Source organism: Kaistia soli DSM 19436, from assembly GCF_900129325.1.
GTDB lineage: Bacteria > Pseudomonadota > Alphaproteobacteria > Rhizobiales > Kaistiaceae > Kaistia > Kaistia soli.
Window position 1 is genome coordinate 513,259 of sequence record NZ_FQUP01000004.1, and the last position, 57,049, is coordinate 570,307.

Annotated in this window: 50 protein-coding genes (2 of these 50 running past the window's edge); 32 read left to right on the top strand and 18 right to left on the bottom strand. The window is 65.1% G+C overall.

Features of this window, described 5'->3' with window-relative positions; translation table 11 throughout:
• Positions 1-693 carry the 5' portion of a LysR substrate-binding domain-containing protein gene (locus BUB39_RS19155; RefSeq protein WP_073056962.1) on the bottom strand. The gene continues 243 nt to the left of window position 1, outside the view, so 693 of the gene's 936 nt are visible here — the first part of the coding sequence; the start codon lies at positions 691-693; its stop codon lies off the left edge, out of view.
• Positions 694-871: 178 nt separating this feature from the next.
• Between BUB39_RS19155 and BUB39_RS19160 the strand changes: the two genes are divergently transcribed.
• The 9 genes from BUB39_RS19160 (at position 872) to BUB39_RS19200 (ending at position 11,661) form a co-directional block, all read left to right on the top strand.
• Entirely contained in the window at positions 872-2,032 is a 1,161-nt protein-coding gene (locus BUB39_RS19160; RefSeq protein WP_073056665.1) for a TDT family transporter, read from the top strand.
• 80 nt (positions 2,033-2,112) lie between these two features.
• Positions 2,113-3,462: an 8-oxoguanine deaminase gene (locus BUB39_RS19165; RefSeq protein ID WP_073056965.1), complete on the top strand. Its 1,350-nt coding sequence runs from the start codon at positions 2,113-2,115 to the stop codon at positions 3,460-3,462.
• Between the two features lie 135 nt (positions 3,463-3,597).
• Entirely contained in the window at positions 3,598-4,953 is a 1,356-nt protein-coding gene (locus BUB39_RS19170; protein ID WP_073056668.1) for an 8-oxoguanine deaminase, read from the top strand.
• Between the two features lie 147 nt (positions 4,954-5,100).
• Positions 5,101-5,907, top strand: a complete 807-nt coding sequence (locus BUB39_RS19175) for a creatininase family protein (protein ID WP_073056670.1) — start codon at positions 5,101-5,103, stop codon at positions 5,905-5,907.
• Positions 5,908-6,102: 195 nt separating this feature from the next.
• Positions 6,103-7,689 carry an ABC transporter substrate-binding protein gene (locus BUB39_RS19180; protein ID WP_139251539.1) on the top strand — a complete coding sequence of 529 codons (1,587 nt, stop codon included), beginning with the start codon at positions 6,103-6,105 and terminating at the stop codon, positions 7,687-7,689.
• A 55-nt stretch (positions 7,690-7,744) separates the two neighbouring features.
• Complete coding sequence (locus tag BUB39_RS19185) at positions 7,745-8,755, top strand: ABC transporter permease subunit (protein ID WP_073056672.1); 1,011 nt, start codon at positions 7,745-7,747, stop codon at positions 8,753-8,755.
• Positions 8,745-9,662 carry an ABC transporter permease subunit gene (locus BUB39_RS19190; RefSeq protein WP_073056675.1) on the top strand — a complete coding sequence of 306 codons (918 nt, stop codon included), beginning with the start codon at positions 8,745-8,747 and terminating at the stop codon, positions 9,660-9,662. Before BUB39_RS19185 ends, BUB39_RS19190 begins: the two co-directional genes overlap by 11 nt.
• Positions 9,662-10,669, top strand: coding sequence for an ABC transporter ATP-binding protein (locus BUB39_RS19195; protein WP_073056678.1), 1,008 nt, complete (start codon positions 9,662-9,664; stop codon positions 10,667-10,669). Before BUB39_RS19190 ends, BUB39_RS19195 begins: the two co-directional genes overlap by 1 nt.
• Positions 10,666-11,661: a dipeptide ABC transporter ATP-binding protein gene (locus BUB39_RS19200; protein ID WP_073056681.1), complete on the top strand. Its 996-nt coding sequence runs from the start codon at positions 10,666-10,668 to the stop codon at positions 11,659-11,661. The genes BUB39_RS19195 and BUB39_RS19200 overlap by 4 nt, the downstream gene beginning before the upstream one ends.
• 3 nt (positions 11,662-11,664) lie before the next feature.
• Here BUB39_RS19200 and BUB39_RS19205 read toward each other — a convergent pair whose 3' ends face one another.
• A complete protein-coding gene (locus tag BUB39_RS19205; RefSeq protein ID WP_073056684.1) occupies positions 11,665-12,165 on the bottom strand; it encodes a cytochrome b in 501 nt (166 codons plus the stop codon).
• A gap of 198 nt (positions 12,166-12,363) precedes the next feature.
• On the opposite strand from BUB39_RS19205, the gene BUB39_RS19210 reads away from it, so the two are divergent.
• The 6 genes from BUB39_RS19210 to BUB39_RS19235 all read left to right on the top strand — a co-directional run bounded on the left by BUB39_RS19210 (position 12,364) and on the right by BUB39_RS19235 (position 18,419).
• The gene (locus tag BUB39_RS19210) at positions 12,364-13,455 is read left to right on the top strand and encodes a CobW family GTP-binding protein (RefSeq protein WP_073056688.1); all 1,092 of its coding nucleotides are present in this window, start codon (positions 12,364-12,366) and stop codon (positions 13,453-13,455) included.
• A 12-nt stretch (positions 13,456-13,467) separates the two neighbouring features.
• Positions 13,468-13,944 (top strand): group II truncated hemoglobin, encoded by a 477-nt coding sequence (locus BUB39_RS19215; protein ID WP_073056691.1) that lies wholly within the window; start codon positions 13,468-13,470, stop codon positions 13,942-13,944.
• Positions 13,945-13,958: 14 nt separating this feature from the next.
• Positions 13,959-14,942: a WD40 repeat domain-containing protein gene (locus BUB39_RS19220; RefSeq protein WP_073056694.1), complete on the top strand. Its 984-nt coding sequence runs from the start codon at positions 13,959-13,961 to the stop codon at positions 14,940-14,942.
• 69 nt (positions 14,943-15,011) lie between these two features.
• Positions 15,012-15,875, top strand: a complete 864-nt coding sequence (locus BUB39_RS19225) for a lytic transglycosylase domain-containing protein (protein WP_073056697.1) — start codon at positions 15,012-15,014, stop codon at positions 15,873-15,875.
• A gap of 160 nt (positions 15,876-16,035) precedes the next feature.
• Positions 16,036-17,850 (top strand): amidohydrolase, encoded by a 1,815-nt coding sequence (locus BUB39_RS19230; protein ID WP_084527674.1) that lies wholly within the window; start codon positions 16,036-16,038, stop codon positions 17,848-17,850.
• A 50-nt stretch (positions 17,851-17,900) separates the two neighbouring features.
• The gene (locus BUB39_RS19235) at positions 17,901-18,419 is read left to right on the top strand and encodes a DUF2937 family protein (protein ID WP_073056700.1); all 519 of its coding nucleotides are present in this window, start codon (positions 17,901-17,903) and stop codon (positions 18,417-18,419) included.
• 8 nt (positions 18,420-18,427) lie between these two features.
• Here BUB39_RS19235 and BUB39_RS19240 read toward each other — a convergent pair whose 3' ends face one another.
• The 3 genes from BUB39_RS19240 to BUB39_RS19250 all read right to left on the bottom strand — a co-directional run bounded on the left by BUB39_RS19240 (position 18,428) and on the right by BUB39_RS19250 (position 21,701).
• Positions 18,428-19,867, bottom strand: coding sequence for a homospermidine synthase (locus BUB39_RS19240; RefSeq protein WP_073056703.1), 1,440 nt, complete (start codon positions 19,865-19,867; stop codon positions 18,428-18,430).
• Between the two features lie 133 nt (positions 19,868-20,000).
• The gene (locus tag BUB39_RS19245) at positions 20,001-20,555 is read right to left on the bottom strand and encodes a GNAT family N-acetyltransferase (protein WP_073056706.1); all 555 of its coding nucleotides are present in this window, start codon (positions 20,553-20,555) and stop codon (positions 20,001-20,003) included.
• Between the two features lie 12 nt (positions 20,556-20,567).
• Complete coding sequence (locus BUB39_RS19250) at positions 20,568-21,701, bottom strand: type III PLP-dependent enzyme (protein ID WP_073056709.1); 1,134 nt, start codon at positions 21,699-21,701, stop codon at positions 20,568-20,570.
• A gap of 754 nt (positions 21,702-22,455) precedes the next feature.
• Here BUB39_RS19250 and BUB39_RS19255 point away from each other — a divergent pair.
• The 5 genes from BUB39_RS19255 to BUB39_RS25545 all read left to right on the top strand — a co-directional run bounded on the left by BUB39_RS19255 (position 22,456) and on the right by BUB39_RS25545 (position 28,083).
• Complete coding sequence (locus BUB39_RS19255) at positions 22,456-24,045, top strand: gamma-glutamyltransferase family protein (protein WP_073056711.1); 1,590 nt, start codon at positions 22,456-22,458, stop codon at positions 24,043-24,045.
• 100 nt (positions 24,046-24,145) lie between these two features.
• Positions 24,146-25,330 (top strand): amidase, encoded by a 1,185-nt coding sequence (locus BUB39_RS19260; RefSeq protein ID WP_073056971.1) that lies wholly within the window; start codon positions 24,146-24,148, stop codon positions 25,328-25,330.
• A 4-nt stretch (positions 25,331-25,334) separates the two neighbouring features.
• The gene (locus tag BUB39_RS19265; protein WP_073056714.1) at positions 25,335-26,240 is read left to right on the top strand and encodes a LysR family transcriptional regulator; all 906 of its coding nucleotides are present in this window, start codon (positions 25,335-25,337) and stop codon (positions 26,238-26,240) included.
• 68 nt (positions 26,241-26,308) lie between these two features.
• Positions 26,309-26,959: a DUF1007 family protein gene (locus tag BUB39_RS19270; protein ID WP_073056973.1), complete on the top strand. Its 651-nt coding sequence runs from the start codon at positions 26,309-26,311 to the stop codon at positions 26,957-26,959.
• Entirely contained in the window at positions 26,956-28,083 is a 1,128-nt protein-coding gene (locus tag BUB39_RS25545; protein ID WP_084527679.1) for a nickel/cobalt transporter, read from the top strand. Before BUB39_RS19270 ends, BUB39_RS25545 begins: the two co-directional genes overlap by 4 nt.
• Before the next feature lie 2 nt (positions 28,084-28,085).
• On the opposite strand, the gene BUB39_RS19280 is transcribed toward BUB39_RS25545, so the two are convergent.
• The gene (locus tag BUB39_RS19280; RefSeq protein WP_073056720.1) at positions 28,086-28,874 is read right to left on the bottom strand and encodes a gamma-glutamyl-gamma-aminobutyrate hydrolase family protein; all 789 of its coding nucleotides are present in this window, start codon (positions 28,872-28,874) and stop codon (positions 28,086-28,088) included.
• Positions 28,875-28,932: 58 nt separating this feature from the next.
• A complete protein-coding gene (locus BUB39_RS19285; RefSeq protein ID WP_073056723.1) occupies positions 28,933-29,910 on the bottom strand; it encodes a LysR family transcriptional regulator in 978 nt (325 codons plus the stop codon).
• Positions 29,911-30,062: 152 nt separating this feature from the next.
• Between BUB39_RS19285 and BUB39_RS19290 the strand changes: the two genes are divergently transcribed.
• Positions 30,063-31,067 (top strand): aldo/keto reductase, encoded by a 1,005-nt coding sequence (locus tag BUB39_RS19290; protein ID WP_073056976.1) that lies wholly within the window; start codon positions 30,063-30,065, stop codon positions 31,065-31,067.
• Between the two features lie 52 nt (positions 31,068-31,119).
• Here BUB39_RS19290 and BUB39_RS19295 read toward each other — a convergent pair whose 3' ends face one another.
• Positions 31,120-32,652: a bifunctional metallophosphatase/5'-nucleotidase gene (locus tag BUB39_RS19295; RefSeq protein WP_084527714.1), complete on the bottom strand. Its 1,533-nt coding sequence runs from the start codon at positions 32,650-32,652 to the stop codon at positions 31,120-31,122.
• Between the two features lie 191 nt (positions 32,653-32,843).
• Between BUB39_RS19295 and hemH the strand changes: the two genes are divergently transcribed.
• Complete coding sequence (hemH, locus tag BUB39_RS19300) at positions 32,844-33,887, top strand: ferrochelatase (protein ID WP_073056726.1); 1,044 nt, start codon at positions 32,844-32,846, stop codon at positions 33,885-33,887.
• Positions 33,888-33,899: 12 nt separating this feature from the next.
• On the opposite strand, the gene xylB is transcribed toward hemH, so the two are convergent.
• On the bottom strand, positions 33,900-35,360 hold the full coding sequence (xylB, locus tag BUB39_RS19305; protein WP_073056728.1) for a xylulokinase: 1,461 nt from the start codon (positions 35,358-35,360) through the stop codon (positions 33,900-33,902).
• A 291-nt stretch (positions 35,361-35,651) separates the two neighbouring features.
• Between xylB and xylA the strand changes: the two genes are divergently transcribed.
• The 3 genes from xylA to BUB39_RS19320 all read left to right on the top strand — a co-directional run bounded on the left by xylA (position 35,652) and on the right by BUB39_RS19320 (position 38,518).
• On the top strand, positions 35,652-36,968 hold the full coding sequence (xylA, locus tag BUB39_RS19310; protein WP_073056732.1) for a xylose isomerase: 1,317 nt from the start codon (positions 35,652-35,654) through the stop codon (positions 36,966-36,968).
• 118 nt (positions 36,969-37,086) lie between these two features.
• Positions 37,087-38,073 carry an SPFH domain-containing protein gene (locus BUB39_RS19315; protein ID WP_073056734.1) on the top strand — a complete coding sequence of 329 codons (987 nt, stop codon included), beginning with the start codon at positions 37,087-37,089 and terminating at the stop codon, positions 38,071-38,073.
• A gap of 1 nt (position 38,074) precedes the next feature.
• Positions 38,075-38,518, top strand: a complete 444-nt coding sequence (locus BUB39_RS19320) for an NfeD family protein (protein ID WP_073056736.1) — start codon at positions 38,075-38,077, stop codon at positions 38,516-38,518.
• On the opposite strand, the gene BUB39_RS19325 is transcribed toward BUB39_RS19320, so the two are convergent.
• Positions 38,515-39,117, bottom strand: coding sequence for a TetR/AcrR family transcriptional regulator (locus BUB39_RS19325; RefSeq protein WP_084527683.1), 603 nt, complete (start codon positions 39,115-39,117; stop codon positions 38,515-38,517). The genes BUB39_RS19320 and BUB39_RS19325 overlap by 4 nt on opposite strands.
• A 210-nt stretch (positions 39,118-39,327) precedes the next feature.
• Here BUB39_RS19325 and BUB39_RS19330 point away from each other — a divergent pair, with 210 nt between their 5' ends.
• The 3 genes from BUB39_RS19330 to BUB39_RS19340 all read left to right on the top strand — a co-directional run bounded on the left by BUB39_RS19330 (position 39,328) and on the right by BUB39_RS19340 (position 44,739).
• On the top strand, positions 39,328-40,515 hold the full coding sequence (locus BUB39_RS19330) for an efflux RND transporter periplasmic adaptor subunit (protein ID WP_084527716.1): 1,188 nt from the start codon (positions 39,328-39,330) through the stop codon (positions 40,513-40,515).
• A gap of 2 nt (positions 40,516-40,517) precedes the next feature.
• Positions 40,518-43,697, top strand: coding sequence for an efflux RND transporter permease subunit (locus tag BUB39_RS19335; protein ID WP_084527685.1), 3,180 nt, complete (start codon positions 40,518-40,520; stop codon positions 43,695-43,697).
• Between the two features lie 103 nt (positions 43,698-43,800).
• Complete coding sequence (locus tag BUB39_RS19340) at positions 43,801-44,739, top strand: alpha/beta hydrolase family protein (RefSeq protein ID WP_139251540.1); 939 nt, start codon at positions 43,801-43,803, stop codon at positions 44,737-44,739.
• A gap of 93 nt (positions 44,740-44,832) precedes the next feature.
• On the opposite strand, the gene BUB39_RS19345 is transcribed toward BUB39_RS19340, so the two are convergent.
• From BUB39_RS19345 to BUB39_RS19365, 5 genes are read right to left on the bottom strand one after another with little or no spacing between them, the layout of a single operon-like run.
• Positions 44,833-45,588, bottom strand: a complete 756-nt coding sequence (locus BUB39_RS19345; protein WP_073056738.1) for an SDR family oxidoreductase — start codon at positions 45,586-45,588, stop codon at positions 44,833-44,835.
• 38 nt (positions 45,589-45,626) lie between these two features.
• Positions 45,627-46,106: a GNAT family N-acetyltransferase gene (locus BUB39_RS25550; RefSeq protein ID WP_175561902.1), complete on the bottom strand. Its 480-nt coding sequence runs from the start codon at positions 46,104-46,106 to the stop codon at positions 45,627-45,629.
• Positions 46,099-46,983, bottom strand: coding sequence for a GNAT family N-acetyltransferase (locus tag BUB39_RS25555; RefSeq protein ID WP_244540306.1), 885 nt, complete (start codon positions 46,981-46,983; stop codon positions 46,099-46,101). The genes BUB39_RS25550 and BUB39_RS25555 overlap by 8 nt, the downstream gene beginning before the upstream one ends.
• A gap of 40 nt (positions 46,984-47,023) precedes the next feature.
• Complete coding sequence (locus BUB39_RS19360; protein ID WP_073056740.1) at positions 47,024-47,317, bottom strand: hypothetical protein; 294 nt, start codon at positions 47,315-47,317, stop codon at positions 47,024-47,026.
• 11 nt (positions 47,318-47,328) lie between these two features.
• Positions 47,329-49,122: an IlvD/Edd family dehydratase gene (locus BUB39_RS19365; RefSeq protein WP_073056742.1), complete on the bottom strand. Its 1,794-nt coding sequence runs from the start codon at positions 49,120-49,122 to the stop codon at positions 47,329-47,331.
• Between the two features lie 128 nt (positions 49,123-49,250).
• Between BUB39_RS19365 and BUB39_RS19370 the strand changes: the two genes are divergently transcribed.
• Positions 49,251-50,435, top strand: a complete 1,185-nt coding sequence (locus BUB39_RS19370; RefSeq protein WP_073056745.1) for a pyridoxal phosphate-dependent aminotransferase — start codon at positions 49,251-49,253, stop codon at positions 50,433-50,435.
• A 107-nt stretch (positions 50,436-50,542) separates the two neighbouring features.
• Here the strand turns inward: BUB39_RS19370 and BUB39_RS19375 are convergent, their stop codons facing one another.
• On the bottom strand, positions 50,543-51,358 hold the full coding sequence (locus BUB39_RS19375) for a tellurite resistance TerB family protein (RefSeq protein WP_073056748.1): 816 nt from the start codon (positions 51,356-51,358) through the stop codon (positions 50,543-50,545).
• 70 nt (positions 51,359-51,428) lie between these two features.
• Positions 51,429-52,070, bottom strand: a complete 642-nt coding sequence (locus BUB39_RS19380; RefSeq protein WP_073056750.1) for a 2-dehydro-3-deoxy-phosphogluconate aldolase — start codon at positions 52,068-52,070, stop codon at positions 51,429-51,431.
• A 154-nt stretch (positions 52,071-52,224) separates the two neighbouring features.
• Here BUB39_RS19380 and BUB39_RS19385 point away from each other — a divergent pair, with 154 nt between their 5' ends.
• From BUB39_RS19385 to BUB39_RS19395, 3 genes are read left to right on the top strand one after another with little or no spacing between them, the layout of a single operon-like run.
• Positions 52,225-52,899 carry an energy-coupling factor ABC transporter ATP-binding protein gene (locus tag BUB39_RS19385; RefSeq protein WP_073056752.1) on the top strand — a complete coding sequence of 225 codons (675 nt, stop codon included), beginning with the start codon at positions 52,225-52,227 and terminating at the stop codon, positions 52,897-52,899.
• A complete protein-coding gene (locus BUB39_RS19390; RefSeq protein WP_073056755.1) occupies positions 52,896-53,495 on the top strand; it encodes an energy-coupling factor transporter transmembrane component T family protein in 600 nt (199 codons plus the stop codon). The genes BUB39_RS19385 and BUB39_RS19390 overlap by 4 nt, the downstream gene beginning before the upstream one ends.
• Positions 53,496-53,550: 55 nt before the next feature.
• Positions 53,551-54,111, top strand: coding sequence for a biotin transporter BioY (locus tag BUB39_RS19395; RefSeq protein ID WP_073056995.1), 561 nt, complete (start codon positions 53,551-53,553; stop codon positions 54,109-54,111).
• A 55-nt stretch (positions 54,112-54,166) separates the two neighbouring features.
• Here the strand turns inward: BUB39_RS19395 and ileS are convergent, their stop codons facing one another.
• Positions 54,167-57,049, bottom strand: partial view of an isoleucine--tRNA ligase gene (gene ileS / locus BUB39_RS19400; protein WP_073056758.1) — the 3' portion only. It continues 279 nt past the right edge of the window; the window shows 2,883 of its 3,162 coding nt (coding positions 280-3,162); the start codon falls outside the window, past its right edge — the gene reads right to left on this strand; the stop codon is at positions 54,167-54,169.

The window sequence follows — 57,049 nt, forward strand, 5'->3', positions numbered from 1 at the left end:
AAGCACGGCCTCGTTGGACGGCAGTTCCAGCGCCACGTCGAGATCGTCCACCGCAAGGCCAGCGGCAAGCAGCGCCTCCGCGAAGGACGAGCGCGTGCCGGAGCCGCTTTCGCGCAGCACCCAGCGAGACGTCCCGAGTGCCGCGACGGATAACGGAGCGCCGTCGGCCCAGGGATGCCCTGGGGGCACGACGACGATCAGCCGGTCTTCGGCAACCTTGCGGCTATCGAGCAGCGGCGAGGCGATCCGCCCTTCCACAAAGCCGAGTTCAGCCTCGCCTCCGGCGACCGCGTCTGCCACCGTCTCGGTATTTCCGATGACGAGGCTGAGCGCGACGCCAGGATGCGCAGCTTGAAAGGCAACCATCAGCGGCGGCAGAAAATGGCTGGCAATCGTCTGGCTGGCCTGCAGCGCCAGCCGGCCGCGCTTCAGCCCGCCGAGATCGGCAATCAGCGCCTCGGCGGTTCCGACGCGGACAAGAATCGCGCGCGCTTCCGGCAGGAACAGCCGTCCTGCATCACTGAGCTCGATTCGTCGGCCGACACGATTGAACAGCGCGACGCCATAGGAAAGCTCAAGCGCTCGAATTGAGGCGCTGACCGCCGAAGGCGTCAAATGCAGGACTTCGGCCGCACGCGTCAGATGCTCGCGCTCGGCGACGGCAAGGAAAATGCGCAGTTGCTCGAAGGTCATGAGAAATTCATTCGATTGAACCGAACGATTGATACAATATTTGTCGATGGATTGCACGTTCGTGGCATGGCATCACCATCCCGACCCATAGGCCGGTCGGGCGCAGCCATGACCGGGAAAAAGACCTTGCAGGATAGCGCAAGGCGGGAGAGCGACAATGATCGATAGAGCTTCAGCCATGGCCCAGCCCACCATAGGAGAAGCGTCCGGGACCGGGGACGCCGCGCTGTGGCGGCTGCGGAATTTCACGCCGAACTGGTTTGCCGTCACCATGGGCACGGGTGGCCTCGCGCTGGCGCTCAATCAGTTTCCGCTTGTGATCCCCGGCTTGCACGAGATCGCACGCAGCCTGTGGCTAGCCAATATCGCCCTGTTCGTGCTGTTCTCGGCTGCCTATGGGGCGCGTTGGTTGCTCGATTTCAATGAGGCCAAGCGGATCTTCCGCCATCCGGTCATGTCGATGTTCTTCGGTACGATCCCGATGGGGCTCGCCACGATCATCAATGGCTTCCTTGCCTTCGGAATTCCGCTCTGGGGCGCGGCGGCGATTAGCATCGCGACGACGCTGTGGTGGGTCGATGTCGCGATGGCCGTCGCCTGCGGCACGCTCATCCCGTTTTTGATGTTCACGCGCCAGGATCACAGCCTCGAGAAGATGACGGCGGTCTGGCTGCTGCCGATCGTTGCGAGCGAGGTTGCGGCTGCCAGCGGCGGTCTGCTGGTCCCTCATCTGGCGAGCGGCGATGCGTTCACGGTCGAGATCCTCAGCTACGCACTCTGGGCGTATTCGGTCCTGCCGGCGCTCGGCATCCTTGTCCTGCTGCTGCTGCGGCTCGTGCTGCACCGGCTGCCCACGAGCGACATGGCGGCTTCGGGCTGGCTAGCGCTCGGGCCGCTCGGCACGGGTGCGTTCGCGCTCGTCGTACTCGGCAACAACGCCCCGGCGCTGTTCGCCGCGCATGGCCTTGCCGCCGTCGGCGACGTCGCCTTTGGCGCGGGCATCCTGGGTGCGGTGCTGCTGTGGGGTTATGGCGCCTGGTGGCTGATCCTCGCTGTGCTGAAGACCGCGCAATATATCCGCGAGGAAATGCCGTTCAATCTCGGCTGGTGGGCGCTAACCTTCCCGATTGCGGTCTACGCCCTCGCGACGCTCGCTCTGGCCCGGGCGACCGGCTTCGCCTTCTTCACGGTGACGGGCGGCGTGCTGGTGGCGGCGCTCACGGTTCTCTGGCTGATCGTGGCAGCCCGCACGGCGCGCGGCGCCTGGCAGGGGCGGCTGTTCGTCTCTCCCTGCCTGGCTGCCGCCTATGGCGATCCGGTCATCAAGGCCGCGGCCTGAGACAGCTGCAACGATGTTGCGTCGCAGCAGCCGGCATGGTCGTATCGGCGCCGACACAGACCGGAAAGGGCGGCGGGACGATGGGCGACAGGGTGTGGATCAAGGATCCGATCGCGGTTCTGGCTGACGGAGCCGAGCGCGGCGTCGTCGTCGAGGATGGCAAGATCGCCGAACTCGTCGGCAAGGGCGCCGAGCCCGTCAATGCCGTGCACAAGGTCTTCGATGCCGCGCGCCACGTCGTGACGCCCGGCCTCATCAACACCCACCACCACATGTTCCAGACGCTGACGCGCGCCCACCCCGCCGCGATCAACAAGGAACTGTTCCCCTGGCTGCAGGCGCTCTTCCCGATCTGGGCGAAGAACGTCAACCCGGAGAACTTCCGACTCGCAACCCGCCTCGCTTTGACCGAACTGATGATGTCAGGTTGCACTACCGCCTCTGACCACCAGTATCTCTATCCGCCGGGCCTCGACGAGGCGATGGACATCCAGGCCGAGGAAGCCGGCAAGCTCGGCATCCGCATGACGCTGACGCGCGGCTCGCTGAACCTGACCGAGGAAGAGGGCGGTAACGCCAATTCAGGCGCCGTGCAGGATACGGACACGATCCTTGCCGATTGCGAGCGCGTCATCGGCCGCTATCACGACGCCTCGGAAGGCGCGATGCTGCAAGTGGCGCTCGCGCCCTGCGCGCCCTTCAACGTCACCAAGCGACTGATGGTCGAAACCGCCGCGCTCGCCGAGCGTTGCAACTGCCACATGCACACCCATCTGGCCGAAACGCGCGATGAGATCGACTATTGCATGGCGCATTTCGGCTATCGCCCGGTCGACTATCTGGAAGAAGTCGGCTGGATGAATGACCGCGTCTGGCTGGCGCATGGCATCCACTTCAACGACGACGAGGTCGTCCGCCTCGGCAAGGCCGGGGTCGGCGTCTCGCATTGCCCGACATCGAACATGGTGCTGGCATCAGGCCAGTGCCGGACAAAGGAACTGGAGGCCGCGGGCTCCCCTGTTGGCCTCGGCGTTGATGGCTCGGCCTCGAACGACAATTCGAACCTCATCGAAGCGGTGCGCCACGCACTGATGATCGGACGCCTCACCTACAATGCCGAGAGCGTCACGCATCTTGACGCCTTCCGCTGGGGAACGTCGGGCTCCGCCGCCTGCCTCGGCCGAAAGGACATCGGTACGATCGCGGTCGGCAAGCAAGCGGACCTCTCGTTCTATTCGCTCGACGAACTCCGCTTTTCCGGCGCCGGCGACCCGCTCGCCGCGCTCGTCCTCTGCGGCGCCTACAAAGCTGACCGCGTCATGGTGAAAGGGAACTGGAAGATCGAGGACGGCGCTCCGGTCGGCGTCGATCTCGCCGAGCTGCGCTACGAGCATGGCCGCGTCGCCAAGGCTTTCCTCGAGACCGTCTGAGATCAGGCCGGAGCGGAGAACCGCACGCCGTCCTCGTCCCGCGCGGCACATAGGCCGCGCGGCTGCCGAACATATGATCTTGCCGTCAAGCCTCCGGCGATGTCTCGTTGCTGGGGACACGGGGCAGACGTCGACATGACCGAGCATCTCTGGATCAAGGACCCGATCGCGACGCTTGGCGACGGCGCCGAGCGCGGTTTTGTCGTTGCGGACGGGCGGATCACGGAACTGGTTCCGAAAGGCGCCGAACCTGTTCATCCGATGCACAAGGTGTTCGATGCCAGCCGCCACGTGGTGACGCCTGGCCTCATCAACACCCATCACCATATGTTCCAGACGATGACGCGCGCCCATCCCGCCGCGATCAACAAGTCGCTCTGGCCCTGGATCGCCTCGATCTATCCGGTCTGGACCAAGCATGTGAACGCCGAGAATTTCCGCCTCGCGGCACGGCTTTCGATGACCGAGCTGATGATGTCGGGCTGCACGACGGCGTCCGATCATCACTATCTCTTTCCGCGCGGCCTTGAGCACGCCATGGACATCGAGGCGGAGGAAGCCGCGGCGATCGGCATGCGCATGACGCTGACGCGTGGCGCACTCGATTTGACCGGCGGCGAGGACAGTCAGGCGATAGCGCCGGGCGGCGCCGTGCAGGACGACGACGTCATCCTTGCCGACTGCGAGCGCGTCATCGCCCGCTATCACGACACTGCCGACGGCGCGATGACCCGGGTCGCGCTCGCTCCCAACGCGCCCTTCGACGTCACCAAGCGGCTGATGCGTGAGACGGCGGCGCTCGCCGAAAAGCATGACTGCCGGCTGCACACGCATCTCGTCGAAACGGCGCGCGAGGCTGCCTTCGCGCGCGAGACGCATGGCATGACCGCCGCCGACTATCTCGAAGAGGTCGGCTGGCTGAATGATCGCGTCTGGCTGGCGCATGGCATCTATTTCGACGATGCCGAGGTCCAGAAGCTCGGCCGCCATGGCGTCGGCATCTGCCACTGCCCGACATCCAACATGGTGCTCGCCTCGGGCATCTGCCGCACCAAGGAATTGGAGGCCGCTGGCTCGCCTATCGGCCTCGGCGTCGACGGCTCCGCCTCGAACGACAATTCGAACCTGATGGAGGCGGTGCGCCACGCGCTGATGATCGGGCGCCTCCGCTACGACGCGGAGACGGTGACGCATCGCGATGCTCTGCGCTGGGCCACCGAGGGCTCGGCACGCTGCCTCGGCCGCGACGACATTGGCGCCATCGCGGTCGGCAAGCAGGCCGATCTCGCCTTCTGGTCGCTCGATGAATTGCGCTTTTCCGGCGCCGGCGATCCAATTGCCTCGCTCGTATTGTGCGGCGCCCATGCGGCCGATCGCGTCATGGTCAAGGGCGAATGGCGGATCGAGGATGGCGCACCCATTGGCGTCGATCTCGGCCGCCTCCGATATGAACACGGCCGGGCGTCGAAGGCATTCCTGGAAGCGCTGTGATCACGGCTCCGATTGCCGACATTGCCGGGTCAGACTCGGCAATCGAGGCTTCTTCGAACGGCCGAAGCAAGGCGAGAAAATCTGGATTGCCGGATCAAGTCCGGCAATGACAGAACGAGATGGTTTCTGACACGAAGAGCGACCCACATGACCCTTCCCCGCCCCTACTGGCACGAAATGCAGGCCCCGGACTTTCTTGGCGGCGAGAAGGACTGGATCGCGGTCCTTCCCGTCTGCGCGATCGAGCAGCACGGGCCGCATCTCCCCGTCTACACCGACCATTGCATCGGCGAAGGCATGGTGAAACGCACGGTGGAACTGCTGCCCGAGGGGCTGCCGGTGACGTTCCTGCCCATCCAGCCGATCGGCAAGTCGAACGAGCACATCGCCTCGCCCGGTACGATCACCTTCTCCTGGGAAACGGCGATCCGCATCTGGATGGAAATCGGCGATTCGATCGCGCGGGCCGGTGTCCGCAAGCTCGTCATCGTCACCTCGCATGGCGGCAATGTCCCGGTCGCCGATATTCTCGCGCGCGAACTGCGCATCAAGCACGGCATGGTCGCCGTCTCGACCGGCTGGGCCGGTGCAGGCGAGCCTGCCGGCCTCGTGCCCCCCGAGGAAGATCTCTATGGCATCCATGGCGGCGATGTCGAAACCTCGATCATGCTGCATTTCCGGCCTGACCTTGTGAAAATGGACAAGGCCGAGGACTTCCGATCGCAGCAGCTCGAGCTCCTCAGGGATTTCAAGCGCCTCCGCTTCCATATGGCGCCGGCGCGCATCGGCTGGCAGGCGCAGGATCTCAACCCCTCGGGTGCCGTCGGCAACGCCGCGCGCGCGACCGCCGAGCGCGGCCGCCTGATTGTGGACCATCAGGCCAAGGCATTCATCGAACTGCTGGAAGAGCTGGCGCGCTTCGACCGCTCGCGCCTCTGGCACGCCGTCACCTGACGGCCGACCGCAAAGCTTCCCCCATCCGAGGCGCTTTGGATGAACCGGGCGGCCGACAAGTTTTAACTTGCATTCGGCCGCCACCTCGGCTCGATTTGAAGATGATCGCCCGTCCGAGATCCACGGCAGATGGAACCGGTGCAGGGGCGAGACCGGATAGCGCCGTACCGGCGCCCGCGTGAGGGGACTTTGCAAATGAAAAGACTGATGGGCCTCCTGGCTGCAACCATGTTGGTCGGCGGCCTCGCGGCCGGGGCCGAAGCGAAGACACTGGTCTATTGCGCCGAAGGTAGTCCCGAGAACTTCAACCCGCAGATCAACACCACCGGAACCTCGTTCGACGCCGCGCGCCCTGCCTTCAACCAGCTCGTCCAGTTCGAGCCGGGCACGACCAATGTCGTTCCGGGCCTTGCCGAGTCCTGGGACGTCTCGCCCGACGGGCTCGAGGTGACGTTCCATCTTCGCAAGGGCGTCAAGTTCCATACGATCAAGGGCTTCACGCCGACGCGCGAATTCAACGCCGACGACGTGCTGTTCTCGTTCAACCGCATGTGGAAGGAAGACAACGCCTACCACAAGGTTTCCGGCGGCGCCTATGACTACTTCAACGACATGGGCATGCCTGACCTCTTGAAGTCGATCGACAAGGTCGACGACTACACGGTCAAGTTTACGCTGACGCGCCCGGAGGCGCCGTTCCTCGCCAATCTGGCGATGGACTTTGCCACGATCCTCTCGGCCGAATATGCCGACGCGATGCTGAAGGCCGGCACGCCAGAGCAGGTCGATCAGGTGCCCGTCGGCACTGGTCCGTTCGAATTCGTCGCCTATCAGAAGGACGCGGTCATCCGCTACAAGTCCTTCCCCGATTATTGGGGCGGCGCGCCGAAGATCGACCTCGTCTTCGCGATCACCAAGGACGCGACGCAGCGCTGGTCGAAGCTGCAGAAGGGCGAATGCCAGGTCATGCCCTATCCGAATCCGGCCGACCTTGAAGCGATCGGCAAGGATCCTAATGTCGATCTGATGCAGCAAGCCGGTCTCAACATCGGCTACCTTGCTTTCAACGTCACCAAGAAGCCGTTTGACGACAAGCGCGTGCGCCTCGCCATCACCTACGCGATCGACAAGGACGCCATTCTCAAGGACGTCTATCTCGGCGCGGGCCAGCCGGCGAAGAACTTCATCCCGCCGACGATCTGGAGCTATAACGACGCCATCGTCGACTATCCCCATGATGTCGCCAAGGCGAAGGAGCTCCTGAAGGAAGCCGGCCTTGAGAATGGGTTCGAGACCGACATCTGGTGGATGCCGGTTCAGCGACCCTACAATCCGAATGCCAAGCGCGTCGCCGAGATCATGCAGTCCGATCTCGAGAAGGTCGGCATCAAGGCCAATCTCGTTTCCTATGAATGGGGCGAATACCGCAAGCGCATGCAGGCGGGCGAGCACCAGATGGGCCAGCTCGGCTGGACGGGCGACAATGGCGATCCGGACAACTTCTTCTTCCTGCTCGGCTGCGACGCGGCCCGGGACGGCGGCCAGAACATCTCCAAGTGGTGCAACAAGGATTTCGACGACAAGCTGAAGAAGGCGAAGAGCATCACCGACAAGGCGGAGCGCACCAAGCTCTACGAGGAGATGCAGGTCATCGCCCATGATGAGGTGCCGGTGTTCAACATCGCGCATTCGGTCGTGTTCGAGCCGGTCCGCAAGGAAGTCGTCGGCTACAAGGTCAGCCCGCTCGGCCGGCACGATTTCGCCGACGTCGACCTGAAATAGGCACGCGTGCGGCGGCGGGGGAACGGATTCCCCGCCGCCACCGCCCGTCACGCCCATGTTCGGATTCATCATCCGGCGAACGCTGCTGGTCATCCCGACCTTTCTCGCGATCGCCTTCCTGACCTTCGTCGCGATCCGCCTCGTTCCGGGCGATCCGATCGAGGTGCGCACCGGCGAGCGCGGCATCTCGGCTGCGAGGCTCGCCGAATTTCGCCATGAACTCGGCCTCGACCAGCCGGTCTGGAAGCAGTTCCTCGATTATCTCTGGCAGATCGGCCATGGCGATCTCGGCACGTCGATCTCCACCCATGCCCCAGTGCTGCAGGAATTCCTGACGCTGTTCCCGGCGACGATCGAGCTCGCTCTTTGCGCGATGATCTTTGCGGTCGTGCTCGGCATTCCGGCCGGTGTGATCGCGGCGACGCGGCGCGGCACCTTCATCGATTATTCGGTCATGGGCGTCGCGCTCACCGGATTCTCGATGCCGATCTTCTGGTGGGGTCTGCTGCTGATCCTGCTGTTTTCGGTCCAGCTTGATCTGACGCCGGTCTCAGGCCGGATCGACCTGCTGTATTATTTCGACCCCGTTACCGGCTTCATGCTGATCGACAGCCTGCTCTCCGGCCAGGACGGTGCGTTCCTCTCGGCACTTTCCCACCTGATCCTGCCGACCATCGTGCTCGGCACGATTCCGCTCGCGACGATCGCGCGCATGACCCGTTCGACGATGCTGGAGGTTCTCGGCGAGGATTATGTCCGCACAGCGCGGGCGAAAGGCCTTTCGCCCTTCCGCGTCGTCGGAATCCATGCGCTGCGCAACGCCCTCATCCCGGTCGTGACGGTGATCGGCCTGCAGGTCGGCACGCTGATGGCGGGCGCGGTGTTGACGGAATACATCTTCTCTTGGCCCGGCATCGGCACATGGCTGATCGAATCCATCCAGCGCCGTGACTATCCGGTGCTGCAAGGCGGTATCCTGCTGATTTCCGGCATCGTCATCCTGATCAATATCCTGGTCGACGTACTCTATGGCGTGCTGAACCCGAGGATCCGCCATGGCCGCTGATAAAGCCCCCGCCGTCAATGCGGCCGGCCCCGCGGTCAAACCGCCGCCCGGTGCTTTTGCCGCCTTCTTCCGTGACTTCTCCGAAAACCGCGCAGCGCTTGTCGGCCTCATCCTGCTCGGCGTACTGGTCTTCATCGCGGTCTTCGCCAACTTCCTCGCGCCCTATGGGCCGAGCGAGCAGTTCCGCGACTTCGTGCGCGTGCCGCCGATGTGGGCCGAGGGCGGCACCTCTGCCTTCCCGCTCGGCACCGACGAGGTCGGCCGCGACATGCTCTCGCGGCTGATGTACGGCGCGCGGCTCTCGCTGTTTATCGGTATCGCGGTGGTGATCGCGTCTATGTTCGCCGGCATCGCGCTCGGCCTCGTCGCCGCCTTCGCACCGGGATGGCCCTCGATCATCATCATGCGCGCGATGGACGTCATTCTGTCGGTGCCGAGCCTGCTGCTCGCCATCGTCATCGTCGCGATCATCGGCCCGAGCCTCACTAACACGATCGTCGCGATCACCATCGTCTACCTGCCGAACTATGTCCGTTTGGTGCGCGCCTCGGCGCTCAGCGAGAAATCGCGCGACTATGTCATCGCGGCGCGGGTCGCCGGGGCCGGCACGCTGCGGATCATGTTCCTGACTGTGCTGCCCAATTGCATGGCACCGATCATCGTGCAGGCGGCGCTCACCATCTCCAACGCGATCCTCGAAGCCGCGGCGCTCGGCTTTCTCGGCCTCGGCGCGCAGCCGCCTTCGCCGGAATGGGGCGCGATGCTCGCATCGGCCCGCGAATTTCTGCAATCCGCCTCTTGGATCGTCACCGAGCCGGGCCTCGCGATCCTGATCACTGTCCTCTCGATCAACCTTGTCGGCGACGGTCTTCGCGACGCCCTCGACCCGAAGATGAGGAGGAGCTGATGGCGCTTCTGGAAATCAACGACCTTTCGGTCGACTTCGACACTGCCTCCGGGCTTTTTCGTGCCGTCGACGGCGTGTCGCTCAGCGTTGATGCCGGCGAAATCCTTGCAATCGTCGGTGAATCCGGCTCGGGCAAGTCGGTCGCGATGCTCGCGGTCATGGGGCTGCTGCCGTGGAGCGCGACCGTGACGGCGAAGCGCCTCGCATTCGACGGGCGCGATCTGCTGACGCTGACGCCGCGCGAACGGCGGAAGCTGGTCGGCAAGGACATGGCCATGATCTTTCAGGAGCCGATGTCGAGCCTCAACCCGTGCTTCACGGTCGGCTTCCAGATCGGCGAGACGCTCAAGGTGCATCTCGGCCTCGACAAGACCGCGCGCCGGCTGCGCACGCTTGAACTCCTTGCCGCCGTGGGCATCCCGGATCCGGAGCGGCGGCTCACCGCCTTTCCGCACCAGCTTTCGGGCGGCATCAGCCAGCGGGTGATGATCGCCATGGCGCTTGCCTGCCGGCCGAAGCTCATCATCGCCGACGAGCCGACGACCGCTCTCGACGTCACCATCCAAGCGCAGATCCTCGACCTCTTGATCGCGCTGCAACGAGAGACTGGCACCGGCCTCGTGCTGATCACGCATGACATGGGCGTCGTTGCGGAGACGGCCGAGCGCGTGTCGGTGCATTATGCCGGCCAGAAGATCGAGGAACAGCCGGTTCGTGCGCTGTTCGACGATCCGCATCATCCCTATACGGCCGCGCTGCTCGCCGCGCTGCCGGAGCGGGCCAAAGGCCGCTTCCTGCCATCGATCCCCGGCACGGTTCCGGGTCAGTTCGACCGCCCCCCGGCCTGCCTGTTCGAGCCGCGCTGCCGCTTCGCCACCGATCGCTGCCGCGAAAAGGTGCCGCCGCGCCAGGGCGCCATCGCCGGCTTCGCACTCTGTCACTATCCGCTCTCTCATGGCCGGCCGATCGGACATCCCCGGCCAGAAGGCCGCGAGGTCGCGGCATGAGCACGGTGAGCACCAGCGATCGCACGGTTCTGACCGCCCAGCATCTGGCACGTCACTATGAGGTCGGTCGCGGCGCCTTTCGCAAGCCCGCAACGATCAAGGCGCTCGCCGATGCGAGCTTCACGCTGGAGGCGGGACGGACGCTCGCCGTCGTCGGCGAATCCGGCTGCGGCAAGTCCACCCTCGCCCGCCTCGTCACGATGATCGAGCCGCCGTCGGCCGGCGCGCTGACCATTGCCGGCGTCGATATCGTCGGCGCCGACCGCGCGGCGCTGGCGGCCCTTCGCTCACGCGTGCAGATCGTTTTCCAGAATCCCTATGGGTCGCTCAATCCGCGGCAGAAGATAGGCGCGGCGCTGGCCGAGCCGCTGATCATCAACCGCAAGGAGATGAGCGCCGACGACCGACGCACGGCCGTGCTGGAAATCCTGCGGCTGGTCGGCCTCCGCCCGGAGCATGCCGATCGCTATCCGCACATGTTCTCGGGCGGTCAGCGCCAGCGCATCGCCATCGCGCGGGCCCTGATGCTTCGCCCCGATATCCTCGTTCTCGACGAGCCGGTGTCGGCGCTCGACGTCTCCGTGCAGGCGCAGGTGCTCAATCTGCTGGTCAAGCTTCAGGAAAGCCTCGGCCTCGCTTATCTCTTCATCAGCCACGGCCTGTCGGTCGTCCGACACATGGCCGACGAGATCGTGGTCATGTATCTCGGCCGCATCGTGGAGCAGGCGCCGCGCGATGTCCTGTTCGCCGGCCCCCTTCATCCCTATAGCCGCGCTCTCCTGTCCGCGACGCCGGTCGCCGATCCAGCGCGGGAGCGCGAGCGCATGCCGCTGAAGGGCGAACTGCCCTCGCCCTTCAATCCACCACGAGGCTGCGCCTTCCACACACGCTGTCCGCTTGCCTTCGACCGCTGCAGAGTCGAGCGGCCGGAACTAACCTGGCATGGAGAGACGAAGGTCGCCTGCTGGGCCGTGGAGCGCGACGACGCCTGAAACTCAGCGCGCCGGAACGAACATGCGGCGCAGCGTGCCGTCCTTCAGCCAGAACTGGTGATAGAGCGCACCCAGCACGTGCAGCGCGATCAGCACGATGAAAACCGGCTTGCCGAGTTCGTGGATTTCGCCCAGTTCCGGCCAGACATACACGGCGAGCAGGCCCGTCACCGGCATGCCGACCAGCAGGATATAGAACAGCCAATGCGCCGCATGCGCCAGCTTGTCGAGTACGGGGGCTCCTGAGGATTGCGGGTCTGGCGCGCCGCCGACAAGCCTGACAGCAAGCCGAAAGGCGACGAGAACGAGGATGGCGATGCCGACCCAGTAATGGGCAGAGGCAAGGGTCGCGTCGGTCGGATCCAGTTCCGTGCCGCGCCGCGCCGCGCGGGTCGCCATCGACATGCTTTCACCGAAGATGAGCTGGAAGAAGACCAGCGCAGCAATCACCCAGTGCAGCAAAACCTGCACACTCGAATATCCACCGATCGTCCGGCTGCTCAAGGCGATATCCTCAGTTCCGGCGGGACGACGCCCACAATGGCCGGCATCCGCATTCTAGATCAATTCTAAACTGTGGACGGTGTCGATGAAAGCCCCTTCCGGTTGAAGCCTGATGCAATCGACGGCGACATCCCCTATATCACCTGCCTCTGACCCCATCCTTCAAGCGGCGCCAGGCGCCGCCCCGGAGATCGCCTCATGACGGAAACCCAGGCCACAGTCACTCAGGTCCCGGTCACCGTGCTCACCGGCTATCTTGGCGCCGGCAAGACCACGCTTCTGAACCGCATCCTCTCGGAAAACCACGGCAAAAAATACGCTGTCGTCGTCAACGAGTTCGGCGAGATCGGCATCGACAACGATCTCATCGTCGAGAGCGACGAAGAGATCTACGAGATGAACAACGGCTGCATTTGCTGCACCGTGCGCGGCGACCTGATCCGCGTCGTCGAAGGCCTGATGAAGCGCCCCGGCAATTTCGACGGCATTCTCGTCGAGACCACCGGCCTCGCCAATCCGGCGCCGGTCGCGCAGACCTTCTTCATGGACGAGGATGTCCGCGCCAAGTCGCGGCTCGACGCCGTCATCACGGTAGCCGATGCGCTCAACCTCCTGAAGCGGCTCGATGACGCGCCCGAGGCCGAAGAGCAGATTGCCTTCGCCGACGTGGTGCTGCTCAACAAGATCGATCTTGTCAGCCCGGCTGAGCTCGCCAATGTCGAGCGCCGCATCCGCGCCATCAATCCGCACGCCACGATCCACCGGACAGAGCGCTCCGCCATCGACCTCGACAAGGTGCTCGACCGTGGCGCCTTTGACCTCGAGCGCATTCTCTCGCTCGATCCGGAATTCCTCGAGGGCGAGGATCATGACCATGACCATGATCACGTCCATGACGAGAATTGCGGCCACGATCACCATCATCATGATCACGACCATGCCCATCACGGCCATGATCATGACCATCACCACGATCATCCGCGCCACGACAACGCCGTCTTCAGCATCTCGCTGCGCGGCGGCGTACTCGATCCGCAGAAGTTCTTCCCCTGGATTCAGGAAGTGACGCAGGTCGAGGGCCCGAACATCCTCCGCCTCAAGGGCATTCTCGCCATGGACCGCGACCCGGACCGCTATGTGATCCAGGGCGTGCACATGATCATCGAGGGCACCCATCAGCGGCCTTGGCGCGACGACGAGAAGCGCGAGAGCCGTCTGGTCTTCATCGGCCGCAAGCTGAATGAAGAGGCGATCCGCAAGAGCTTCGAAGCCTGCCTCAAAGCGGCCTGAACTGGGGCGACGATGGGAAGCGCGGACACCATACCGACGCTGGTCGAATGGGCGGGCGGGACCGAAGCGTTTGGCCGCCTGACCGCGCTTTTCTACGCCAGGGTGCCCGAGGATCCGATCCTCGGGCCCGTCTTTGCAGGCATGGATCCGCATCACGCCGCGCATGTCGCGGCGTTCATCGCCGAAGTGTTCGGCGGCCCGACCGGCTATACCGGCAATGGCGGTTCACACCGCGCGATGATCGTCCGCCATATGGGGCGCCATCTGACCGAGACGCAGCGCCGGCGCTGGATCGACATGATGCTGGACACACTCGACGAGGCCGGTCTTCCGTCCGACCCCGAGTTCCGGGCGGCAGTCGTCGGCTATCTCGAATGGGGCACCCGCCTCGCCGTCATCAACTCGGCCGATGGCGCGGTTCCACCCCCCGAGGGTGCACCGATGCCAGGCTGGAACTGGGGACCGCCCGGCGGCCCTTATCGCGGTTAGTTTTCAAAGGCACCATGCCCAGCATCCAGTCCTTCCCCCTCGGCGCCTATGTCGTCGCCGCCAGCTTCCTTGGTGATCGTCCCGTCTTCGCGCTTGGCGACGGCAAGGTTGCGCTAGTCGACGGCGCGGCCGCCGAAACGCTTGGCGTTCACACCGGCGGCCTGCTCGCCGCGGCCCGCACCGAGGCCCGCGACCAGTTGATCACGACCGGTGACGACGGACGTGTCGTGTCGATCGATGCGAGTGGCACGCTCAAGGAGATCGCCGCGCGGCCGAAGAAATGGATCGACCAGATCGCGACAGGTCCCGGCGGCGTCCTTGCCTTTGCGGGAGGCCGCGAGGCGATCGTCGTGTTTCCGGACGGCAAGGAAAAGCAGTTCGCTCATGAGCGCACCGTGGCTGGCCTCGCCTTCGCACCGAAGGGCGTCCGCCTCGCCGTAGCGCGCTATAACGGCGTCTCGCTGTGGTGGGTCGGCACGGACGCGAAACCGACCGAGTTCGAATGGAAGGGCTCGCATATCGCGGTCACCTGGGCACCCGACGGACGCCATGTCGTGACCGCCATGCAGGAGAATGCGCTGCATGGCTGGCGAGTATCCGACGGCGGCGGCAACATGCGGATGTCCGGCTATCCAGGCAAGGTGAAGTCGATGTCCTGGTCGATCAAGGGCCGCTTCCTTGCCACGTCGGGCGCCGAAATGGCCGTGCTCTGGCCGTTCCACTTCAAGGACGGCCCGATGGGCAAGCAGCCGCTGCAGCTCGGCCTTAGTGCGCAGAGCGTCGTTACGCAGGTCGCTTGCCATCCGACGGAGGATGTCGTCGCGATCGGCTACAAAGACGGCTCGATCATCGCCGCCCGCTTTGCCGATGGCGATGAGGCGCGGCTGCGCAAAGCCGAAGGTGGCCCCGTCAGCGCGCTCGGCTGGGACGCAACGGGCATCCGTCTCGCCTTCGGCACCGAGGACGGAACCGCCGGGCTCATCGATCTCGCCGGCTGACAACGCCGCGCCGCTTGATCGCCAAACGCCGAAGCCGCAGCATGGCCGGGCATAACGGGCCGGCCATCGATGATCAACGTGCTGCTCAAGACTTTGCGACAGCCTTGGCCGCAGCTCATGGCGCTGGCGCTCTGCGCGCTTGCGTTTCCCAGCTTGGCCATGGCTGCGACAGAGGAGAGCACGGAAGAGACGATCTGCAGGCTGATCGAGCAGGCGGCCGGGGAAAAGGCGCTGCCGGTGGATTTCTTCACGCGGCTGATCTGGCGCGAGAGCAGCTTCCGCCCTGGCGTCACCAGCGGAGCCGGCGCGCAGGGCATCGCGCAATTCATGCCGGGCACGGCGACCGAGCGTGGCCTCGACGATCCCTTCGATCCGGAAAAGGCCATTCCCGCTTCTGCCGGCTATCTGTCCGAGTTGCGGCTCCGTTTCGGCAATCTCGGCCTCGCGGCGGCCGCTTATAATGCGGGTCCGACGCGCCTTTCCGGATGGCTCCGGAACGGTGGATGGTTGCCGGCGGAGACGGAGGACTATGTACTCTTCGTCACCGGACGCAGCGTCCATGACTGGCGCGACAACGGCATCCGCCCACCCGATGATGACAAGGAGCGCGGCAAGGATGACTGCGAACGGATCGTCGCCTCGATCCGCACCTATGCGCCGCGGCTCATCGAAGGTGCCTATGCGCCCTATGGGGTCCAGCTTTCCGGCAATTTTTCCAAGGCGCGCGCCATCGCTTCCTACCAGCGGATGGTCGGTCGTTATCCGGCGATCCTCGAAGGCCGGCCGACCCTGATTCTCGGCTCGCGCCTCGCAGGCCGCGGCCGACGCGCTTTTTATCGCGTCCGCTTGCCGGCCCCGAGTCTGAAGGCGGCGTCCGGCATCTGCGCCAGCCTGCGCAAGGCGGGCGGCGCCTGCGTGATTCTCCGCAACTGACCGGGCCGCCGGGCCGCGATCGTCTTGCTGTGATCTTTCGATAAAATTCCCTCGGCTCGTTTACACATCGTCATCTCCCTTTCGGCACAGTAACGCGTGATCGAGATGAATCGCGCCAAGCGGAAAGCAGCGCCAGACAAAGTTCCTGAGAGGGATAGACATGTGCATTAACTGCGGCCTGAACGAAGCGCTCGGCAAATTGGTAGCTGCCAATCCAGGCACGCCGCTATCGCGCTTTGCTGTCAGCCGGCGCGGTTTCGTGCGCGGCGCGCTCGCCTGCACCGCTGCGCTCGGGGCGAGCGGCATTCCGGCGTTCGCCGCCACGGACGGCAAGCCGACCTATATCTTCCGCGGCGGCAAGGTCTACACGCAGAACCCAGCAATGCCCTGGGCCGAGGCAGTCGCGGTCAGTGGCAAGACGATCCTGGCGGTCGGCACCAACGCCGAAATCGATAAGCTGAAGGGACCTTCGACAAAGGTCGTCGAGCTGGGTGGCCGGCTCCTCATGCCCGGCTTCGTCGAGGGTCATATTCATCCCTTCCTCGGCGCATTCCTGACCTCGGGCGTCGATCTTCAGGTGCCCGATCTCGACGCTGCGGTCGCCGCGATCGACGCCTATGCCAAGGCCCATCCGACGGGTCCAATCCGCGGCTTCGGCTGGCGCGTCGATATGTTCGGTCCCGAGGGGCCGACCCGACAGATTATCGACAAGATCGTCTCGGATCGCCCCGCCTTCTTCTTCTCGATCGATGGCCACAGCCTCTGGGCGAATTCCAAGGCGCTCGAAATCGCCGGCGTCAACAAGGATACGCCTGATCCGATCCCGCGCTTCAGCTATTACGCGCGCGACAAGGACGGCTTCCCCACGGGCTATGCGCTCGAGGTGAACGCGGTGCTCCAACTGGTCAACGCCGTGCAGCCGATTTCGCCGACCGCCATGGGGCAGCTGATGGTGGAGTGGATGCCGAAAGCCTCGGCCGCCGGTATTACCGCGGTCTTCGATGCGGGCGTGCCGCCGATTGGCTCGGACCAGGCCACGATCCTGTCCATGTACACGGACCTAGACAAGCAGGGGCGTCTGCCCTTCCGCGTCGTCGGTTCCTATATTGTCAAGTCGCCGCCCATCGATACCGCGGTCAAGGAACTGGAGGCGTTGCAAAAGACCGTCTCGTCGGAACTCGTGGAGATTTCCTTCATGAAGATCATCGGCGACGGGACGCAGAGCGGCTATACGGCCTGGCTGGTCGAGCCCTATTCAGATCGACCTGATTTCCGGGGTGCCTCGCCTTTCTCGGTCGAAGAGTGGATAGCGCTGATCGGCGCCACCGACGCCGCGGGATATGACGTGCACGTCCACGCATGCGGCGACGGCACGGCCCGGATGGTGCTGGACGCGATCGAAAAAGCCATCGCCAACAACCCGCCGCGCAATCGCCGCCACACGATCGCGCATCTCGTCTATGTCACCGATGAAGACATGCCGCGCTTCGGAAAGCTCGGCGTCAATTCGGAGTTCTCGGGGAACTGGTTCTCGGGCGATCCGGATACGCTCATCAACATGAAACAGCGCTATGGCGAGCGGGCCGAACTTATGTATCGCGCCAAGTCGACGCTGAAGAACGGCGGCACGATCTCCTTCGGAACGGATTGGCCGGCATCCGGCTATTTCTCGACCTTCAAGCCGCTGGATTCGATCCAGATCGCTGTCACGCGCCAGTTGATCGGCAAGAAGGACAACCCGATCCTGGCCCCTCTGGACGAGCGCCTGACAGTGGCGGAAGCCGTGCATGCCAACACGCTCGGTGCGGCGCGCCAAATCCGCCTCGAAGACAAGATCGGCTCGATCGAAGCGGGCAAGATGGCGGATCTGCTCATCCTGGAAAGGAACATCTTCGACGGCGACGTCTATGACATCGCCAGCACGAAGATCGAGCTTACCTTGATGAACGGGCAGGTGGTGCACGGGACTGCGTGAGGGAGCGATCGGCGGCCGTGGACATTGAGTGCTCATAGAAGGAGCCATCAATGATCGGACGGACCGCCTTGCTCGCCGCCGCGGTCTTCGGCGGCGTCATTGCCTCGCAGGCCCCCGAATTCGCCCAGCAATATCGGCAGCGCCTTGGCGGCGCTGTCGACGAACTCCGCCGCGTCGTCGCCGATTTCGACCGCGATGCGGCAACGGTCGGGCTCGATCGCGAGCGTGCCATTGCCAGCCTGCTCGGCGACGACACCAGGCTGGTGCAATTGCGCGGCGCCAGCACCGCCGCGTCCGTGGAGCGCTATGAGCGGCTTACCGCCCAGCAGGCGGCCTTCGAAGCAAGCGGCCCGCTTGGCCGTGTCGAGGCTGTGCTCCGCGCGCCCGATCGGGATCTGGTCGACGCAACCTGGGACAGCTACGAGCCCGCCGTCCCGACGACGACGGCCGGCGCGGTCACGGCCGCGCTCGGCTTCGTCGTCGTCTACATCATCGCCGCGTGCTGCCGTCTGGCAACCGTGCCGTTCAGACGGCGCAGGCGCATAAGGGACCGCCGCGAGACGGCCTGAGCCCTGCCCTATCCGAGCCCATGCACCAGCACGTTGCGGAACTGCCAGGGGTCGCTGGTATCGATATCCTCGGGGAAAAATCCGGGGCGATCGGTCAGCGGCGTCCAGTCGGTATAGATACCCTCGACCGTGCCGAGATAGGGCCGCTGGATGCGCAGGCAGAAGTGGTAATCCATCTCATCCGCCTCGACGATGCCGGCGGCCGGATGCTCGAGCGCCCAGACCATGCCCGCGACCACCGCGGACGTGACCTGCATACCGGTGGCGTTCTGGTAGGGCGCATTCTGCCGCGCCTCGTCGATGGTCAGGCGCGAACCATACCAGTAGGCGTTCTTTGCATGGCCATAGAGCAGCACGCCGAGCTCGTCGCGGCCGGCAATGATCTCTTCCTCGGAGAGGATGTGTTGCTTCGCCTGGCGCTGGCCTGATCGGCCAAACAGCTCATGCAGCGACAGCACCGCGTCGTTGGACGGGTGATAGGCGTAGTGGCAGGTCGGCCGGTAGACGACCTCGCCTTCCTCTCGCACCGTGAAATGGTCGGCGATCGAGATCGCCTCGTTATGCGTCACCAGGAAGCCAAGTTGCGGACCGGGAGTCGGGCACCAGGAGCGCACGCGCGTGTCGGCGCCCGGGCCGAGCAGGAAAATCGCGGCACCCGAACCGGTGTCATGCGCGCGAGCATGGTCGGGGACCCATTTCTCATGCGTACCCCAGCCAAGCTCGGCCGGCTGCAGGCCTTCCGATACGAAGCCGTCGACCGACCAGGTGTTGACGAAGGTGTCGAGCGGCTTCGGATTGCGTGAGCGCTGGGTATCGCGCTCGGCGATATGGATGCCTTTGACGCCGGTGGCGCGCATCAGCGCGGCCCATTCGCGGCGGTTCTTCGGCTCCTCGAAATCGATGCCGAGATCGCGCGCTACATCGACCAGCGCATGCTTGACGAACCATGACACCATGCCCGGATTGGCGCCGCAGCAGGAGACCGCCGTCGGCCCACCCGGATGGGCGCGCTTCTCGGCCAGAAGCTCCTCGCGCAGCGCATAGTTGGAGCGGGAGGCGGGATCGGCCTTGTGGTCATAATAAAAGCCCGGCCAAGGTTCGATGACCGTGTCGATATAGAGGCTGCCGAGTTCGCGCGTCAGCTTCATGATGTCGAGCGACGATGTGTCGACCGAGAGATTGACGCAGAAGGCCTGCCCCTCACCGCCGGTCAGAAGCGGCGTCAGCACCTCGCGGTAGTTTTCGCGGGTCAGGGCAACGCGGACATGGCGGGCACCGAAGGTCGCAAGCAGACCGGCATTCTCGTCGCCCGGCTCGACGACGACGATCTGTGCACGATCGAGCGCAAAGTGGCGCCGGAGCAATGGCAGGATGCCGCGTCCGATCGAACCGAAGCCGATAATGACCACGGGGCCATCGATACGACCATAGACCGGCCAACTCGCCATTTGCACATTCTCCTTCATTCAACCCAACAGAACGCGGCTAACCTACAGTCCTTCTGTGACGAACTGAACCGTCATGAAAAAAGCCCGGCCGCTCCCTCGCAGGAACGGCCGGGCCCTGTCGTTTCGGCGAAGGTCAAGCTGCGAGGCGCAGCGGCTCCAGCACCTCGAAATCCGGTCCGACCAGCGACGGCGTCGCGAAATCGCCCGTCGGGACCAGCATGCCGGCCGCACCCAAAAGAGCGCCCTCGGCGAATTCGAGCGCCATGAAGCGGCGCCGGTCGACCGGCCCGGGCATCAAGAGCCGCGTGGTGAGCGCGACGGAGAAGCCGAAGCGGCTGTAATAATCCGCGTCGCCGACGAGGATCACCGCCTTGTGGCCGAGTACGGCCGCGCGGTTCAGCGCGGCGCGCATCAGCTTGGAGCCGAGGCCTTCGCTCTGGCGCTCTGGGGCCACTGCGAGCGGGCCGAGCAGCAGCGCGTCGCGGCCGCCGGCCGCGACGTTCCACAGCCGCACGGTGCCAACCAGCGCATCGCCATCGCGGGCAGCGAGGGCGAGGCCGGCGGCCGGCAGGCGGCCTTCGCGCAGGCGTTCGGAGCTCTTGAGGAAGCGGTCCGGACCCATCGCGCGGTCGAGCAGGAGTTCACGGGCGCCGGCTTCCGCCGGCGCCTCTGCGCCAATCACGATCATGATGCGTTGCCTTCAGATCACGTAGGAGGCAAGCGGCTCGAAGCCGTTGAAAGCGACGGCCGAATAGGTCGTCGTGTAGGCGCCCGTGCCCTCGATCAGCACCTCGTCGCCGATCGAAAGCGTGACCGGCAGGTTGTACGGGGTCTTCTCGTAGAGCACGTCGGCCGAATCGCAGGTCGGGCCGGCGAGGATGCAGGGCGCCACGACGTCGCCGTCATGCGTCGTGCGGATCGGGTAACGGATCGACTCGTCCATCGTCTCGGCGAGGCCGCCGAACTTGCCGATGTCGAGATAGACCCAGCGCGGATCATCCTCGCGGTCGCTCTTCTTGGAGATGAGCACGACCTCGGACTTGATGATGCCGGCATTGCCGACCATGCCGCGGCCCGGCTCGATGATCGTCTCCGGGATACGGTTGCCGAAATGCCGCTTCAGCGCCTGGTCGATCGACGAGCCGTAGCTCTCGACGCCCGGGACTTCCTTCAGGTAGCGCGTCGGGAAACCGCCACCGAGATTGACCATCGACAGCTGGATGCCACGCTCGGCAAGGGTCTCGAAGATGCCGGCGGCCGACGCGAGCGCGCCGTCCCAGGCTTCCGTGTTGCCCTGCTGCGAGCCGACATGGAACGAGATGCCATAGGCAACGAGACCGAGGCTCTGCGCATGCTCAAGCACGCCGACAGCCATCTCGGGCTCGCAGCCGAACTTGCGCGACAGCGGCCATTCGGCGCCCGCGCCATCGCAGAGGATGCGGCAGAACACGCGCATGCCGGGGGCGGCACGGGCCACCTTCTCGACTTCCGCTTCGCAATCGACCGAGTAGAGCGCGATGCCCCGCGAGAAGGCGGCAGCGATGTCGCGCTCCTTCTTGATCGTGTTTCCGAAGGAGATGCGATCGGGCGTCGCGCCGGCGGCCAGCGCCATGTCGATTTCAGCCACCGAGGCGCAATCGAAGCACGAGCCGAGCGAGGCGAGCAGACGCAGGACTTCCGGCGCCGGATTGGCCTTCACCGCATAAAAGATGCGCGTGTCAGGCAGCGCATGCGCGAAGGCCAGGAAATTCTCCCGCACGACATCGAGATCGACCACGAGGCAAGGGCCGTCGGGACGTCGGGTGTTGAGGAAGTCGATGATGCGAGCGGTCATGGACGTGATCCCACGGGCCGAGCGAAGGCCCACTAGCGTTGCGAAACGGCGAAGCGGAGCAAAGCCTTCGCGCCGACCGCTATGGACGCGGACGGAACGCTGACAGAGCGCCGTTTTGCCGGCTAAGCCGGCAGATTTCGCGGGTGGCGGTCGCGGCTGGAACTCTCGCGAGTTCCGTAAGCGCCGCCGTCGCTTGGAACGGGAAAACCCGATCCGCACGCCCGGCAAGGATGTAGTGCCTCTTCAGTGACCACGGCCGATGGAGAGCCGGTAGAGACCAAAAAAGCCCGCTACGTCGTTGCTTCAAGTCGCGTCCTCCGCGGAGACGGAGTTCACCGGTTCGCTTTCCGGCTGCCGACCTTTCCAGGATCACTCCTGGACTCCTTCGTGGCCCTTTCGGGATCCACATGGGCGTCGCCCCGGCCTCTTGTCCGGAGCCCCACCGGTCGGCACGCAACCACAGGCACGTGCGATAATTGGGCAAGGCGTAGGTATGATGATCGACCGTCGCATTCAAGCGGTTTTTCGGTTCGCAGCCAGAAAATTGCATACGGGCTTGGTCCGCAGGCGAAAACGCTCGAAATCGCCGTACCCGTGACACGAAACGGTCGCATTTCCCGCAGGAACGCGAGGGATTCAGACCCCGCCCTCTTATTGGGCGGACGCTGACTGATTGGCATGCAGCGTGCTGATTCGCCCTTTTGAGCGGCCCCGCTTTCGCTTAAGCACGGGAGCAGCAAAACGGGAGAGCGGCATGAGCGAAACGGTCGTCGGCGAAAAGGGCATGGTTGTGGCGCCGCACCGGGCGGCGGCTGAGGCCGGAGCCGAGATCCTGAGGGCCGGCGGCAACGCGATCGAGGCGATGATTGCCACCGCCGCGACCATCGCCGTCGTCTATCCGCATATGAACGCGATCGGCGGCGACGGCTTCTGGCTGATCCGCGAGCCGGGCAAGGAGCCGCGCTATATCGAGGCGTGCGGTGGTGCGGGCTCGAAGGCGAGCATTCGCGCCTATCACGACAAGGGCCACGACCGGATTCCTGTGCGCGGCCCCGACGCAGCCGTGACGGTAGCCGGCGCGGTCTCGGGCTGGGACCTCGCTTTCCAGCTCTCGCAAAGCCTCGGCGGCGCCATCGACCGCCGCACGCTCCTCGCGGACGCCATCGCGAGGGCCAAGGCCGGTATCGCGGTGACGCGGTCGCAGGCGCATCTCACCAAAGTTCATCGCGATGCGCTCGCCGCCGCACCTGGGTTCTCGGACGTCTTCCTCAAGGACGGCGAAGCGCCGGCCCTTGGCGACATCATCCACCAGCCGCGCCTGGCCGAGACGCTTGACCAACTCGCCCATGCGGGTTTCTCCGATTTCTATCGGGGCGACGTCGCGCAGGTTATCGCAGACGATCTCGATCGCATGGGTGCGCCTGTAACGCGGGAGGATCTTGCCCGCCATGAAGCGCGCTTCCGCTCACCGCTCTCGGTCCGCCTCGCGGATGCCAATGTCTACAACGCCCCGCCGCCGACGCAGGGCCTCGCCTCGCTCATCATCCTCGGCGTGTTCGAGCGACTGGGCATCAAGCGCGGCGAGACGTTCGAGCATGTGCATGGCCTCGTCGAGGCAACGAAGCGCGCCTTCATGATCCGAGATCGCGCCGTCACCGATCCGCTCTTTGCCGGCGATGTTTCCGTCCATCTCAGCCCCCGCGCGCTGGAACGTGAGGCTGCGGCGGTCGACATGAAGCGGGCTCTGCCTTGGCCACAAGTCGCTCAGAAGGGGGACACGGTCTGGCTCGGCGCGATCGACTCAAATGGCCTCGCCGTCTCCTATATCCAGTCGATCTTCTTCGAGTTCGGCTCGGGCTGCGTGCTGCCCCAGACCGGCATCACCTGGCAGAACCGCGGCTCAAGCTTTTCGCTCGATCCGGGCGCTGTCAATCCGCTCGAACCGGGCCGCAAGCCGTTCCATACGCTCAACCCGGCCATGGCCCGCTTCGACGATGGCCGCATCATGAGCTACGGCACGATGGGCGGCGAAGGTCAGCCGCAGACGCAGGGGGCCGTCTTCACGCGCTATGCGCGCTTCGGGATGGACCTTGCGGCGGCCATCGACGCGCCGCGCTGGCTGCTCGGCCGGACATGGGGCTCCGACGCGACCAATCTTCGCCTCGAAAACCGTTTGGATCCCGATCTCGTGCTGGCGCTGCAGCGCGCCGGCCATGATGTCGAGGTGATCGACGAGGCCTATTCCGACGTGATGGGGCATGCCGGCGCGATCGTGCGCCGCAAGGATGGCCGTCTCTTCGGTGCCGCGGACCCGCGTTCGGACGGAGCGGCGGTGCCCGCCTGAACGGGAGCGGCGCGAGATTGGCGCGGGGTCTGAAATAAGGCTATGAAACGAACCATCGGCGGCTAAGCCGATGTCTTTCAGCCCGAGCGAGCGTGTCCTGATGCCAAGTGCCACCGATCCGGTCGATGCCTTCGTTGACTATGATGCGATTCCTGTCGCTTCGGCGACCACGGGACCGCTCGCGGGATTGAGGCTGGCGGTCAAGGATCTCTACGATGTCGCCGGCTATCCGACCGGTGCCGGCCACCCGCTGGTGCGCCAGCAAAGCACCATCAAGACGACGAGCGCGCCGGCCGTTCAGGCGCTGCTCGATGCCGGCGCCGCTTTTGTCGGCAAGACGCATACCGACGAATTCGCCTATTCGATGAATGGCGAAAACGCCCATTACGGCACGCCGATCAATGTCCGCGCGCCCGGCCGCATTCCGGGCGGCTCGTCTTCCGGCTCGGCGGCGGCGGTTTCGGCAGAGATCGTCGATATCGCCCTTGGCACCGATACCGGCGGATCGGTCCGCGCGCCGGCGTCCTATAACGGCCTGATCGGTCTTCGCCCGACCTTTGGCCGCATCGACATCTCCGACGTCTTTCCGCTCGCCCATTCCTTCGACACCGTCGGCTGGTTTGCCCGCGACGCCGACACCTTCGCGCGGGTGGGCGACGTATTGCTCGGCCCGGACGAAACCGGCGCGCCGCTGACGCGCTTCATCGTCGGCGATGACATCCACGCGCTGCTCCTCGGCGATCTCGAGGAGGCCGCCGTTCGCTCGGCGACGCCGCGCATCGCCGCCCATCTGGAGCCGGCCGGCGCCGTGATCGTCGCACAAGAAGGCCTCGCAGCCTGGCGCATGATCTTCCGCACCATCCAGGCCTATGAGGCCTGGCAGGCCCATGGCACCTGGATCAAGGCCAACAACCCACATTTTGGCCCGGGCGTTCGTGAACGCTTCGAATGGGCGAGCCATGTCGCCGACGACGAATATGCGAGCGCGGGCGCCCGTCGCCGTCAGGTTCGCGAAAGGCTGACCGCACTGCTCGGTGACGACACGGTGCTCGCCATCCCCACGACGCCGGGCATTGCGCCGCTCCGCGGACTTGAGGGCGAGGTCCTCGATTCCTATCGCGACCGGGCCCTGTCGATGTTGTGTTCCGCCGGCCTTGCCGGCCTGCCGCAGATCAACCTGCCGCTGGCCGAACATCAGGGCTGTCCGCTCGGCGTCTCGCTCGTCGCTCCCGCTGGCCGCGACCGGGCGTTGATCGACCTCGCCCGCCGCATCATGGCGGGCTGACGCCATGGACACGCTGACGCGGATGCGCACCTTTGTCGAGGTCGTCGAAGCCGGCGGCTTCTCCGCGGCGGCGCGCAAGATGGGACGATCCAAGGCCCTCATCTCGAAATATGTGCGCGAGTTGGAGGACGAGCTCGGCGCCCGCCTTCTCAACCGTACCACCCGGACGTTGTCGCTGACCGAGGTCGGCCAGACCTACGCACGCGACGCCACCGAGATTCTCCAGCGCATCGACGATCTGCAAACCTCGGTCGGCGATGCGCATGCCGCTGCCCGTGGCCGCCTCAAGGTCAGCGCGCCGCGCACCTTCGGCGACGGCGAACTCGGCCGGGCCATCATGGATTTCGTGATGGAGGAGCCGGATATCAGCCTGGAACTCCATCTGGAGGACCGTTTCGTCGATCTCGTCGACGAGGGCTTCGACGTTGCCATCCGTATCTCCTCGCTCGGCGATTCGAGCCTCATCGCCCGCCGCCTGTCGGCTTTCCGCATCGTCTGCTGCGCCTCCCCCGAGGTGATCGAGAAATACGGCCTGCCGGAGTATCCGATCGACCTGCTCGACCGCCCCTGCATCATCGACTGGAACGTCAATCGCGGCCATTGGCCGTTCATGGTCGAGGGCGAGCGGGTGACGATCCCCGTCAAGGGTCGCGTCGAGATCAACAGCCCGAGTGTCGGCCGTCAGGCCGCCCTGGCGGGGCTCGGCTTCCTGATGGTTCCCTATCTCGTCGTGCGCGACGACATCGCCAGCGGCCGTCTCGTCGCAGTGCTCGAGGCGTTCGAGACCTCGGCCGTCGCTATACACGCCGTCTATCCGCACCGCCGCCACCTCTCCGGAAAGGTGCGCGCCTTCATCGATTTCCTGGTGCGCTGGTTCGACGGCAAGAACCCGCCCGAGGGCGGCTGCTGATCTGTCCGACACGATCTGGCCGCAGTTCTCGGGCGAAGTCGTCAATGTCGCCGCTTCCGGAACGATTCATGCTCAATCGCCGCCTTCTGCTCGCTTTCGCGCTTCTCTCGGCCGGAATGGCAACCGCCAGTGCGCACCCTCATGTCTTCGTCGATGCACGCGAGGAAATCGTCTTCGACGCGACTGGCAAGATGACGGCGATCCGGCACAGCTGGCAGTTCGATGAAGCCTTCACGGCCTTTGCCGTTCAAGGGCTCGATGCTAATGGCGATGGCAAGCTTTCCGACGACGAATTGCAGCCGCTCGCCAAGGTCAATGTCGATTCCCTCAAGGAATACCGCTACTTCACCAACCTGAAGGTCGGCGACAAGCACGTCCCCGTGAACTTCCCGAGCGAATACTGGCTCGATTTTCACGGCGGCCGGCTGACGCTGTTCTATACGCTGCCGATCAGGACGCCGATCGCGCCAGGCCCGCACGCGACGCTTGAAGTGTTCGATCCGGAATATTTCGTCGCCTTCAGCTTCGTGAAGAACCACGAGATCACGCTGAACGGGGCGCCTGCCGGCTGCAAGGCGACCGTCCGTCCGCCGCACGAGCTCGACGACGCCACTATGGCGCAGCTCGCCGCGATCCCGGCCGACCAGCATGACCTGCCGCAGGAACTCGCGGATGCCGCGTCGAGCCTCTCAACCCTCATTACCATCGGCTGCTCATGAAACGCGCCACGGCTCTCATCGGCGCCCTGCTGCTGACGCCGGGCACCGCCTTCGCCGGCCCAAGTCCGTTCGGCATCGCAACGCCGGATGGCGGCGGCGCGCTCAGCTGGGCCGGTCCGTTCCGAGGCTTCTTCGTCTGGATAGCCGCCGAGCAGTCGAGCTTTTACCGCGAGCTGACCGGCGCCCTGTCGGAGCTATCGCAGAGCAGCCACGCCGCCTGGTTCCTGATCGGGCTCTCCTTTGCCTATGGCGTGTTCCACGCCGTCGGACCGGGTCACGGCAAGGCCGTCATCGCCTCCTACCTGCTGGCGACCGGCGACACGCTGAAGCGTGGCATCGCCATCTCCTTCGCATCGGGCTTCGTCCAGGGATTGACGGCGATCATTGTCGTTGGGATCGGCACCATCCTGCTCAAGGTCACCGCGGTCACCATGACGCGCGCCACGGACGCGCTGGAGATTGCCAGCTATGCGATGATCGCGCTCTGCGGCGTCTGGCTGCTGTGGTCGAAGACGGTCGGCCGGCACGACCATGGCAGCGGGACCTCCGCAGCGACCGCGCCACATGTGCACGACGCCTTCTGCGCGATCCACGGCCATAACCGGCTCGGGCTGGATCGACGCAGCCTCGGACAGCAGGGTCTGGCCGTCACGCCGACACGGTTCGGCGCCGCCGCTCTCGGCCAGCCGCGCCTTGCCTATGGTGGCTTTTCCGCGACGGCAGCGACCGCGAGCGTCGATCTTTCCTGCGATTGCGGCCATGCGCATATCCCGGATCCCGCCACACTGACATCGCCGCTCACCTTGCGGAGCGGCATCGCCGCCATCTTGGCCGTCGGGATCAGGCCATGCTCGGGCGCCGTCATCGTGCTGGTTTTCGCCCTGGCGCAGCAGCTCTGGTGGGCCGGCATCCTCTCGGTGCTGGCGATGTCCCTCGGCACCGGCGCCACCGTCGCGGCACTGGCCATCCTTGCCGTGAAGGCGAAGGACATCGCGGTGCGGTTCACCGGCGATGGCCGATCCGCTCTCGCCAACCGCGTCTTGCGGGGCTTCGAGCTCGCCGCGGCCGCCGGCATCCTGCTGTTCGGCCTCGCGATGCTCGGCGGTGCGCTCGCGAGCGGCTGAGGCTACTCCGCCGCGGCCTGATAACTGCCGCGCGCCGCAATCCGCGCCCGCATCGCATCGCCGAAAGCGCGGAACAGCCGTCCTGATGGGGCGTCGGTCGCCACCCAATATTCCGGATGCCACTGCACGCCGACTGCGAAGCCGGCCGCACCCGTCACGCTGACCGCCTCGATGGTGCCGTCTGGTGCCACCGCCTCGACTGTCAGCCCTTCGGCAAGCGTGCCCACCGCCTGACGATGTAGCGAATTTACCTTGAACGCCTCGGCGTCGACGATGCGGCCGAGACAGCCGCCCGTCGTGATCACGACGTCCTGGCGAATGGCGAAGCGCTCCGCCTGGTCGTTGGAAACCGGCGCGCGGTGGTCGCTCCGCCCGGGCAGGTCCTGCACCTCCGAGATCAATGTTCCCCCCAGCGCGACATTCAGCTCCTGGAAGCCGCGGCAGATGGCGAGGAGCGGCACGCCGTGCCGGATCGCGGCGCGGATGAGCGGCAAAGTCGTCGCGTCGCGTGCATGGTCATAGGGCTCGGACGCGGCATCCGCCTCGGCGCCATAGAGCGGCGGATGGACGTTCGACCGGCTGCCCGTGACCAGCACGCCATCGACCCGTTCGAGCAGCCTGTCGATATCAAGTGCATCGCCGAGCGAGGGGACAATAACCGGAATGCCGGCAAGGCCGATCGTCACGGCCTTCACATAGGTCTCGGCCGCCGCGTGCCAGCGATAGTTGTCGACATCCTTGACATCTGCGGTGACGGCAACAAGCGGCGTGAGCTGGGGCGCGTTGGTCATGACGGTCTCTGGTGGCTCGAATAGGGTACGATCTCAATCGCTCAGACAGTTGGCGAAATTACGCCATATCGGCAACGGTCTCGCGCTCTGTAACGGTGTGCACGTCTTCGACCGGCAGTTCCTCGTCATCATGAGATTCCGGCACCAGAGCCAGGAAGGCACGCGCCGCAGCATTGGACGGGCCATCCTTGTGTTCGCTCGCGACATGCATCAGTGCCAGTTCCCAGCAGATCGACTCACCCGAAAGCGCGGCGATGGCGATCGGCAGCTTGCCGGCCTCGCCCGCCCGCGCCTCGGCGATCGCCTGCGGCATCAGCGCGATGCCGAGCCCGCGCGCGACGAGCTCCAGCAGCGTCGCGAGATCATTGACCTCGAAGGCGATGCGCCGCGCAACGCCGGCCTCGGCAAACGCGGCGTCGACCAGCCGCCGCGTCGACCAATCGGCCTGGAAGTCGACGAAGGTCGCGCCAGCGAGATCGGAGATGCGCAGATTGCGCCGCCGCGCCAGCGGATGGCCCTCGGCCGCGACCAGCACCATCGCTTCGCAGGCGACGATCCGCGCCGCCATGCCCTCGAGAGGCTCGCCGAAGAACGGCACGAAGGCGAGATCGACTCGGCCGTCGCGCAGCTTCGCCGTCATGTGCTCAGAGCCGGCCTGGCAGAGATGGATCTCGATCGAAGGATGCGCGGCATGGAAGCGGGCAAGCAGGTCCGGCAGGTCGATGAACGGCGCCGGTGACTGCACGAGGCCGATCGAAAGGCTGCCGCGCACGAGCCCCTCGACGTCGGCCAGCGCCTGACGCGCTTCGCGTGCCGTCGCCAGCACCCGCTTCGCATGAGTGAGAAACACCGCTCCTGCCGTCGTCAGGTCGACGCGGCGGGTCGACCGACGGAACAGCACGGTGCCAAGCTGCGCCTCCAGCGCCCGGATCGAGGCCGAAAGCCCGGACTGCACGATGTTGAGACGTTGCGCGGCGCGGGTAAAATGCTGATCCTCGGCAACGGCGACGAAGTGCTCGAGTTGGCGGAGGTCCATCGCGAACTCCCTGGCGGCCGGGCGTTGGCGGCGGAACGCGGCCGGCCTTGGCGGATTGATGCTTCGCTATGCTGAATATCAGCTCAGATTTCTATTGGAAAGATGAATGGCGCTTGCCGATCATGCGCGCCGAAAGCCCACCGGAGATTCCCATGCCCAAGACGACGCTTCCCACACGCCCCCTCGGCAAGACTGGCCTCGACATCACGCCCGTCGGCTTCGGCGCCTGGGCCATCGGCGGCGATGCCTGGGGTCCGCAGGACGACAGCGCCTCGATCGCCGCCATTCGCCATGCGATCTCGGCGGGCGTGAACTGGATCGATACGGCCGCGATCTACGGCCTCGGTCATTCCGAGGAGGTGGTCGCGGCAGCGCTGAAGGACATCCCGAAGTCTGAGCGGCCCTATGTTTTCACGAAATGTGGCCTCGTCTGGCCGCCTGAAGATCGCGACCGCACCAATGTTCGCCGTTCCGGCAAGATGGACAGTATCCGCCGCGAGGTCGAGCTGTCGCTGAAGCGGCTCGACGTCGAGGTGATCGACCTCTACCAGATGCACTGGCCAGCGCCCGATGCACCTCTGGAGGAATACTGGCAGGCCCTGCTCGATTTGAAGCAGGAGGGCAAGGTGCTGCATGTCGGCCTGTCGAACCATGACGAAACGCAACTCGAAACCTGCGAGGCGCTCGGCCATGTCGAGACCTTGCAGCCGCCGTTTTCAATGATCCGCCGCGATGTCGGCGCCGCGATCCTGCCGTGGTGCAAGGCGCATGGCACCGGTACGATCGTCTACAGCCCAATGCAGGCCGGGCTTCTGACGGGCACCTTCTCGGAAGAGCGGGCCGCCAAGCTGCCCGATAGCGACTGGCGCAAGAAGGACGGCCAGTTCACCGGCGAAACATTGAAGAAGAACCTTGCGCTCGTCGATGCGCTGCGCCCGATCGCCGACAAGCACGGCGCGACGGTTGGCTCGGTTGCGCTGGCCTGGGCGCTTGCCTGGCCGGGCCTGACCGCGACGATCGTCGGCGCCCGCGCTCCGGAGCAGATCGACGGCTGGATCGGCGCAGCGACGCTGACCCTCGACGACGCCGATTTCGCCGCGATCGACGAGGCGATTGCGACAACCGGTGCCGGCACTGGCCCTGCTCGCGCCGCTTGACCGATCGGCCGTCGCATCCGGCCGCCTGGCGTCCGGATGCGACGGTTTTGACCTATTTTTCGACGATACGGCCCTCGGCTTTCGGGGCGATCGCCTTTTTCGCCGCCACATAGTCGATGACCTGGCTCGCCATGAGCTGGGCATCGATCGGCCCGAGCAGCACCTTGGCGTCGCGGAACATCGCATAGCCATCGCCGCCGCCAGCCATGAAGTCGTTGGTGGCGAGCGTATAGGTGGCCGCGGGGTCGAGCGGCTTGCCGCCGACGCTGATGGCGAGAACGCGGTCGCTGGGCCGCTTGGAAAGATCGACTTCGACGGTCATGCCGGAGATCTGCGGAAACCGGCCCGCGCCCATATCGGCCTGGCTGAAGCCGTTGGTGAGCGCATCCTTCAGCGTCGCGCCGGAGACTTCGAGCTTAACCGTTTTGTTCCCGAAAGGCAGCTCTGCGAAGATGTCGGCGCGCGTCAGAACGGTTCCGGCCGGATATTCACGATCGGCCCGGATGCCGCCGCCATTGGTGATGGCGACGTCGGCACCGACCGCAGCGCGCATCGCATCGGCGAAGAGATTGCCGATCGCGGCCTCCTCCTCGCGCACCGTGGCGCGGCGGCTGTCCAGCGGAGTCTCGGTCGTGCCGATATCGACCTTCAAGGCCTCGTCGAGCTTGTCTTGATAGCCTTTCACCACCGCGGCGATCTTCGGATCGGGCGTCACGTCGGCGGTGTCGACAATGTCGAAATGCGGCGTCCAGGTCACGGTCGTCTTGCCGTCCTTCTCGGTCTTGTCGACCGTGACGGTGGTGACGACGACGCTGTCGCCCTGCGAGCCGGACTCGGTCAGCACCGTCCTGCCGTCATAGAAGGCGAGCAGATGCTCGTCATGGCCGGACAGAACCAGATCGCCCGCATGGGCGCGCGTCAGCGCCATGTCGATGGAGAGCGGTGTATGCACGACGGCGACGACGAGATCGGCGCCCGCCTCGCGCAGCGCCTTCGCCCGTGCCTTGCCGGTCTCGATCGATGACTGGAATACCATGTCGCCCGGGCTGGAGACGACGGGCGTGTCCTCTGTCGTGAGCCCGTAGAAGCCGACCTTGATGCCCTCGACCTCGACCAGCTTGGTATCAAGCGTGTTCGGCGGCTGGCTGCCGCCCGGTTCGCGCATGTTCGAGGTCACGATCGGGAACTTGGCCGCGCTGATCTGCGTCTCGAAATTCGCCTTGCCGAAGTCGAATTCGTGGTTGCCCGGCGTCATGGCATCGACGCCCATCTGATTGAGGATGTCGATGATATGCGCGCCCTTGTCGATGCCCGACAGCAGCGACGGCGAAAGCGTGTCGCCGGAATGGACGAAGAAAGTCGGCCCCTTGGCACGCTCCGCCGCAACAACCGCTGCAACGCGGGCAAAGCCGCCGCGCCCCTTGGCGTCCTGCATGCGATCGATATCGTTGGTCTGGACGAAGCGCAGCGTCACCGCTTCGGCAAGCGCAGCCGCAGGCAACAGCCCAGTGAGAAGCAGAGCAGCGGCGGCGCGCAGAAGCCGGACGCGCAGGCTTGTGGCTTCAGGACGAAGAATAACGGGCATCGGATGCTCCTCTTGGTCGAGGCGGGGGATGAGCGGGCGCATCTTAAGCATCCAATGTGTCAATCGCGCCGCGACCTGTCACCCCAAAACCGCCGCGGCGGCATTTTGGCCGCCACGCTGTCCGGGGTTTGAGAAGCGGCTGCAGAACCCTATTCTCTGCCGCAACCCATCGATCAGGAAGACGAGACCTCATGGACGCCGCACCGACCGAACTTTCCGCCCTGCCGCCCGGCCATCCGCCGGTGGCGCGCGGCCGCATCGGCGTGCTGCTCGTCAATCTCGGGACGCCTGATGCCACCGACTACTGGTCGATGCGCCGTTATCTGAAGGAGTTCCTTTCAGACCGCCGCGTGATCGAGGTACCGCGGCTCATCTGGTGGCCGATCCTCAACCTGATCATCCTGACCTTCCGGCCGAAGAAATCCGGCCACGCCTACGCCTCGATTTGGAACAAGGAGCGCAACGAATCCCCGCTGCGCACCATTACGCGGGCGCAGGCCGAAAAGCTCGCGCCGCGATTCGCGGACGACAAGCGCATCGTCGTCGACTGGGCGATGCGCTACGGCACACCCTCGATCGAGGAACGGCTGACCGCGATGAAAGCAGCGGGCTGCGAGCGCATCCTGATCGCGCCGCTCTATCCGCAATATGCCGCGTCGACGACCGCGACGGTCAACGACAAGGCCTTCGAGGTGCTGAAGGCGATGCGCTGGCAGCCGGCGATCCGCACGCTGCCGCCCTATCACGACGATCCCGTCTATATCGACGCGCTGGCGCGCTCGATGCAGAAATCGATCGCGGCGCTCGATTTCGAGCCGGAGCTTGTACTGGCCTCGTTCCACGGCCTGCCGAAGGAATATCTCGACAAAGGCGATCCCTATCACTGCCATTGCCACAAGACGGCGCGGCTGCTGCGCGATCGTCTCGGCTGGGCCAAGGACAAGTTGAAACTCACCTTCCAGTCGCGCTTCGGGCGCGCCGAATGGCTGCAGCCCTATACCGACGTGACAGTCGAGGCGCTTGCCAAGAGCGGCGTCAAGCGGCTCGCCGTAGTCAGCCCTGGTTTTGCCGCCGATTGCGTCGAGACGCTGGAAGAAATCGCCATGCAGAATGGCGACATCTTCCGCGAGCATGGCGGCGAGCATTTCGCGGCCCTGCCCTGCCTCAACGACAGCGAAGAGAGCATTGCCCTCTTCGAACATCTCGTCCGCCGCGAACTGGCGGGCTGGATCTGAGGCGAGCGCGGCTCAACCGGCCGCCGCTTCCTTCATCAGCGGGTAATAGCGCTGCCAGAGCGCATAACGCGCCTCATACGCCTTGGCGAGCGCGGGATCCGGCATGTAAGTCCTGAGCCGCTTCGGCGGCGGGCAGACCTCGCGCGGCGAAAGGCCGGTCGCCGCGATCCGCGCCAGCCGCGCCGCGCCGAACGCGCCGCCGAGTTCGCCGTCCTCGACGGTGTGCACCGGGATGCCGAGCACATTCGCCATGATCGACGCCCAAAGCGCCGAGCGCGAGCCGCCGCCGACGAGATCGATCTCCGCGACATGGCTGCCGGCCGCTTCGAGCACCGCCTGGCAACTCCGCGTGGCGAACGCGACGCCTTCGAGCACCGCCTGCGTCAGCGCAGCGCGATCATGCTCATGCGCTAGGCCGATGAACGCGCCGCGCGCGCCGACATCGTTATGCGGCGTCCGCTCGCCCGAGAGATAGGGCAGGAAGAGAACAGGCGCTGGTGCTTCCACCGTCTCGCCCAGCGCCGCGAGCAGTTCGCCTTCCTTGACGCCGACAAGGTTCGAATACCAGGACAGCGCCGAAGCTGCCGAGAGCATGACGCCCATCTGGTGCCAGGTCTCGGGGATGGCGTGGCAGAAGGCATGGACCGCAGAGGCAGGATTCGGCAGGAACCTGTCGGTCGTGACCCAGAGAACGCCGGATGTGCCGAGCGACAGGAACGCCGAGCCGGCAGCAATCGCGCCGAGCCCGACCGCGGCGGCCGCATTGTCGCCCGCACCGCCCGCAACGACAGGCGGCGTCGCCATGCCCCAGCGCTTTGCGAGTTCGGCGTCGAGCGGCCCGCCGGATTGCGATCCCTCGACGAGGCGCGGCATGAAGCTGCGATCAAGCCCGGTGGCGGCGAGCACCGTATCCGACCAGTCGCGCTTGCCGACATCGAGCCAGAGCGTGCCCGACGCGTCGGACATCTCGTCCACCTTATCGCCGGTCATACGGTAGCGGACATAAGCCTTTGGCAGCAGAACGCTGCGGGTGCGGGCGAAGATTTCCGGCTCATGCTTTCGCACCCAGAGCAGCTTCGGCGCGGTGAAGCCTGGCATGGCGAGATTGCCGGTGATGGCATGAAGCTCAGGGCATGCAGCCTCAAGCTCGGCGCATTCCGCGGCCGCGCGGCCGTCATTCCAGAGGATGCACGGCCGCAGCACGGCGCCATCCTTGTCGAGCAGCGTCGCACCATGCATCTGGCCCGAGAGCGCGATGCCGCGCGTCGCCGCGATCTCGGCCGGGAAAGCCACCGCCAATGCGTCCATGGTCTCGAGCGTCGCGGTCCACCAGCTTTCCGGATCTTGCTCCGACCAGCCGGGCTCGGGACGCTGCACCGTCAGGGGGCGCGATTCCGATCCCAAGACCGCGCCATCGCCTGACATCAGCACCGTCTTGACGCTGGACGTCCCTATGTCGATCCCGATGAACATCTCTTCCTCCTCCTGCCGCGCCGCGCGCCGTCACCCGACAGCCCGCCAACCCGCGTTCCATTTTTGAGTTGCGTACCGCAAATCGCGATCGTATACCACCACCAGCAGGCGTTGAGCCTCAAGCAAAGTGGCCTTTGTTTGACATTATTTATTTGATTATCAAATCAAATACCGCATCTCCCGGGCCCCTTGCCGCATGACGTGCGCCCCTCATCCATTTGGGGGCCACATGCTCCGCCGTTCGTTTGAGCGCCTCGTCGATCGGGGCGCCGTAGCTCAACTGAGGAGGAAATGCCCATGTCCCAGTTCTTCACGCAGAAGGACACCATCATGTTCGAAGGCCCGGACGCAACCTCTCCGCTGGCCTTCCGCTGGTACGACAAGGATCGGGTGGTCTTTGGCAAGCGCCTTGAGGATCATCTCCGCTTTTCGGTCGCCTATTGGCACTCATTCACCTGGCCGGGCGGCGACCCCTTTGGCGGTGAAACCTTCCTGCGCCCCTGGATGCATGGCAGCGACCCGCTGGCTCTGGCGAAGCAGAAGGCCGATGTCGCTTTTGACATGTTCCGCCTGCTCGACGTGCCTTTCTTCGCCTTCCACGATGTCGACGTAGCCCCCGAGGGAGCGACGCTCGCCGAGTCAATCGACAATCTGAAGGTGATCACCGACATCTTCGCCAAGAAGATGGAGACCGAGAAGGTTCGCCTGCTCTGGGGCACGGCCAATCTCTTCTCGCATCGCCGCTACATGGCGGGCGCTGCGACCAATCCCGATCCCGACGTCTTCACCTATGCGGTCGGCCAGGTTCGCGCGGCGATCGAGGCGACGCACAAGCTCGGCGGCGCCAACTATGTCTGCTGGGGCGGCCGCGAAGGCTATGAGACGCTGCTCAACACCGACATGAAGCGTGAGCTCGACCAGCTCGGCCGCTTCCTCAACATGCTCGTCGAGCACAAGCACAAGATCGGCTTCAAGGGTCCGATCCTGATCGAGCCGAAGCCGAAAGAGCCGACCAAGCACCAGTACGACTACGACACCGCAACGGTCTACGGCTTCCTGGAGCGCTACGGTCTCGCCAAGGAGGTGAAGCTCAATATCGAGCAGAACCACGCGATCCTCGCCGGGCACTCGTTCCACCACGAAGTGATGCTGGCCTTCGCGCTCGGCATCTTCGGCTCGCTTGATATCAATCGCGGCGACAATCTCCTCGGCTGGGACACTGACCAGTTCGCGATGGATGTCGGCGAACTCGTGCCGGTCTTCCACGAGTTCCTGAAGGGCGGCGGCTTCACGACCGGCGGTCTCAATTTCGACGCCAAGATCCGTCGCCAGTCGATCGACCCCGACGATCTCCTCATCGGCCATGTCGCCTCGATGGATGCCTGCGCCCGTGCTCTGATCGGCGCGGCGCGCATGCTGGAGGAAAAGGGGCTCGAAGGCCCGCTGGCCGCGCGCTATGCCGGCTGGGACAGCGCCGAGAGCAAGAGCATCCTTGCAGGCGAGCGAAGCCTCGACCAGGTCGCTGACCGCGCGCTCACGATCGCCGATCCGCAGCCGCGCTCCGGCCGCCAGGAATTGCTCGAAGGCGTCGTCAACCGCTACCTCTGAGCGGCGCTCTTCCTCATCCTGACACGGGAACGGCCGTCGGCCGTTCCCCTCCTGCGGCGTTGTTTGCCTCGCCGCGGCGAAGCTCGTAAAGCTCGTCGCGGCAAGGTGGAGGCGCGACATGGACTTCTTTGGCTTCAATGCGACCATTCTCGTGCTGGTCGTCCTCGTCGTCCTGGTGCTGGCAGCCGGCATCAAGACCGTGCCGCAGGGCTTCAACTATACGATCGAGCGCTTCGGCCGCTACACGCGCACGCTGAAGCCCGGCCTCAACCTCATCGTTCCCTTCGTCGACCGTATCGGCGCGAAGATGAACATGATGGAACAGGTGCTCGACGTTCCGACGCAGGAAATCATCACCAAGGACAATGCGACGGTCAGCGTCGACGGCGTCACCTTCTATCAGGTGCTGGATGCCGCGCGCGCCGCCTATGAGGTGCAGGGCCTGCAGAACGCGCTGCTCAACCTGACCATGACCAACGTGCGCACGGTCATGGGCTCGATGGACCTCGACCAGCTCCTCTCGCATCGTGACGAGATCAACGACCGCCTGCTGCGCGTCGTCGACAGCGCAGCCTCGTCCTGGGGCATCAAGATCACGCGCATCGAGATCAAGGATATCGTACCGCCCGCCGACCTCATCGCGTCGATGGGCCGCCAGATGAAGGCCGAACGCGAGAAGCGTGCGCAGATCCTCGAGGCGGAAGGCCTCCGCCAATCCGCGATTCTGCGCGCGGAAGGCGAAAAGCAGGCGCAGATCCTGCAGGCCGAAGGCCGCCGCGAAGCGGCCTTCCGTGACGCCGAAGCGCGGGAGCGCGCCGCCGAGGCGGAGGCCAAGGCGACCGAGCTCGTCAGCCGCGCGATCGCCGCCGGCGACGTGCAGGCGATCAACTATTTCGTCGCCCAGGGCTACACTAAGGCGATAGAGGCGCTCGCCTCGGCGCCCAATCAGAAGGTGCTGATGATGCCGATCGAGGCCGGCGCGCTGCTCGGCTCGATCGGCGGCATTGCCGAGATTGCCCGCGAGGCCTTTGGCACGGAGCCGTCCTCGCCGCGTGGCCCGACGCGCCGCAACCCCTCCGTTCCGCGCACCGGCGATGGCAGCTGAAATGGACGCGTGGCTTGCTTCGCTCGGCGCATGGAATTGGGTGATCGTCGGGCTGGTGCTGCTCGCCCTTGAACTTTTTGCGCCCGGCGCCTTCCTCATGTGGTTCGGACTGGCGGCCATCGCCGTCGGCCTGCTGTCACTTGCCGTCGCGATGCCCTGGCAGCTGGCGGCGGTCGTCTTCGTCGTGCTGGCGGTGGTGTTCGTCATGATCGCCCGACGCCTGGCGCTCCGCCGCGCCGATGCCGAGGACGATCTCAGGCTCAACGACCGCGCTGCCCGCCTGCTCGGCCGCACCTTTGCGCTGAGCGAGGCGATCCGCGAGGGGCAGGGCCGCATCCGCGTCGACGATTCAAGCTGGGGCGTCGAAGGGCCGGATCTGCCGGCTGGAACGCTGGTGCGCGTCGTCGGCCATGACGGAACGCGGCTGAAAGTGATCGCGGCCTAAGGGCTGGAGCTCTCGGGAACGGCAGGGCTGTCGCCGGCCGGCGCGACCGCGAGGATCGCCGAGAGCGTCGCGAAGATGCGGTCGGTCTCGGCTTCCGTGATCGGATTGGCATCGAAGATCTGCAGACAGCGCAGCCCCTCGACCACCAGGAACGTCATCAGAGCGATCTCCGGCTCGCGCGCCTTCCTGAGACACTCGACAATGCGCTGATTGTGATCGCGGATCGGCTCCAGCAGCTCGGGGGTCTCGGCCATCGCGGCGAGGAAGCCCTGCGCACCGCCGGGCTTCGCGGCAGGTGTGGCGCAGAAGGAGCGCATCAGCGCCAGCGCGACGCTGGAGCCATCCGACGGCGCCGCGTCACCTGCCAGTCCGGCCGACCGTTCGACCGTTTCAAGGTGACGTTCGATGATCGCTTTGATCAGCGACGCCTTCGTTGGAAAATGATACAGTAGACCACCTTTGGAAACGCCAGCCTTCTCGGCGACGGCATCAAGGGACAGATGGGCCGGCCCTACCGCATGGGCAACGGCGGTCGCTGCCTCCATAATGCGATCGCGCGTGCTGCTGCGCGGGGGCTTGAGCGGCTGTTGCTCGTCCACACTGTCTCCTGGGCTCGGGCCGAACGTTGCCAGGATGCAACGCAATGGCGCAAGATGTGTTGCCGCATTGCAGCATGTTGACTTGACCGTCCAGACGGTACACTCTTTTATGCTGCACGATCAAGGATGCTTGCTGAGAAGCGTTCTGACACATTGATCGATGCAGAAATGGTTGCCGATTGGGCGGCAACCCAAAAGCTGGATAGCCTCATGGTGCGTGCCATCATCGCCACGGTGTTCCTGATCATCGTGGGCGCAATCTGCGGCCTGCTGATCTTCATGAACGTGTTTTTCGACAAGGCGACGGCGCAGTTCTTCGCCAGCATGAAGCGCCCGGTCGTAACGGTCTCGGCCATCGAGGTGCAGCCGACCACATGGAAGCCCGGCATCTCCGCCGTTGGCACCGTGGCCGCCTCGCAGGGCGTCGACGTCTCGGTTCAGGCTGGCGGCATCGTCGAGCAGATCCTGTTCAAGGCCAACGACAAGGTCGAGAAGGGCCAGCTTCTGGTCCAGATCGATGACGCCGTCGATCGCGCCGGCCTCGCCAGCGCCAAGACATCGGTTTCGGTCGCGCAGGATGCGCTGACCCGCTCGCAGGCGCTGCTCGACCGCAAGGTCGGGACTATCGCTTCGCTGCAGGATTCGCAGAACAATCTCGACAAGGCCAAGGGTTCGCTGCAGCAGATCGAGGCGACGGTCGACCAGAAGGCGATCAAGGCACCGTTTGCCGGCACGATCGGCATTCCGAAGATCGATGTCGGTCAGTATGTCCAGCCCGCCACGGTAGTCGCGACGTTGCAGGATCTCGACACGATGAAGGTCAACTTCACCGTGCCGGAACAGCAGCTCGGCTCGCTGAAGATCGGCCAGACGGCAAAGTTCGGCCTGACCGAGGACAAGCTGACCTATACGGGCCAGATCACCGGCATCGATCCGAAGATCGACCAGGCATCGCGCCTCGTCACCGTGCAGGCCCTGGTCAGCAATTCCGATGGCGCGCTGCGGCCCGGCATGTTCATCCATGTCCGCGTCGACCTGCCGGTCGAGAACAATGTGATCGCCGTGCCGCAGACCGCCGTCACGATCAGCCTCTATGGCACCTATGTTTATGTGATCGACAAGGCGGACCCGGCTCCCGCCGCTGCGGCGCCTGCCGCTGCGCAGGGCGCGGCCGCGGCAGCCCCCGCTGCTCCTGCTGGGCCTGAGCTCGTCGCCAAGCAGGTCTTCGTCACAACAGGCCGCCGCTCGGATGACACGATCGAGATCGTCAAGGGTCTCACTCCGGGGCAGCTCATCGCGACCTCGGGCCAGAACAAGCTTTCGCCCGGCGCCCCCGTCGCGATCGACAAGGACGGCGAGCCACCGGAAGGTGCCGTGAAGCCTGCGGGAGCGCTCTGATCATGGGTTTCTCGGAGATCTTCATCCGCCGCCCGGTCTTGTCGACCGTGGTGAGCCTGCTCATCCTGCTGCTCGGCGCGCAGGGCATCCTCTCGATGTCCATCCGCCAGTATCCGAAGGTCGACGAGACCGTGATCACGGTCACAACCGTGTATTCGGGCGCCAGCGCCGACGTGATCCAGGGCTTCATCACCTCGACGATCACCAAGTCGGTTTCGGCGGCCGAAGGCGTCGACTACGTCACCTCCTCGAGCGCGCTGGGTCTCTCCACCGTCTCCGTGCACATGCGCCTCAACACCGATCCCGACAAGGCGTTGACCGAGGTCATCGCCAAGGTCCAGCAGGTGCGCGGCGATCTGCCGACCGAAGCCAAGGACCCGGTCATCCAGAAGGGAACGGGCTTCTCCTTCGCGCTGATGTATCTCGCGGCGCGCAGCGACACGATGAATGCGCAGCAGCTGACCGACTACCTGATCCGCGTCATCCAGCCGCGCTTTGCCACGGTGAACGGCGTTGCGAATGCCGAAGTGCTTGGCGCGCAGGAATTCGCGATGCGCGTCTGGCTCGACCCGATGGCCATGGCTTCGCGCCAGGTCACGGCGACAGACGTCCTCTCCGCGATCACCTCGTCCAACTTCCTGTCGGCGCCCGGCAAGACCAAGAACGACTATTACGCCTATTCGATCGAGGCGAAGACGACACTCCAGGACCCCGAGACCTTCGGCGCCTTGCCGATCCGCACCAATGGCGATGAAGTCGTGCGGCTGCGCGACGTCGCGCGCGTGGAGCTCGCCGCGGCCTCCAACGACGCGCGCGTCCGCTTCAACGGCAAGGACGGCGTGTTCCTCGGCATCTTCCAGACGCCGTCGGCCAATCCACTCGACGTCGCCTCCGGCGTGCGCGCCGAGCTGCCGTTGATCCAGTCGTCACTGCCGACGGGCATGACGATCGACCTCGTCTATGACTCGACCGAAGCGATCAGCGCCTCGATCGAAGAGGTGCTGCACACGATCCTCGAGGCGGCGGCCATCGTCGTCGTCGTCATCCTGCTGTTCCTCGGCTCGTTCCGCTCGGTCATCATCCCGATCGTCACGATTCCACTGTCGCTGATCGGCGTCTGCTTCATCCTCTGGGCGCTCGGCTATTCGCTGAACACGCTGACGCTGCTCGCGATGGTGCTGGCCATCGGCCTCGTCGTCGACGACGCCATCGTCGTGGTGGAGAACATCCACCGCCATATCGACGAGGGCCTGAAGCCGATGAAGGCGGCGATCGTCGGCATGCAGGAGATCACCGGCGCCGTCATCTCGATGACGGTGACGCTCGCCGCGGTCTATGCGCCGATCGCCTTTACACAGGGCGTTACGGGCGCGCTGTTCCGTGAATTCGCGCTGACGCTGGCCGGCGCGGTGGTGATTTCCGGCTTCGTCGCGCTGACGGTATCGCCGATGATGGCGGCCCTGATCCTGAAGCCAGGTGGCGGCCGTCTGCAGCGTTTCGTCGACCATATCTTCGAGAAGTTCAGCGGTTGGTACGGCCGCCGGCTCGAAGGCTCGCTGAAGGTACGGCCCATCACGCTTCTGCTCGTCGTGATCGTCATGGGCACCGTCGGGTTCCTGTTCGTCAACACGAAGTCCGAGCTCGCGCCTGACGAAGACCAGGGCGCGCTGTTCGCCCTCATCAACGCGCCGCAATATGCGACAGTCGACTATACGCAGCACTATGTCGACCAGATCGCCGAGCGCACCGCCGACATTCCCGAGCGGGACGCCCTCTTCTCGATCGCCGGTTCCAGTGGTGCCAACTCAGCCTTCTCGGGCATGGTGCTGAAGCCCTGGGGCCAGCGCACGCGATCGCAGGCGGAAGTGCAGCAGGACGTCCAAGGTCGCCTCGACAAGGTCGCTGGCGTCCAGGCCTTCGTCTTCGGCATCCCGTCACTGCCGGGTACCGGCGGCGGCCTGCCGATCCAGATGGTCGTTCAGTCAACCGCTACGGCCGACCGCGTCTATGATGTCGCCGAAGAGATCAAGAACCGCGCCCAGGCGTCGGGCAAGTTCATCGTGGTCCAGAACTCGCTCTCCTTCGATACGCCGAAGGTGAACCTGACCATCGACCGCGCCCGCGCCGCCGCCCTCGGCGTTTCGGTCGCCGATATCGGCAATACGCTGACGCTGCTCGTCGGCGAGAACGGCATCTCGAAGTTCGACCGCGAAGCACGCGCCTACGACATCATCACGCAGGTGCCGCAGCAGTATCGCAACAATCCGGAAAGCCTCGGCACGTTCTTCGTGCGCTCGCAGTCCGGCAAGATGGTGCCGCTGTCGGCGGTGGTGTCGATCTCGACAACGGGTTCGGCACCGGCGATCGAGCAGTTCAACCAGCTGAATTCGGCAACGCTCTCGGCGCTGCCGGTTCCGGGCATCACATCCGGTACCGGTCTCGCCGCGCTGCAGGAGATCGCCCGCGAGGTGATGCCGCAAGGCTTCTTCATCGAATATGCCGGCCAGTCGCGTACCGAGATCGAGACCGGCAACACGCTGCTGATCGTGTTCGGCCTCGCCATCGTTGTCATTTATCTGGTGCTGGCCGCCCAGTTCGAGAGCTTCCGCGATCCGCTCATCATCATGATGTCGGTTCCGTTGTCGCTGTTCGGCGCCATTGCCGTGCTCAATATCTGCTCGCGGCTCGGCAATTTCGTACCGGCGCTGTCTGGCGGGACGCTCAACATCTACAGTCAGGTCGGCCTGATCACGCTTGTCGGCCTGATCACGAAGCACGGCATCCTGATGGTGGAGTTCGCCAACCAGCAGCGCGAGCTGCGTGGCCTCTCGAAGCATGAGGCGATCGTCGAGGCAGCGCGCGTCCGCCTGCGCCCGATTCTGATGACCACCGCGGCCATGGTGTTCGGCGTCGTTCCGCTGATCACCGCAGTTGGTGCCGGTGCCAAGGCGCGCTTTGCCATGGGCATCGTCATCGCGGCGGGCATGTCGATCGGCACAATCTTCACGCTGTTCGTCGTGCCGATGTTCTATACCTATCTCTCCAGCGCCCATCGCCGGCATACCGACGACGATGCCGCCACGCCGGAGGCCGTGGTTCATCCGGAGGCTAACCTCGCCGATGGAACGCCTATACCGCCGCCCGCGGCAGAACCGCCGCCCGGCGCTCTGCCGGCGCACTAAACACAGCAAAAGGCCGGCGCTCGCGTCGGCCTTTTGATTTCTGGCGGTGATCCGGCATGATGCGCCCGCAATCCCTCCCCCATGCGTCCAAGGAAAGCACGCCATGTTGAAACGGCTGATCCTGCCTGTCCTCCTGCTGCTCGGCACCGCCGCGCCCGCCTTCGCCGACGATACGGACGCGATGAAAGCGGCCGGGGCGGCCGAACTGGCTCGCCCGGCCGGCGCGACCGAAGAGAGCACGGTCAAGATCACGCGCGGTACCGAAACGATTGTCGGGACGCTGGAAATACCGAAGGGCGCAGCAAATCCGCCCGTCGTTCTGCTGTTGCACGGCTTCACCGGCTCGCGCGACGAACTCGCGATCAAAGGCACCAATGAGGGCATCTTCTCGCGAACGGCCCGCCTCCTCGCCGAGCGCGGCGTTGCCAGCCTTCGCATCGACTTCACCGGCTCCGGCGAAAGCTCCGGCAAGTGGGAGGATATGACCGCGACGAGCGAGATCGCCGATGGCCTCGCGGCCTTCGACTGGCTGAAGACCTCCGGTCTCGTCGATCCCGCTCGGATCCATGTGCTCGGCTGGAGCCTCGGCGGCCTGGTGGCAGCCCATGTCGCGGCGGAACGTCCGGTCGCCAGCGCGACCCTATGGGCCGCGGCCGCCAATCCGACCTATAATTTCGCGCATTTCATCGGGCCAGAAGCTGTCGAGGCGGCAATCGCTGATCCCGACCCGGCTCGTGTGGTCGAGATTGCGCTCCCATGGGGCATCAAGACCAAGCTGAAGACCGGCTTCTTCAAGTCGCTGACGACGGTTGACCCGGTTGCGGCGATCGCCCGCTACAAGGGCCCGCTCTTCGTCATCGTCGGCACCAAGGACATCATCGTCACGCCACAGCCGGCGGCCGGTGAGATCTTCCTCACCTATCATGACGGCCCCGAAAAGATCATGATCCTGCCGACCGACCACGGCTTCGATGCTTTCACCGGCCCGGAGACGCTCGACACCATGGCTTCGGCGAGCCTTGCCTTCATCGAAGGCAAATAGTCGGCAGCGCACGCGGAATCGAGAAAGGCCGGCGGTCCCAAGCCGCCGGCCTCCTTTTATTGCGGTCTGCCGGCCGATGCGGTTCGCGGCGGGCTAAAGTGCGAAGCCGCCATCGGCCGAGAAGCATTGCCCGGTGGTGTAGCTCGCCTCGTCGGACGCCAGATAGACGGCAAGCCAGGCGATCTCCTCGGCCGTGCCGAGCCGTCCCATGGGCTGCCGATCGACGAACTGCTGGCGGATTTCATCGATCGACTTGCCGGTCTTGGCGGCCTGCTCGGCGATGCGGCCATCGAGCGAGGGCGACTGGATCGTGCCCGGCGCAATGGCGTTCACGCGGACGCCCTGGCGGATGTGGTCCGCTGCGACGGCCTTCGTCAGTCCGATCACCGCGGCCTTTGAGGCGCCATAGGCATAGCGATTGGGAAGGCCGCGGATCGAGCTAGCGCCAGAAGCGATGTTGATGATCGAGCCGGCCCCCGCATCGAGCATGCCCGGCAGGAAGGCACGGATCGTCCGGTGCATCGACTTCACATTGACGTCGAACGAAAAGTCCCAGTCCTCGTCGGAGGTCGTCAGCGCCGAGCCGTGATGGACAAAGCCGGCGCAATTGAAGAGGACGTCAATGGGACCGCAATCGGCGGCAAGCGCCCCGACGTCCCTCGTGCTGCGGACGTCGAGTGTGTGGACCTCGGCGATCCCATGTTCGTGCAGGTCGGCCAGAAGGCCGCCATTGAGATCGGTGGCGATCACCGTCGCGCCCTCGGCGGCAAAGGCGATGGCGGTGGCGCGGCCAATGCCTGCGCCTGCGGCGGTGAGAAAGGCGCGCTTGCCTTCGAGACGGCGTGTCATGATTGCTCCTCCCAGAGCGATGCTTGGTGATTTTTAGGTTAGGGCGGCGGTAGAGCGGATGCGTGCAGCGCTTTCGCCATGTGGACGCGGCGACGCTGCCCGATCATCTCGATCTCGTAGACAACAAAGCCCTTGCGGCCATACCAGTCGATATTGAACGTCATCAGCGCGTTGGCGGTCAGCGTCAGGCGATCGCGCGATGTCTGCAGCGCCCGTCTTTCATCATAGGCAAGCAAGCGGTTGCCAACGCCGCGTCCCTTCGCAGCAGGTGCCACTGCGACGCTCTGGATATAGAGTTCGTCAGGACGAGCCTCGAGGATCAGCGCGCCGCAAAGCCCAGCTTCGTCCTCGGCGAGCCACACCTCCCACTCATCGAGGACCGCGTCATAGTCCCAGCTGAGCGGTGTCGGCGTCCCGCCGATGATCGTCCGGTTCGGCTCATAGGCAGCCCGCTGCATCGCGACGAGCGCGTCGCGATCGCTGGCGGCGGCTTGGCGCAGAACGATGCTGTCAGGCACTCCCCGTCCCCTCGCGGAGCGCGGCGAGGCTGAAGCGCTGGATACCGTCCTCACCGAAATTCGTCGGATCAAGCCATGCCTCGAAGGCCGCCTTGGCGCGCGGCCATTCATGATCGAGCATCGAGAACCAGGCCGTATCGCGATTGCGGCCCTTGACGATCATGTGATGGCGGAAGGTGCCTTCATAGGTGAAGCCGAGACGGAGCGCTGCGCGCCGCGACGGCGCGTTGAGGGCGTTGCACTTCCATTCATAGCGCCGATAGCCAAGATCCTCAAAGGCATGCCGGGCCATCAGATACATCGCCTCGGTTGCGCCGCGCGTCTGCTGCAGGAGGGGCGAATAGAGGATGTTGCCGACTTCGATCACCCGGTCGGTCGGGGCGATCCGCAGATAGGTGGCGTGGCCGACAGCCGCGCCGCTGGCACGATCGACGATCGCGAAAAGCAGAGGATCGGACTTCTCGGCCGCGGCTGCATAATGCGCGGTGAAGCTGGCGAGGTCCCCGAACGGGCCCGACGCCAGATAGGCCCAGAGGTCGTCGCGGCCGGCGATCGCCTCGAACAGCGCCGGCGCATGCACCGCGGCGTCAAAGGGCACGAGGCTGACCGCGTTGCCGTCGATCGTCACGCGGCGCGGGAATTCGGCCGGCACGGGATCGACGAGATCGCCGAGCGGCATCGTTCCGACGGGCGTACTCGCCATGGTCTCCCGGCGCTTGGGCACCGGAACGCCGCGGCGCTTCAGCTCCTGCTTGATGCTCTCGGGAATATCGCGGCAGCCGCAATTGGCCGCATGGTCGAGATGCCATGCGATGCGCTGGTCGAGCGTCGCATGGGGCGGCATCGGGTTGGCTTCATGCCAGGCCTTGTCGATCACGGCTCCCCCTCGGCGCTTCAATCGGCAGGACGTGACCGTCTCAGAAGCGCGTTTCGATCTCCCACTCCGCGCCGAGTTCGTCCTTCAGCGCCGCGGCGATCAGCTGGCCTTCGGCCCGCCAGACAATCTCTGCCTCCGGCGAGGGAAAGCCCGTCGCCGGAGGCAGGGAATCATCGATCACCGCGTCGAAGGCATCGCCCCACGCCTCGATACGATCGGCCAGATCGTCCGAGATGTCGAGATCGTCGATCTCGATCGGTTGGGGCGGCTTCCGTTCCGGCACGAGCCAGAGATGGAGGCCGATCCCTTCCGGGGCGATACGCAGATGCGGCATGGGTCCCGAACTCAATGATTGTCGCGCGGAATGCCCATTTCCTGCGCCACATGCTGGTACTTCACAGCCGGCTTCAGCACCATGCCTTCGTCGAACTGGTCGACGAGCACGCGCTGGATCTCCTGCCACGGCGTCTGGTTGCCAGCGAAGTGATAGCCGCCATGCTTCGACAGCTCGGCCTTGCGCTCGGCATATTCCTCCGTGGAAATGAGGATGTCCGCCGAACCCTTGCCAAGATCGATGCGCACCCGGTCACCGGTCCGCAGCAGCGCGAGGCCGCCATTGGCCGCAGCTTCAGGCGAGGCGTTGAGGATCGACGGCGAACCCGACGTGCCCGACTGGCGGCCATCGCCGATGCAGGGCAGCGCATGGATGCCGCGCTTGATGAGCGCCGCCGGCGGCTGCATGTTCACGACCTCGGCGCCGCCCGGATAACCGATCGGGCCGGTGCCGCGCATGAAGAGCAGCGTGTATTCGTCGATCTCGAGCGAGGGATCGTCGATGCGGTGGTGATAATCCTCCGGACCGTCGAACACGACCGCGCGGCCTTCGAAGGCATTCGGGTCGGCCGGGTTCGAAAGGTAGCGCTGGCGGAATTCGTCCGAGATAACGCTCGTCTTCATGATCGCGCTGTCGAACAGATTGCCGCGCAGGACGATGAAGCCGGCATCCTTCACGAGCGGTGCGTCATAGGGAAGGATGACGTCGAGGTCTTCGCTTTCGCGGCCACGGCAATTATCGGCAAGCGTCTTGCCGTTCGCCGTCATCGCATTGCGAATTTTGCCCTTCTTGACGAGCTCGTTGACGACGGCGGGGACGCCGCCGGCACGGTGGAACTCCTCGCCGAGATATTTGCCGGCCGGCTGCAGGTTGACCAGCAGCGGAATCTCGTAGCCGACCTCCTGCCAGTCATCCATCTTGATCGGCACGCCGGCATGCTTGGCGATCGCGTTGATGTGGATCTGCGCGTTGGTCGAGCCACCGATCGCCGAGTTGACGACGATCGCGTTCTCGATCGCCTCGCGGGTGATGATGTCGGAGGGCTTCAGATCTTCCCATACCATCTCCACGGCGCGCACGCCGGTCTCGTAGGCGATCTGGCCGCGCTCGCGATAGGGCGCGGGAATGGCGGCGCAGCCCGGCAGCGTCATGCCGAGCGCCTCGGCGAGCGCGTTCATGGTCGAGGCCGTGCCCATGGTGTTGCAATGGCCGACCGAAGGCGCCGACGAGGCGACGATCTCGATGAACTCGTCATAGTCGATCTCGCCGGCGGCGAGCCGCTCGCGGCTCTTCCAGACGATGGTGCCGGACCCGGCGCGTTCGCCCTTCCACCAGCCGTTCAGCATCGGGCCGCCCGAGAGGACGATCGCCGGGATGTTGACCGTCGCGGCGGCCATGATGCAGGCCGGCGTCGTCTTGTCGCAGCCCGTCGTGAGCACCACGCCGTCGAGCGGGTAGCCGTAGAGCACTTCGACCAGGCCGAGATAAGCAAGGTTGCGATCAAGCGCCGCGGTCGGCCGCTTGCCGGTTTCCTGGATCGGATGGACCGGGAATTCCATCGCCAGGCCGCCGGCAGCCGTGATTCCGTCGCGGACGCGCTTGGCAAGATCAAGGTGATGGCGGTTGCAGGGCGAGAGATCGGAGCCGGTCTGGGCGATGCCGATGATCGGCTTTCCCGACTGAAGCTCGTTCCGGGTCAGGCCGTAATTGAGGTAGCGCTCGAGATAGAGCGCCGTCATGCCGGGATTATCCGGATTGTCGAACCAGGCCTGCGACCGGAGCTTTTTGGATGTGGTAGAGGACATGAGTATCTCCCGGTTCAATCGGTTTGATTTTGGCCGGAGGATGCGCTGAAACATCATACGAAATCAACAAGCGAGTATGCCGCGGCGCCCCTGCCGCAATGCCGCACCGAAGCTGAGGAACGCCAGGGATGTTCAGGACCGTCGCACAGTTCGATCGCATCGGCGAGGAAAACGCCTTCGCCGTGCTTGCCCGAGCCACCGCGCTCGCCAGAGCCGGCCGCGACATCATCAATCTGGGGATCGGCCAGCCAGACTTTCGCACGCCCGATCATATCGTCGAGGCGGCGGTGAAGGCACTGCGCGATGGCGAACACGGCTATACGCCGGCAACGGGTATCCTGCCGCTGCGCGAGGCGGTTGCGGCTGACGTCACCAAGCGCACCGGGGCCCCTGTTTCCCCCGACAATGTCGTCATCGTGCCCGGCGGCAAGGTAACGATGTTCGCAGCGATCCTGATGTTCGGCGAGCCCGGTGCCGACATCCTCTACCCCGACCCTGGCTTCCCGATCTATCGCTCGATGATCGAGTTCACAGGTGCCAGGCCAGTGCCCGTTCCGATCCGCGAGGAGAACAGCTTCGCCTTCTCGGCCGAGGAGACGCTGGCGCTGATCACGCCGGCGACACGGCTGATCATCCTCAATTCGCCGGCCAACCCGACCGGCGGCGTCACGCCGAAGGCCGAGATCGACAAGCTCGTCGCCGGCCTCGCCGACCGGCCCGATATCGCGATTCTCTCCGACGAGATCTATGGCCAGATGACCTATGACGGGCTCGGCCACACTTCGCTGCTTTCCTATCCCGAGATCCGCGACCGCGTGATCCTGCTCGACGGCTGGTCGAAAACCTATGCGATGACGGGCTGGCGCATGGGCTATGCCGTCTGGCCGGAAGCGCTCGTCGACAAGGTGCGGAAGCTCGCCGTCAACTGCTGGTCCTGCGTCAATGCACCGGCTCAGTGGGCGGGCCTTGCCGCACTCACCGGGCCGCAGGATGCTGTTTCAGCCATGGTGGCGGAGTTCGACCGGCGCCGCCGCGTCGTGGTCGAGGAGGCGAACAAGCTGCCGGGCGTCTCCTGCGCCACGCCGAAGGGCGCGTTCTACGCCTTTCCGAACATCGGCATGACCGGCTGGAAGGCCAAGCCGCTGGCTTCGGCGCTTCTGGAAGAGGCCGGAGTCGCTACGATCGGCGGCCCGGATTTCGGCGTTCATGGCGAGGGCTATATCCGCCTCTCCTACGCCAATTCGACCGAGAACATCCTGAAGGCGATGGGCCGCATCGGCGACTTCCTCACGAAGAACGCCAAGGCTGCATGAGCCAGCTCTTGGACGGCCCAAAAGTCGAGTCCAATCATTGCCGGGGTCAAACCCGGCAATGACACTTCGATACACTGGGCGTTTGAAGGGCCAGAGCAAATCCTTGCCTACACGGCAGCGCTCGCCACGGTCTGTTCGATCGCGGTCTTGAGACCGGGCTCGATGCCGAGCCGGGCAGCGAGCATGTCGAGATAGCCGCGCTCGGCCGGGTGGTCGGGATTGATGGCCAGCAGCGAGGCGGCATAAAGCTGGATGGAATGCTCCTGGCTCGTTGCGAGCCCGACGACGCGATTGAAATCGAGCGGGGCGGCAAGCTCGCGGTCGAGGAAGGCCTGCTCCTCGGCGGTGAGGCCGTTTTCCGTGAGTTTCCCGAGGATCTTCTGCCGCTCCTCGTCGTCGACATGACCATCGGCCTTGGCGGCCGCGATCATCGCAATGATGATCGACAGAGCGGTGGCGTCCTCGGGTGTTGCAGTCTGCTGCGTCACGACGGGCGGCAGGCCCGTTCCGACCGGCGCCGGGGCCGGCGCCGCAGGCGCTGCGGGATTATTGATCTGATATTGCTGATAGGCCTTGTAGGCGAGCGTGCCGAGCGCCGCGAGACCGCCGAGCGTCAGCGCATTCGGCTTCAACTTGGAGCCCCCGCCCATCAGCACCGAGGCGAGACCGCCAGCGATGACCGTGGACATGCCGGGATTCTTCTTGGCGTAGTCGGTCACCTGGCCGAAAACGCCGCCAAGCCCACCGGCGCCACCGCCAGAGCCCGTCAGCCCGCCAAGGAGATCACCGAGGCCACCAAGGCCGCCGGGCGCACCCGAGCCACCTGCCGGCGAGCGGCCCGAAGTGCCGAGCCCGCTCGGGACGCCGGAGCGCCCCGTCTCAGCGCCGAGGAACTGATCCAGAAGCTTCTTGCCGTCGATCATGCCCGTCTCCCCACCTTTTTTGAAACATCAAGAGCAAGGTAGGAAGCAGGTGGCGGCGCCGCAAGCCGCGTCAGACGGCCTTAAGGGCGGCAGCCTCTGCGGCGAGCGTGGTGATCGCCGCCCAGTCGCCGGCCGCGACCGCCGCCGCCGGGGCAACCCAAGAGCCGCCGACGCACATGACATTCGGCAGCGCCAGATAGGTCGGCGCGTTCTTGAGGCTGACGCCGCCGGTCGGGCAGAACATCACGCCGGGGATCGGCGAGGACAGCGCCTTCAGATAGGGCGCGCCCCCTGCCTGTTCGGCTGGGAAGAACTTGGCCGCGCCATAACCCGCCTCAAGCAGCGCCATGGCCTCGCTGGCGGTTGCGATGCCCGGCAGAAGCGGCACCGGCGATCCGTCGGCATGAGCGAGCAGGCGCGGCGTCGCACCGGGGCTGACCAGGAAGGTCGAGCCGGCAGCGACCGCAGCGTCGAACTGTTTTTCATCGAGGATCGTGCCGGCGCCGACATTGGCACCCTCGACCTCGCCCTTGATCGCCCGGATGCATTCGAGCGCGGCCGGCGTGCGCAGCGTCACCTCGAGCGCCGTCAAGCCGCCGGCAACGAGCGCGCGCGCCAGCGGCACAGCGGTCTTCACATCCTCGATGATGAGCACCGGGACGACGGGGGCGGCTTTGACGATGGGGAAAAGGGCGGCGAGGTTCTGGGTCATGCGCGATTTGTAGCCAATGACGCGCCGCAGCGAAAGAGGCCGCGACGTCGGTTCTAGGCAGCACGGCCGAGCGGCGCATCGGCAATTGACCCGGCGAAGGGTTGGCTCTATCGCATGCGGCGTCGCACAATCCCTTGGGGGACGCCGGACCGGCATGATCGAACTCGACGCCGTGAGCCATGATTTCGACGGCCGGCCGGTCCTCGCGGGCATCAACCTCTCGCTCGCCGAGCAGCGGGTCGGAATCGTTGGTGCGAATGGCTCGGGCAAGAGTACCTTCGCTCGTCTCCTCAACGGCCTCGTCATTCCGAAGGCTGGCCGCGTCCTCATCGATGGCCTCGATACCGCGCATGAGGTCAAGGCCATCAGGCGCAAGGTCGGCTTCGTTTTCCAGAACCCCGACCACCAGATCGTGATGCCGATCGTCTCCGAGGATCTGGCCTTCGGGCTCAAGGCGCGGAAAGTGCCGAAAGGCGAGATCGCCAGCCGCATCGACGCGGCCCTTGCCCATTATGGCCTCGGCTATCTCAGGGAACGGCCGGTGCATCAGCTGTCGGGCGGCGAGAAGCAGCTTGTCGCGCTCTCGGCGGTCCTGGTGACGGAGCCGGAGATCATCGTCTTCGACGAGCCGACGACCCTTCTCGACCTCCGCAACCGCAACCGCGTGGCCGCCGCCATCGCGGAACTGCCGCATCAGACGATCCTGGTCAGCCACGATCTTGATCTCGTTGCGACATGCGAGCGCGTGCTGATGGTCGAGGACGGCCGGATCGTCGCGGACGGATCGCCCGGCGAGGTGCTGCGCTTCTATCGCGGGCAGATGCAATGACGGTAGGCCTTTACACCATCGGAAGCTCCTGGCTGCATCGCCTTCCGGCAGGCCCGAAGGTCGGCGCATTGCTGGCAGCCTCGCTCGCGCTTTTCCTCATTGCCTCGCCGCTGGCCGCACTCCTGGCTGTGCCGATCGCTGCCGGCGTCTATCTCTCGACGGGCGCGCCGCCGGGACGATTGTTGCGCGACCTGCGCGGACCGGCGCTCCTGATCGGCTTCGTCTTCCTGTTTCACCTCGCTTTCGGATCGGCCGAGGACGGCGCCCTCGCGGTTGCACGCTTTGGCACGCTGATCCTCCTCGCCAGCGCCGTCACGTTGACGACGCCAGTGTCCGAAATGGCGGAACTGGTCGAATGGCTGCTTGGACCGCTCGCCCGCTTCGGCTTCAGGCCCGAGAAGGTCGGCCTCGCCATCGCGCTCGCCATCCGCTTCATCCCGGTGATCGCCGAGGAATACCGCCATATCCGCGAGGCGCAGGCCGCGCGCGGGCTGGGCGGCAATCCGCTCGCCCTCATCGTGCCGCTGGTGATCCGCGCCCTGAAGGCCGCCGATGCGCTCGCCGATGCGATCGATGCCCGGGGTTATGACGCTTGAACCCACCCGTATCAGAGCGAATGATCCAACCCGGATGAATGGGGGCCATGAACCGATGACCAGAGACGTTTCCACCCGCGACATCGTCTATATCGCGCTGTTCGCCGCGCTGATGGCGGCGGTCAATCTCGTGCCGCCGATCTTTGTCGGCTTCCTGCCCGTGCCGATCACGGCGCAGACGCTTGGCGTCATGCTCGCTGGCTGCCTGATCGGCGCCAAGCGCGGCGGCCTCGCCATCCTCCTGTTCGTCCTGCTGGTGGCCCTCGGCCTGCCGCTGCTCGCGGGCGGCAATGGCGGCCTCGGCGTGTTCTTCGGTCCATCGGCCGGCTTCATCATCTCCTGGCCGATCGCGGCCTATGTGACGGGCTGGCTGACCGAGATGAACTGGAAGCGCATGAACGCTGTCTGGTTCTTCATCTTCTCGGTGATCGGCGGCATCGGCATCGTTTATCTCGTCGGCATTCCCTGGCTCGCCGTCGCGGCCAAGCTGTCGCTGTTCGACGCCGCCAAGGGCTCGCTGGTCTTCGTGCCGGGCGATCTCGTCAAGGCGGTCGCCGCCGCTCTGATCGCGGAGACGGTGCGCCGCTCCTATCCTCTGATGCAAAGCGCACGCTAAGATGAAAAAGGGCCGGCGCTGACGCCGGCCCTTTGATATTAGGAAGTGGATCGCCTCAGCGGGCGACGCGCACGCCGATCGACACGGGCTCATCAAGCAGCTTCGTCTCGGAGACGAAGCCTTCCGGCGTCCCATCGGTCGGACGGATGGTCTCGGCCAGCGTCTCAGCCTTCACCGTTGCCTCATGCGCGAAGACAGCATCGCCCGAGCCGTTGGCGAACTTCACCTCGATATGGATGCGGTCCGACACCTGCAGTCCCGCATCCTTTCGCGCCACCTGGACGAGGCGGATGAAGTCGCGCGCGATGCCCTCGCGTTCGAGCGCCGCGTCGACATGCGTATCGAGCACGACGACACCGGCCGCGCCGTCGAAGGCGACGGCGTCGAGGCCGTCATTGGCCTTGAAGCGCAGCTCATACTCGCCCGGCTCGATCGTCTCGCCGGCAACCGCGTAGCGTCCCTCGCCAAGCGCCGTCCACTGGCCGGCCCGCGCCGCGTTCAGCACGTCCTTCAGACCCTTGCCGAGCCGCTTGCCGATCTTCGGATCGACGGCGAGCACGACCTGGCCGAAGGCGGACGGGTCGACCGCCAGCACGACTTCCTTGACGTTGACCTCATCGGCGATGACGTCCTTGAGCAGCGCCAGCTTCTCGAAGCCGGGATGGGCGACGGTCAGCGAACGCAGCGGAAGGCGCGTGCGCAGGTTCTTGATTGTGCGGATCGACGCCGCGGCCGAAGCGACCGTGCGCGCGAGATCCATCCGCTCGACCAGCGCCGCATCGGCGACGAGGGCCTGCGCATCCGGCCAGTCGGCGAGATGCACGCTTTCCCCATCCACCAGCGCGCGATGGATATGCTCGGTCAGGAACGGCAGGAACGGCGCCAGCGCGCGCGTCATGGTGACGAGCACGGTATAGAGCGTGTCATAGGCCGCCTGCTTGTCGGCGTCCTTCTCACCCTTCCAGAACCGCTCGCGCGAGCGGCGGATGAACCAGTTGTTCAGCGCCTCGATAAAGGGCGGGAACGCGTTTGTCGCCCCTGCAAGGTCGAGCCGATCCATCGCGACCTCGATGCCGCGGATGAGGTCGCCCGTCTTCGCCAGGATATAGCGATCGAGTTCCGCCTCGGCAGAGGTGACCATCCGGCCCTTGATGCCGTCAATATTGGCGTAGAGCGTGAAGAACGAATAGGCGTTCCAGATCGGCAGCATCACCTGCCGCACGGTCTCGGCGATGGCGCGGCCGTCTTTCGGCATCGCGAGATCGCCGCCCGATAGAAGCGGTGAGGACACGAGATACCAGCGTAGCGCGTCAGCGCCATAGGTATTGAAGACGTCTATCGGATCCGGATAGTTCTTCAGCCGCTTCGAGAGCTTCTGCTTGTTCTCGTCGAGCACCACGCCATGGCAGATCACCTGCCGGAACGGCGCCTTGTCGAACAGTGCGGTCGACATGACCATCAGCAGGTAGAACCAGCCCCGCGTCTGCGCGACATATTCGACGATGAAATCGCCGGGGAAATGCTCGTCGAACCACTCCTTGTTCTCGAACGGGTAATGCGCCTGCGCAAACGGCATCGAGCCGCTTTCGAACCAGCAGTCGAGCACGTCCTCGACGCGCCGCATGACCGACTTCCCCGTGGGATCGTCGGGATTGGGGCGCGTCAGGTCGTCGACATAGGGGCGGTGCAGGTCATGCGGGCGCACGCCGAAATCCCGCTCGATTTCGTCGAGCGAGCCATAGACGTCGATACGCGGATAGTTCGGATCGTCCGACTTCCACACCGGGATCGGCGAGCCCCAGAAGCGATTGCGGCCGATATTCCAGTCGCGCGCATTTTCCAGCCACTTGCCGAACAGGCCGTCGCGGACATGCTCCGGCACCCAGGTGATGCCCTGGTTGAGCTCGACCATGCGATCCTTGAAGGCGGTGACCTTCACATACCAGGAGCGCAGCGCCTTGTAGATCAGCGGTTGGTCGGTGCGCCAGCAATGCGGATAATTGTGGTCGTAAGTCTCGTGGCGGAGCACATCGCCCTGATGCTTCAGGTCACGGATCACGTCCTTGTTGGCCTCGAAGACGTTCTTGCCCTGATAGGCCGGCACGAGATCGGTGAAATCACCGGCGAAATCGACCGGATCGACAACCGGGACACCGTTCGCCTGGGCCAGCGCCATGTCGTCCTCGCCGAAGGCGGGCGCGATATGCACGACGCCCGTGCCGTCGGTCATTTCGATGAACGAGCCGGCATGGATGCGGAACGCGCCATTCTCGCGTTCATTCGCGAAGAAGGGGAACAGCGGCTGATAGGTGCGGCCGACCAGATCGGCGCCCGTGACGGTCGCTACCTCGGCATAGCCGGTCAGTTCATGCGCATAGTTGGCAACCAGTGGCGCGCCAATGATCAGCCTTTCGCCGTCCTTCTCCAGCACCGCATAGTCGCCATCCGCCTTGACCGCGAGGGCCATGTTGGACGGCAATGTCCACGGCGTCGTTGTCCAGGCGAGCACCTTCGTCGGGAGCTCGCCCGGCAGCGGATCGAGCGTGAAGCCGACGGTCAGCGCCGGGTCCTGGCGCATGCGGAACGAATTGTCGAGGCGGGTCTCGGAGATCGAGAGCGATGTCTGCGCGGCCCAGGAATAAGGGACGACGCGGTAGCCCTCATAGACCAGTCCCTTGTCATAGAGCTGCTTGAACGCCCACATGGTGCTTTCCATGTAGGGCAGGTCCATCGTCTTGTAATCGTTTTTGAAATCGACCCAGCGCGCCGAGCGGGTGACATAATATTCCCAATCGGCGGTGAACTGCTGCACCGAGGTCCGGCAATGCTCGTTGAAGCGGGCCATGCCATATTTCAGGATCTCGATCCGTCCGGAGATGCCGAGTTCCTTCTCGGACTGCAATTCGGCAGGCAGGCCGTGGCAATCCCAGCCGAAACG

What these genes read in the sequence shown, in the direction of transcription:
- BUB39_RS19280 (WP_073056720.1), bottom strand. Translation starts at nt 28,874, where the DNA reads ATGACCAACGCGCCCCAGCTCACGCCGCTTGTTGCCGTCACCGCAGAT.
- BUB39_RS19210 (WP_073056688.1), top strand. Translation starts at nt 12,364, where the DNA reads ATGACGGAAACCCAGGCCACAGTCACTCAGGTCCCGGTCACCGTGCTC.
- BUB39_RS19315 (WP_073056734.1), top strand. Translation starts at nt 37,087, where the DNA reads ATGGACTTCTTTGGCTTCAATGCGACCATTCTCGTGCTGGTCGTCCTC.
- BUB39_RS19215 (WP_073056691.1), top strand. Translation starts at nt 13,468, where the DNA reads ATGGGAAGCGCGGACACCATACCGACGCTGGTCGAATGGGCGGGCGGG.
- BUB39_RS19200 (WP_073056681.1), top strand. Translation starts at nt 10,666, where the DNA reads ATGAGCACGGTGAGCACCAGCGATCGCACGGTTCTGACCGCCCAGCAT.
- BUB39_RS19295 (WP_084527714.1), bottom strand. Translation starts at nt 32,652, where the DNA reads ATGCCCGTTATTCTTCGTCCTGAAGCCACAAGCCTGCGCGTCCGGCTT.
- BUB39_RS19360 (WP_073056740.1), bottom strand. Translation starts at nt 47,317, where the DNA reads ATGCCGCATCTGCGTATCGCCCCGGAAGGGATCGGCCTCCATCTCTGG.
- BUB39_RS19230 (WP_084527674.1), top strand. Translation starts at nt 16,036, where the DNA reads ATGTGCATTAACTGCGGCCTGAACGAAGCGCTCGGCAAATTGGTAGCT.
- BUB39_RS19285 (WP_073056723.1), bottom strand. Translation starts at nt 29,910, where the DNA reads ATGGACCTCCGCCAACTCGAGCACTTCGTCGCCGTTGCCGAGGATCAG.
- BUB39_RS19340 (WP_139251540.1), top strand. Translation starts at nt 43,801, where the DNA reads ATGTTGAAACGGCTGATCCTGCCTGTCCTCCTGCTGCTCGGCACCGCC.
- BUB39_RS19180 (WP_139251539.1), top strand. Translation starts at nt 6,103, where the DNA reads ATGAAAAGACTGATGGGCCTCCTGGCTGCAACCATGTTGGTCGGCGGC.
- BUB39_RS19265 (WP_073056714.1), top strand. Translation starts at nt 25,335, where the DNA reads ATGGACACGCTGACGCGGATGCGCACCTTTGTCGAGGTCGTCGAAGCC.
- BUB39_RS19250 (WP_073056709.1), bottom strand. Translation starts at nt 21,701, where the DNA reads ATGACCGCTCGCATCATCGACTTCCTCAACACCCGACGTCCCGACGGC.
- BUB39_RS19345 (WP_073056738.1), bottom strand. Translation starts at nt 45,588, where the DNA reads ATGACACGCCGTCTCGAAGGCAAGCGCGCCTTTCTCACCGCCGCAGGC.
- BUB39_RS19260 (WP_073056971.1), top strand. Translation starts at nt 24,146, where the DNA reads ATGCCAAGTGCCACCGATCCGGTCGATGCCTTCGTTGACTATGATGCG.
- BUB39_RS19380 (WP_073056750.1), bottom strand. Translation starts at nt 52,070, where the DNA reads ATGACCCAGAACCTCGCCGCCCTTTTCCCCATCGTCAAAGCCGCCCCC.
- BUB39_RS19185 (WP_073056672.1), top strand. Translation starts at nt 7,745, where the DNA reads ATGTTCGGATTCATCATCCGGCGAACGCTGCTGGTCATCCCGACCTTT.
- BUB39_RS19225 (WP_073056697.1), top strand. Translation starts at nt 15,012, where the DNA reads ATGATCAACGTGCTGCTCAAGACTTTGCGACAGCCTTGGCCGCAGCTC.
- BUB39_RS19330 (WP_084527716.1), top strand. Translation starts at nt 39,328, where the DNA reads ATGGTGCGTGCCATCATCGCCACGGTGTTCCTGATCATCGTGGGCGCA.
- BUB39_RS19385 (WP_073056752.1), top strand. Translation starts at nt 52,225, where the DNA reads ATGATCGAACTCGACGCCGTGAGCCATGATTTCGACGGCCGGCCGGTC.
- BUB39_RS19165 (WP_073056965.1), top strand. Translation starts at nt 2,113, where the DNA reads ATGGGCGACAGGGTGTGGATCAAGGATCCGATCGCGGTTCTGGCTGAC.
- BUB39_RS19370 (WP_073056745.1), top strand. Translation starts at nt 49,251, where the DNA reads ATGTTCAGGACCGTCGCACAGTTCGATCGCATCGGCGAGGAAAACGCC.
- BUB39_RS25545 (WP_084527679.1), top strand. Translation starts at nt 26,956, where the DNA reads ATGAAACGCGCCACGGCTCTCATCGGCGCCCTGCTGCTGACGCCGGGC.
- BUB39_RS19320 (WP_073056736.1), top strand. Translation starts at nt 38,075, where the DNA reads ATGGACGCGTGGCTTGCTTCGCTCGGCGCATGGAATTGGGTGATCGTC.
- BUB39_RS19195 (WP_073056678.1), top strand. Translation starts at nt 9,662, where the DNA reads ATGGCGCTTCTGGAAATCAACGACCTTTCGGTCGACTTCGACACTGCC.
- BUB39_RS19190 (WP_073056675.1), top strand. Translation starts at nt 8,745, where the DNA reads ATGGCCGCTGATAAAGCCCCCGCCGTCAATGCGGCCGGCCCCGCGGTC.
- xylA (WP_073056732.1), top strand. Translation starts at nt 35,652, where the DNA reads ATGCCCATGTCCCAGTTCTTCACGCAGAAGGACACCATCATGTTCGAA.
- BUB39_RS19365 (WP_073056742.1), bottom strand. Translation starts at nt 49,122, where the DNA reads ATGTCCTCTACCACATCCAAAAAGCTCCGGTCGCAGGCCTGGTTCGAC.
- BUB39_RS19395 (WP_073056995.1), top strand. Translation starts at nt 53,551, where the DNA reads ATGACCAGAGACGTTTCCACCCGCGACATCGTCTATATCGCGCTGTTC.
- BUB39_RS19175 (WP_073056670.1), top strand. Translation starts at nt 5,101, where the DNA reads ATGACCCTTCCCCGCCCCTACTGGCACGAAATGCAGGCCCCGGACTTT.
- BUB39_RS19335 (WP_084527685.1), top strand. Translation starts at nt 40,518, where the DNA reads ATGGGTTTCTCGGAGATCTTCATCCGCCGCCCGGTCTTGTCGACCGTG.
- hemH (WP_073056726.1), top strand. Translation starts at nt 32,844, where the DNA reads ATGGACGCCGCACCGACCGAACTTTCCGCCCTGCCGCCCGGCCATCCG.
- BUB39_RS19220 (WP_073056694.1), top strand. Translation starts at nt 13,959, where the DNA reads ATGCCCAGCATCCAGTCCTTCCCCCTCGGCGCCTATGTCGTCGCCGCC.
- BUB39_RS19170 (WP_073056668.1), top strand. Translation starts at nt 3,598, where the DNA reads ATGACCGAGCATCTCTGGATCAAGGACCCGATCGCGACGCTTGGCGAC.
- xylB (WP_073056728.1), bottom strand. Translation starts at nt 35,360, where the DNA reads ATGTTCATCGGGATCGACATAGGGACGTCCAGCGTCAAGACGGTGCTG.
- BUB39_RS19290 (WP_073056976.1), top strand. Translation starts at nt 30,063, where the DNA reads ATGCCCAAGACGACGCTTCCCACACGCCCCCTCGGCAAGACTGGCCTC.
- BUB39_RS19235 (WP_073056700.1), top strand. Translation starts at nt 17,901, where the DNA reads ATGATCGGACGGACCGCCTTGCTCGCCGCCGCGGTCTTCGGCGGCGTC.
- BUB39_RS19270 (WP_073056973.1), top strand. Translation starts at nt 26,309, where the DNA reads ATGCTCAATCGCCGCCTTCTGCTCGCTTTCGCGCTTCTCTCGGCCGGA.
- BUB39_RS19160 (WP_073056665.1), top strand. Translation starts at nt 872, where the DNA reads ATGGCCCAGCCCACCATAGGAGAAGCGTCCGGGACCGGGGACGCCGCG.
- BUB39_RS19245 (WP_073056706.1), bottom strand. Translation starts at nt 20,555, where the DNA reads ATGATCGTGATTGGCGCAGAGGCGCCGGCGGAAGCCGGCGCCCGTGAA.
- BUB39_RS19390 (WP_073056755.1), top strand. Translation starts at nt 52,896, where the DNA reads ATGACGGTAGGCCTTTACACCATCGGAAGCTCCTGGCTGCATCGCCTT.
- BUB39_RS19375 (WP_073056748.1), bottom strand. Translation starts at nt 51,358, where the DNA reads ATGATCGACGGCAAGAAGCTTCTGGATCAGTTCCTCGGCGCTGAGACG.
- BUB39_RS19240 (WP_073056703.1), bottom strand. Translation starts at nt 19,867, where the DNA reads ATGGCGAGTTGGCCGGTCTATGGTCGTATCGATGGCCCCGTGGTCATT.
- BUB39_RS19255 (WP_073056711.1), top strand. Translation starts at nt 22,456, where the DNA reads ATGAGCGAAACGGTCGTCGGCGAAAAGGGCATGGTTGTGGCGCCGCAC.